General features: G+C 33.8%; 43 protein-coding genes, 1 tRNA gene and 2 pseudogenes. 21 read left to right on the forward strand and 25 right to left on the reverse strand.

All coding sequences use genetic code 11. The features are described 5' to 3' along the window. The first annotated feature begins 568 nt into the window (after positions 1 to 568). Positions 569 to 937 carry a DMT family transporter gene (locus tag B6C84_RS09070; RefSeq protein ID WP_437339744.1) on the forward strand — a complete coding sequence of 123 codons (369 nt, stop codon included), beginning with the start codon at positions 569 to 571 and terminating at the stop codon, positions 935 to 937. Between the two features lie 128 nt (positions 938 to 1065). On the opposite strand, the gene B6C84_RS09075 is transcribed toward B6C84_RS09070, so the two are convergent. Beyond that, entirely contained in the window at positions 1066 to 1668 is a 603-nt protein-coding gene (locus B6C84_RS09075; RefSeq protein ID WP_034902551.1) for a peroxiredoxin C, read from the reverse strand. A 123-nt stretch (positions 1669 to 1791) separates the two neighbouring features. Continuing rightward, positions 1792 to 3102: an ATP-dependent RNA helicase SrmB gene (srmB, locus tag B6C84_RS09080; protein WP_086354022.1), complete on the reverse strand. Its 1311-nt coding sequence runs from the start codon at positions 3100 to 3102 to the stop codon at positions 1792 to 1794. 249 nt (positions 3103 to 3351) lie between these two features. Between srmB and trmA the strand changes: the two genes are divergently transcribed. The 3 genes from trmA to B6C84_RS09095 all read left to right on the forward strand — a co-directional run bounded on the left by trmA (position 3352) and on the right by B6C84_RS09095 (position 6886). Continuing rightward, complete coding sequence (gene trmA, locus B6C84_RS09085; RefSeq protein WP_086354023.1) at positions 3352 to 4449, forward strand: tRNA (uridine(54)-C5)-methyltransferase TrmA; 1098 nt, start codon at positions 3352 to 3354, stop codon at positions 4447 to 4449. Positions 4450 to 4809: 360 nt separating this feature from the next. After that, the gene (locus tag B6C84_RS09090) at positions 4810 to 5496 is read left to right on the forward strand and encodes a heavy metal response regulator transcription factor (RefSeq protein ID WP_034902561.1); all 687 of its coding nucleotides are present in this window, start codon (positions 4810 to 4812) and stop codon (positions 5494 to 5496) included. Next, positions 5483 to 6886: a heavy metal sensor histidine kinase gene (locus tag B6C84_RS09095; RefSeq protein WP_165596306.1), complete on the forward strand. Its 1404-nt coding sequence runs from the start codon at positions 5483 to 5485 to the stop codon at positions 6884 to 6886. Before B6C84_RS09090 ends, B6C84_RS09095 begins: the two co-directional genes overlap by 14 nt. Here the strand turns inward: B6C84_RS09095 and B6C84_RS09100 are convergent. The 4 genes from B6C84_RS09100 to rfaD are packed head-to-tail and all read right to left on the reverse strand — an operon-like array spanning position 6879 to position 10065. Further along, the gene (locus B6C84_RS09100) at positions 6879 to 7079 is read right to left on the reverse strand and encodes a YaeP family protein (protein WP_065579167.1); all 201 of its coding nucleotides are present in this window, start codon (positions 7077 to 7079) and stop codon (positions 6879 to 6881) included. The genes B6C84_RS09095 and B6C84_RS09100 overlap by 8 nt on opposite strands. A 37-nt stretch (positions 7080 to 7116) precedes the next feature. Continuing rightward, positions 7117 to 8079, reverse strand: coding sequence for a lipopolysaccharide heptosyltransferase RfaC (gene rfaC, locus B6C84_RS09105; protein ID WP_065613176.1), 963 nt, complete (start codon positions 8077 to 8079; stop codon positions 7117 to 7119). 2 nt (positions 8080 to 8081) lie between these two features. Continuing rightward, positions 8082 to 9128 (reverse strand): ADP-heptose--LPS heptosyltransferase RfaF, encoded by a 1047-nt coding sequence (gene rfaF / locus B6C84_RS09110; RefSeq protein WP_086354024.1) that lies wholly within the window; start codon positions 9126 to 9128, stop codon positions 8082 to 8084. Positions 9129 to 9138: 10 nt separating this feature from the next. After that, positions 9139 to 10065 (reverse strand): ADP-glyceromanno-heptose 6-epimerase, encoded by a 927-nt coding sequence (gene rfaD, locus B6C84_RS09115; protein WP_086320175.1) that lies wholly within the window; start codon positions 10063 to 10065, stop codon positions 9139 to 9141. 185 nt (positions 10066 to 10250) lie between these two features. Here rfaD and B6C84_RS09120 point away from each other — a divergent pair. Further along, a pseudogene (locus tag B6C84_RS09120) lies at positions 10251 to 10589 on the forward strand (GntT/GntP/DsdX family permease); the annotation flags it as partial. Positions 10590 to 10639: 50 nt separating this feature from the next. Here the strand turns inward: B6C84_RS09120 and cmoM are convergent. Further along, a complete protein-coding gene (cmoM, locus tag B6C84_RS09125) occupies positions 10640 to 11416 on the reverse strand; it encodes a tRNA uridine 5-oxyacetic acid(34) methyltransferase CmoM (protein WP_086320174.1) in 777 nt (258 codons plus the stop codon). A gap of 12 nt (positions 11417 to 11428) precedes the next feature. Beyond that, the gene (locus tag B6C84_RS09130; protein WP_065651910.1) at positions 11429 to 12166 is read right to left on the reverse strand and encodes a 1-acylglycerol-3-phosphate O-acyltransferase; all 738 of its coding nucleotides are present in this window, start codon (positions 12164 to 12166) and stop codon (positions 11429 to 11431) included. An 86-nt stretch (positions 12167 to 12252) separates the two neighbouring features. Here B6C84_RS09130 and mnmC2 point away from each other — a divergent pair, with 86 nt between their 5' ends. Next, positions 12253 to 12966, forward strand: a complete 714-nt coding sequence (gene mnmC2 / locus B6C84_RS09135) for a tRNA (5-methylaminomethyl-2-thiouridine)(34)-methyltransferase MnmC2 (RefSeq protein WP_165754885.1) — start codon at positions 12253 to 12255, stop codon at positions 12964 to 12966. 49 nt (positions 12967 to 13015) lie between these two features. On the opposite strand, the gene tamB is transcribed toward mnmC2, so the two are convergent. The 5 genes from tamB to dapB all read right to left on the reverse strand — a co-directional run bounded on the left by tamB (position 13016) and on the right by dapB (position 20554). Next, entirely contained in the window at positions 13016 to 16816 is a 3801-nt protein-coding gene (tamB, locus tag B6C84_RS09140) for an autotransporter assembly complex protein TamB (RefSeq protein ID WP_086320172.1), read from the reverse strand. Between the two features lies 1 nt (position 16817). After that, positions 16818 to 18500: an autotransporter assembly complex protein TamA gene (tamA, locus tag B6C84_RS09145; protein WP_174565005.1), complete on the reverse strand. Its 1683-nt coding sequence runs from the start codon at positions 18498 to 18500 to the stop codon at positions 16818 to 16820. A gap of 53 nt (positions 18501 to 18553) precedes the next feature. Continuing rightward, positions 18554 to 19093 carry a hypoxanthine phosphoribosyltransferase gene (gene hpt, locus B6C84_RS09150; protein WP_086320171.1) on the reverse strand — a complete coding sequence of 180 codons (540 nt, stop codon included), beginning with the start codon at positions 19091 to 19093 and terminating at the stop codon, positions 18554 to 18556. Positions 19094 to 19225: 132 nt separating this feature from the next. Further along, positions 19226 to 19723, reverse strand: a complete 498-nt coding sequence (tadA, locus tag B6C84_RS09155; protein WP_065651915.1) for a tRNA adenosine(34) deaminase TadA — start codon at positions 19721 to 19723, stop codon at positions 19226 to 19228. Positions 19724 to 19732: 9 nt separating this feature from the next. Further along, a complete protein-coding gene (dapB, locus tag B6C84_RS09160) occupies positions 19733 to 20554 on the reverse strand; it encodes a 4-hydroxy-tetrahydrodipicolinate reductase (RefSeq protein WP_065651916.1) in 822 nt (273 codons plus the stop codon). Between the two features lie 133 nt (positions 20555 to 20687). Here dapB and B6C84_RS09165 point away from each other — a divergent pair, with 133 nt between their 5' ends. Then, a complete protein-coding gene (locus tag B6C84_RS09165; protein ID WP_086354025.1) occupies positions 20688 to 21881 on the forward strand; it encodes an MFS transporter in 1194 nt (397 codons plus the stop codon). Positions 21882 to 21918: 37 nt separating this feature from the next. Here the strand turns inward: B6C84_RS09165 and bamJ are convergent, their stop codons facing one another. Then, the gene (bamJ, locus tag B6C84_RS09170) at positions 21919 to 22530 is read right to left on the reverse strand and encodes a BamJ family beta-barrel-assembly machinery protein (RefSeq protein ID WP_065651917.1); all 612 of its coding nucleotides are present in this window, start codon (positions 22528 to 22530) and stop codon (positions 21919 to 21921) included. A gap of 209 nt (positions 22531 to 22739) precedes the next feature. On the opposite strand from bamJ, the gene bamE reads away from it, so the two are divergent. Next, complete coding sequence (bamE, locus tag B6C84_RS09175; protein WP_065579149.1) at positions 22740 to 23201, forward strand: outer membrane protein assembly factor BamE; 462 nt, start codon at positions 22740 to 22742, stop codon at positions 23199 to 23201. A gap of 81 nt (positions 23202 to 23282) precedes the next feature. Here bamE and B6C84_RS09180 read toward each other — a convergent pair whose 3' ends face one another. Continuing rightward, positions 23283 to 23657 (reverse strand): DUF5362 family protein, encoded by a 375-nt coding sequence (locus tag B6C84_RS09180; RefSeq protein ID WP_065579148.1) that lies wholly within the window; start codon positions 23655 to 23657, stop codon positions 23283 to 23285. An 83-nt stretch (positions 23658 to 23740) separates the two neighbouring features. On the opposite strand from B6C84_RS09180, the gene dusA reads away from it, so the two are divergent. From dusA to B6C84_RS09195, 3 genes are all read left to right on the forward strand, one after another. Continuing rightward, complete coding sequence (gene dusA / locus B6C84_RS09185) at positions 23741 to 24709, forward strand: tRNA dihydrouridine(20/20a) synthase DusA (RefSeq protein WP_217332066.1); 969 nt, start codon at positions 23741 to 23743, stop codon at positions 24707 to 24709. Positions 24710 to 24806: 97 nt separating this feature from the next. Continuing rightward, a complete protein-coding gene (gene rep, locus B6C84_RS09190) occupies positions 24807 to 26822 on the forward strand; it encodes a DNA helicase Rep (protein ID WP_086320181.1) in 2016 nt (671 codons plus the stop codon). A gap of 309 nt (positions 26823 to 27131) precedes the next feature. Further along, positions 27132 to 27208 (forward strand) — tRNA-Arg (locus B6C84_RS09195). A 16-nt stretch (positions 27209 to 27224) separates the two neighbouring features. Here the strand turns inward: B6C84_RS09195 and B6C84_RS09200 are convergent. After that, positions 27225 to 27797, reverse strand: a complete 573-nt coding sequence (locus B6C84_RS09200) for a site-specific integrase (RefSeq protein WP_086320169.1) — start codon at positions 27795 to 27797, stop codon at positions 27225 to 27227. 265 nt (positions 27798 to 28062) lie between these two features. Beyond that, complete coding sequence (locus B6C84_RS11840) at positions 28063 to 28314, reverse strand: DUF3850 domain-containing protein (protein WP_367643806.1); 252 nt, start codon at positions 28312 to 28314, stop codon at positions 28063 to 28065. A 117-nt stretch (positions 28315 to 28431) separates the two neighbouring features. On the opposite strand from B6C84_RS11840, the gene B6C84_RS09210 reads away from it, so the two are divergent. Then, complete coding sequence (locus tag B6C84_RS09210; protein WP_086354026.1) at positions 28432 to 28773, forward strand: hypothetical protein; 342 nt, start codon at positions 28432 to 28434, stop codon at positions 28771 to 28773. Between the two features lie 443 nt (positions 28774 to 29216). Here the strand turns inward: B6C84_RS09210 and B6C84_RS11595 are convergent, their stop codons facing one another. The 7 genes from B6C84_RS11595 to B6C84_RS09240 form a co-directional block, all read right to left on the reverse strand. Further along, positions 29217 to 29384, reverse strand: coding sequence for a hypothetical protein (locus tag B6C84_RS11595; RefSeq protein ID WP_165754884.1), 168 nt, complete (start codon positions 29382 to 29384; stop codon positions 29217 to 29219). A gap of 9 nt (positions 29385 to 29393) precedes the next feature. Further along, the gene (locus tag B6C84_RS11845; RefSeq protein WP_367642742.1) at positions 29394 to 29714 is read right to left on the reverse strand and encodes a single-stranded DNA-binding protein; all 321 of its coding nucleotides are present in this window, start codon (positions 29712 to 29714) and stop codon (positions 29394 to 29396) included. Then, positions 29627 to 29911 (reverse strand): hypothetical protein, encoded by a 285-nt coding sequence (locus tag B6C84_RS11720; protein ID WP_244893527.1) that lies wholly within the window; start codon positions 29909 to 29911, stop codon positions 29627 to 29629. The genes B6C84_RS11845 and B6C84_RS11720 overlap by 88 nt, the downstream gene beginning before the upstream one ends. Positions 29912 to 29941: 30 nt before the next feature. Continuing rightward, on the reverse strand, positions 29942 to 30121 hold the full coding sequence (locus B6C84_RS11850) for a hypothetical protein (RefSeq protein ID WP_217332065.1): 180 nt from the start codon (positions 30119 to 30121) through the stop codon (positions 29942 to 29944). A gap of 11 nt (positions 30122 to 30132) precedes the next feature. Then, positions 30133 to 30318: a hypothetical protein gene (locus tag B6C84_RS09225; RefSeq protein WP_086320165.1), complete on the reverse strand. Its 186-nt coding sequence runs from the start codon at positions 30316 to 30318 to the stop codon at positions 30133 to 30135. An 838-nt stretch (positions 30319 to 31156) separates the two neighbouring features. Beyond that, positions 31157 to 33460, reverse strand: a complete 2304-nt coding sequence (locus tag B6C84_RS09235) for a TonB-dependent receptor domain-containing protein (RefSeq protein WP_086354027.1) — start codon at positions 33458 to 33460, stop codon at positions 31157 to 31159. A 104-nt stretch (positions 33461 to 33564) separates the two neighbouring features. After that, complete coding sequence (locus tag B6C84_RS09240; protein ID WP_165754863.1) at positions 33565 to 34416, reverse strand: heme/hemin ABC transporter substrate-binding protein; 852 nt, start codon at positions 34414 to 34416, stop codon at positions 33565 to 33567. 254 nt (positions 34417 to 34670) lie between these two features. Here B6C84_RS09240 and hutW point away from each other — a divergent pair. The 8 genes and pseudogenes from hutW to B6C84_RS09280 form a co-directional block, all read left to right on the forward strand. After that, a pseudogene (hutW, locus tag B6C84_RS09245) lies at positions 34671 to 35975 on the forward strand (heme anaerobic degradation radical SAM methyltransferase ChuW/HutW); the annotation flags it as partial. Between the two features lie 126 nt (positions 35976 to 36101). Next, entirely contained in the window at positions 36102 to 36602 is a 501-nt protein-coding gene (gene hutX / locus B6C84_RS09250) for a heme utilization cystosolic carrier protein HutX (protein WP_065651923.1), read from the forward strand. A 16-nt stretch (positions 36603 to 36618) separates the two neighbouring features. After that, positions 36619 to 37257 (forward strand): NAD(P)H-binding protein, encoded by a 639-nt coding sequence (locus tag B6C84_RS09255; protein WP_065651924.1) that lies wholly within the window; start codon positions 36619 to 36621, stop codon positions 37255 to 37257. A 23-nt stretch (positions 37258 to 37280) separates the two neighbouring features. Continuing rightward, positions 37281 to 38267: a FecCD family ABC transporter permease gene (locus B6C84_RS09260; RefSeq protein ID WP_278183700.1), complete on the forward strand. Its 987-nt coding sequence runs from the start codon at positions 37281 to 37283 to the stop codon at positions 38265 to 38267. Between the two features lie 13 nt (positions 38268 to 38280). Further along, positions 38281 to 39057: a heme ABC transporter ATP-binding protein gene (locus B6C84_RS09265; RefSeq protein WP_367642648.1), complete on the forward strand. Its 777-nt coding sequence runs from the start codon at positions 38281 to 38283 to the stop codon at positions 39055 to 39057. 104 nt (positions 39058 to 39161) lie between these two features. After that, positions 39162 to 40163, forward strand: a complete 1002-nt coding sequence (gene zntB / locus B6C84_RS09270) for a zinc transporter ZntB (protein ID WP_065578048.1) — start codon at positions 39162 to 39164, stop codon at positions 40161 to 40163. Positions 40164 to 40197: 34 nt separating this feature from the next. Continuing rightward, the gene (locus B6C84_RS09275; RefSeq protein ID WP_086319953.1) at positions 40198 to 40461 is read left to right on the forward strand and encodes a hypothetical protein; all 264 of its coding nucleotides are present in this window, start codon (positions 40198 to 40200) and stop codon (positions 40459 to 40461) included. Between the two features lie 11 nt (positions 40462 to 40472). Beyond that, complete coding sequence (locus B6C84_RS09280; RefSeq protein ID WP_086319954.1) at positions 40473 to 42389, forward strand: DNA topoisomerase III; 1917 nt, start codon at positions 40473 to 40475, stop codon at positions 42387 to 42389. Between the two features lie 57 nt (positions 42390 to 42446). Here the strand turns inward: B6C84_RS09280 and B6C84_RS09285 are convergent, their stop codons facing one another. Next, positions 42447 to 43133, reverse strand: coding sequence for a hypothetical protein (locus B6C84_RS09285; protein WP_086319955.1), 687 nt, complete (start codon positions 43131 to 43133; stop codon positions 42447 to 42449). Positions 43134 to 43831: 698 nt separating this feature from the next. Here B6C84_RS09285 and mgtA point away from each other — a divergent pair. Continuing rightward, positions 43832 to 46540 (forward strand): magnesium-translocating P-type ATPase, encoded by a 2709-nt coding sequence (gene mgtA / locus B6C84_RS09290; protein ID WP_086319956.1) that lies wholly within the window; start codon positions 43832 to 43834, stop codon positions 46538 to 46540. The last annotated feature ends 163 nt before the right edge of the window (positions 46541 to 46703 follow it).

The raw sequence follows: 46703 nt of genomic DNA on the forward strand, positions 1-46703 counted from the left end.
TTATGTAACTGATCGTTGAAATCTTTTTATTTTTCTAATATGGAATACGTCAGAATGAAAAAATAAAAAACATAATTTCAATAGTAAGTATTTTGTTTTCTTATGTTTTTTTATCTATTTAATGTTTGAGAGTCGAGGCGGATTATTAAATCCATACAATTATGGAGAGATTAATCATAAAATAATTTGGTAGATCTATTTTACGGATTCAATCTTGTTATCGTATAAATTAAAGCATTTTTAATAACAGATAGCTTGAAAACAATAAATCAAATCGAAAAAAGGTTATTAGCCTTATTATTAGAGTAAAAACTTTATGTTTGTACAATCTAAAAAGGCACTACTAAACCACTAAATTTTAGGTATAATAACTTAGTCATATAGAAATAACTGACTTTTTGTATTTATTTTTGTAAATAGTGGCAAATTGCTATTCATATTAATTGATTATTAATAGTTATCGTAAAGCCACCATTTAACACATGTAATATTTCATAAATTATTAACGATTTAACTCGCTTAATTATCTCAATTGTTCACAAAATATATCATTACAAGTCTATATTCTATTTATAAAAATTTTAACCAATTTGAGAGTAAAACTATGAACGCATATCTGCTACTTTTCGCTGCAATTATCTGTGAAGTGATTGCAACATCTTCACTCAAATTATCTAATGGATTTACTAATCTTACTTTTTCAATAATTACCATAGTTGGTTATAGTGCTTCTTTCTATATTTTATCTTTAGCTTTAAAAACGATACCTGTCGGTATTGCTTATGCGATTTGGTCGGGAATAGGGATTATCATTATTAGTTTAATCGCTTGGATTTTTTTAAAACAATCATTGGATCTTGCTGCGTTGATTGGTATGGGATTTATTATTTTTGGAGTGGTAATTATTAATCTTTTTTCAAATATTTCAGGGCATTGAGATTGATTTAAAGTCTAATGATAAAATCTATTATAAAATTTGGAGTTTTTATTAAAATAAAAAAACCGGAGTAAAACTCCGGTAAAAGTTAGAAGAAAGGTATGTAAAAATATCAACTTTGAATAAAATTAGATTTCACTTGCGTGTTGTTTTAAGTAGCTAGCAACACCATTTGGATTTGCTTGCATACCTTGCTTACCTTTAGTCCATTGAGCAGGACAAACTTCACCATGTTCTTCATGGAATTGGAAAGCATCAACAATACGTAGCATTTCATCTACGTTACGTCCAATTGGAAGATCATTGATAGTTTCATGACGAACAACGCCTGATTTATCAATAAAGAATGAAGCACGAAGTGCAACGCCTGCTTCAGGATGTTCAACACCGTAAGCTTGCATAATGCTATGTTTGATATCAGCAACGATCGGGAATTTTACTTCGCCAATACCACCTTTATCTTGTGGAGTATTGCGCCATGCATTATGGACATATTCGGAATCCATTGAAACACCAATAACTTCTACACCACGTTTTTTGAATTCTTCAAGACGGTGATCAAAAGCAATGATTTCTGATGGACATACAAAAGTAAAATCCATAGGCCAAAAGAATACTACTGCATATTTACCTTTGATATGTTCGGCTAAATTAAAATTATTTACTATTTCACCAGAACCAAGCACTGCAGATGAAGTAAAGTCTGGTGCCTTACGAGTTACTAATGTCATAAGATATCTCCTTGTGTAACTGAATTTGTAATTTGTTTGCGTTGAATTATAGCAGTATGTATCAATACGCCAAGTTGTTATCAACGATTGATTTCATAAGTTTAAACTATGATAAACAAATTATTATTCGGTTTTAATTATCGTTTTCTTTGGTTTACCCTTGTTTTTAGTATCTCGATGACGCTGTTTTACTTTTTTCTTTTTCGTATCTTCTTGTTTTTTAGCTACACTTTTTTGTTTAGCTTTCTGTGATGGTTTCTTTTTAGTCACTGGTTTTGGTGCTTTGGTTTTTGGTCGTAATTCATCAATGGTTCTTAATTTAATCGGTTCACGTATATAACGTTCAATTTTTAGTAATAACTCATTATCGTGAGCTTCAACTAACATTATTGCGGTACCTTTTTTTCCAGCACGAGCAGTACGGCCAATGCGATGTAAGTAAACATCGGCGGTTTTAGGTGCATCGAAATTGATGACATGACTTATATCGTCAATATCTATTCCTCTAGCGGCAACATCTGTTGCAACCAACACATTAACTGTGTCATTACTAATTCTTTTGATTGCTTCATTTCTTTTGGCTTGAACCATTTCGCCTTCTAGATAACAACTTTGAATACCTGCTTGATGAAGTAATGTTACTAATTCATGCACTCTTTCCCGTTTACGAACAAATACAATCGTTTTTTTCACTTCATCTTGTTTCAATAAATACGTTAATAATGCAACTTTATGGGCAAAATCATCAGCGCGATAATAAAATTGCAGAATTTTTTTTCGTTCTTTTCGCGAAGGGTCGGCATTGATTTCGACTGGTTCTTTAAGAATACGATTAGCAAAGCTATGTAATCCGTCACCTTCAAGCGTAGCTGAAAATAATAACGTCTGTTTGCGCCAACGGGTTTCAGCAGAGATAGTTTCTACATCCTGAGCAAATCCCATATCTAACATACGGTCTGCTTCGTCCAATATTAACATTTCAACTGCACGACAATCGAAGTTTTCTTCTTTAATATACTGTAATAATCGACCAGTAGTGGCTATGACAATATCTTGATTTTTACTAAATACTTCAGCATGGTTCATATAAGCAACTCCACCAGTAATCGTAGCGATACTTAAGTGAGTTGACTGCGTAAGTAATTTTGCTTGCTCAGCTATTTGGATTGCGAGTTCTCGAGTAGGGGTTAGTATCAAAACTCGTGGTGGTCCTGGTTTTCGACGAGGAAAATCAAGTAAATGTTGTACCGCTGGAATCAAAAAAGCTAAGGTTTTACCAGTTCCGGTTGGCGCCGATCCTAAAACATCCTTACCATCTAATGCTACTGGTATAGTTTGTGCTTGGATCACCGTTGGTGTATTAATATTTTGTGCTTGTAGATTGTCAATTAGGATATCGTCTAACTGTAAATCGGAAAAAGTTTGTGTAGTCATAATGCTCTTTTATCTATCATTTTGTCCCACATTATAACGGCAATCGCTATAACTACAATCTTTATCGACACGCAACTGATTTAGCTTTAAACAAGCATAAAACTGGTTTTGACGACAAATGCGGTAGATAATAAAGTCGTTACTCGCCTATAACCTTATCATAGGTTAGGGATTATGATAGAATTAAACACTTTATAAGATAGCGAGTACTATTCACACTTTATCTAAATTGATGATCGAATTATAAATATGACAGAATCTTTTTCTAACGACAAATATAACCAGCAGTTACAAAATAAAATAACCAATTTAAAAATATTATTATCTGATTTTTCATTACCCGATTTACAGGTTTTCTCTTCACCAATTAGTCACTATCGTATCCGAGCTGAATTTAGAATTTGGCACAACGGTGAGGAGCTTTATCATATTATGTATGATAAAAAAACTAAAAAAAGAGTAAGAATTGACAGTTTCCCAATTGCATCACAATTAATTAATCGTGCCATGCAAACAATTTTACCGTTACTTCAATATAATGATAAGTTGCGCCTTCAACTTTTTCAGATTGATTATTTTTCCACGTTGAGCGGCCAGTTATTAATAACACTTTTATATCATAAAAAATTAGATGACCAATGGATAATAGAAGCTGAGCGTTTAAAACAACAATTAGCTGAGCAGGGTATTATTGCCAATTTGGTAGGTCGAGCTAGTAATCAAAAAATTGCTGTAAATGTTGATTATGTCGATGAGGTTTTACCCATATTTGATAAGAACTTTAGTTATCGACAAGTAGAAAATAGTTTTACTCAACCTAATGCTGCTATCAACATTAAAATGTTGGAGTGGGCAATATCGGTTACTAAAGATTCTAAAGGTGATCTTCTAGAATTTTATTGTGGTAACGGTAATTTTTCGATTGCCTTGGCACAAAATTTTCGTAAGGTGTTAGCGACCGAGATTGCCAAAGCATCGGTCTATTCAGCGCAACATAATATCAAAATCAATAATATTGATAACTTAATTATTGCCAGATTATCGGCCGAAGAATTTACCAGTGCAATTAAAAAAGAACGACAATTTAATCGATTGCAGGGCATTAATTTAGATGATTATCAATGTCAAACCGTATTAGTCGATCCACCAAGAGCAGGATTAGATGATAATACGCTTGAGATTATCCAAAGTTATCAAAGGATTATCTATATTTCTTGTAATCCGAATACGTTAAAAAATAATTTAGAACAACTTACCAAAACGCATCATATTGAACATTTTGCCATGTTCGATCAATTTCCTTATACCGATCATATTGAAACTGGTATTGTTCTTCGTAAAAACTAATATCAAACATATTCAATTACGGTTAAATTTGCTAAAATAAAATTAGTTTTATAGTGAATTAGCCGTAATCCATAAATAAATTTACGTCAGTAAGTATTAAAGGCAAAAAAAAACCCTAGATCAACTAGGGCTGCATTAAATTGCAAGGAATGGATGAAAGGAAATAAAACAATGAAACAATACTGTCTAGCCTCATGAATCATTGTGGCGATACTATAACAAATCAAAACCGACTGATTAATGACGTTGAGGTTACAAAATAGTCATTAAATTGTCATGATGTCATTTCCCTTTTTCATATATCCTATTACTGCATTATGCAATTTCGATAACCTGATAGAACATTAAGGAATATTCAATATGAAATTGTTAGTTGTTGAAGATGAACAAAAAACAGGTGAATATCTACGCCAAGGATTAGTTGAGTCAGGATTTATTGTTGATCTCACAGATAATGGCTTAGATGGCTATCATCGCGCAATGACTGAAGATTATGATTTAATTATTCTAGATGTAATGCTCCCTGATATTGTTGGTTGGAAAATAGTTCAGTCTTTACGTGAAGCAGGTAAAGACACGCAAATTATTCTTTTAACTGCAATGGGAAGTGTTGAAGATAAAGTTAAAGGGCTCAATTTAGGCGCTGATGATTATTTAGTTAAACCATTTTCTTTTGCCGAACTATTAGCAAGAGTTAAGTCATTATTAAGACGAAATGTACCACAAGTTAATAATTATCAATTAAGTATCGCAGATCTTGTTATGGACTTACCTAAACGAACCGTAACCAGAGGTGATAAAAGAATTGATTTAACCAATAAAGAGTTTTTATTACTGGAATATTTTTTACGTTATCCTGGTGAAGTGCTCCCTAGATCACTCATCGCTTCCCAAGTATGGGATATGAATTTTGACAGTGATACCAATGTTATTGATGTAGCAATTAGGCGTTTGCGTAACAAGATCGATGCTGATTTTGAACCAAAATTGATTCATACGGTCCGAGGAATGGGATATAAATTAGATGTATTGGATGAAGAAAACTAACATCATATCATTTCGTATACCACTTATTGTATGCCTACTGACATGTGGGCTACTTTATTGTTTTAGCTATCTTATTGAACATACCTTTGAAAAAATTTCGATTCAACAAAATGTCACAGAACTGAATTCTGTCATCACCTCAATCGAGCGTGAGCTTACCTATTATTCGCCCGATGAAAACCGTGATGAATTTTTTCAAAATCTTTTACTTATTTTAACCGGTCATCATCACTTATTTGTTTATATTATTGATGATTCAGGAAAAATTGTCTATCGTACCCGAGGGCCAAATCTATCTATTGCTTTATCTCAAGAAGATTTTGATCGTTTAATTACTGAAAATAGTACTGCAATTTGGAATATTGATAAATCGTCTTATCGTATCGGAGCCTCTAGAGTACTGTTGGAGGAAGGTCGCCAATATACGACTATAGTTGCAGTAGCGCGTGATTTACAACTTGAATTTATTAAGCGATTGAGAAATGGTTTAGGTTTACTTATTGTTATTTCTTGTGTTTTGGCTTTAATAGGGTCATTAATTTCAATATATTTTACGCAAAAACCGATCAATCGTTTAATTAAAAAGATTGAAGGCATTAATATGAAAAGTTTAAATTATCGTATTTCAACCAAATCAGTACCGGTGAAATATGTTAGTTTGGTTAAAGCTTTTAATAATATGCTTCATCGAATGGAAGATGTTTTTGATCGGCAACGCAATTTTACTGCTGATATCGCTCATGAAATGCGCACGCCAATTACTAATTTAACCACACAAACGCAAATAGTATTGAATAATGCGAGGTCAACCGATGAATACCGAGAAATTTTATATTCTAATTTAGAAGAGTATGAAAAAATGTCTCAGATGATTTCTGATATGTTGTTTTTGGCTCAAGCAGATAATCATCAATTGGTTCCTAACCTCATCGATATTGATTTGCACTCGATGATCAGTTTGATGTGTGAATATTTTGAACCTCTAGCGGATGAAAAAAATATTACTTTTGATATCGAAGGTAGTTGTTCTCATATTGAAGGCGATAAAATGATGTTAGGACGAGCGATAAGTAATATCTTATCCAATGCCATTCGTTATACCCCTACAAATAAGACAATCAAAATTAGCTTGAGTCAAGTGAATCAAAAACGAATTCAAATTATTATTGCAAACCCAGGTAAAAAGATTGAAAGTCGCCATTTACCACATCTTTTTGATCGTTTCTATCGAGTCGATGAATCTCGGCATCGTAATGGTAAAGATAGCTCAGGAACAGGGATTGGTTTAGCAATCGTTAAATCTATTATCGACACGCATAAAGGTCATATTCATGTCGAATCTGATGATTTATCAACTCGATTTATTATCAAACTTCCTACCGTTATTTAACGTCAAAATCACTTATTAGTAGATTAGCTGCCGCATAGGCAGCTTTTTCTCGTAATTCAGCAGGTACTTGTTGATTATCAACTATCTCATTGAGAACTGTCATTACCGCACCTAAAGCATCATCAATATAACCTAAATCATTACTACCAATTTGTGCATATTTTTCCCGAATTAGCTCACTATATTTGTTCATTTTAATATCCTATCGATTCAAAAAATTTAAATATGATTTAAATAAATGTTATTAACTGTTGATAAACTTCGTCAGCAGTTATGGATTGCATCGTTTTATCTGTGGAAATGATGCTATGCTGGTTTTTGCCATATCCGCCAATAAGTTTCGGGTCGGTATTACCAAATAAAGTAATATTAGGTCTATCTAATGCTGCTGTTAAATGGCTTAATCCAGTATCGACGGATACTACAGCTTTGGCACCGGCAATAACCGTTGCAATTTCATTAAGAGATAATTTAGGTAATACTTCAACATGTTTGAACCCTTGAGCTAAACGTAATGCACGTTCTTGTTCATGTGGAGCTCCCCATGGAAGTTTAACTTTTAGACCAGTAGGTTCAATCAGCTCAATTAAATTACGCCATGCCGATTCAGTCCAATGTTTTTCATCACGGGTAGTTGCATGTAGGAAAATCAAATATTTTTGGTTATCAGGTGGTAATGATGTTAAAAAATGATCAGCAATAGCATAGTCACCAATCGAATCTGGTTGTGAGTAGCTAAGACTTTTAGCAAATAACATACGGACACGTTCAATGGCATGCATCTGTTTAGGAACATGATGTTTTACGTCATAAAACCAACTTGCAATTGGTTCTTTTATGCTTTGGCGATCCAAACCATGTTTGATACCTTTCGCTTTACGAGTGATTAAAAATGCACTTTTAATTAGCCCTTGAGCATCAATAATGCAATCATACTGTTGACGCTGTAAGTGTTCTATAAATTGATGGCGTTCTTGACGGATATTCTTAGCGAACCAGTTTTTTCGCCAACGTCTAATTGCAACCGGAATGACGTCATTTACTGCAAAATGCCAACTGGGAATTTGACAAAAGTTTTCTTCAACAACCCAATCAAATGTTATATCAGGTATGCAGTTAGCTGCATCAGTTAAAGCAGGTAAAGTATGCAATACATCACCCATAGATGAAGTTTTAACAATTAACACGCGCATAATTAACGGCTCTTTTCGCAGCGAACAATAAGTTTCATTAATGTTTCAAATACTAAATCTGGTTTTATATCAATAAGGCTTTGATGATATCCTTGTTCTGCATCACCTTTACGAACGCGATGATAGCCAGTGATTAAACGGATCACTTCAGCTTTATCGGATAGTGGCGGGGTAAAATCAGGACTACTTGGCCCATAAAGTGCCACTAAAGGTTTATCTAGAGCTGCAGCTACATGCATAAGCCCTGAGTCATTGGTGACGACAGCTTTACATGCTGCAATCAGATTTATTGCTTGTCCTAATTCAGTTTGTCCAGCAAGGTTAATACATTGTTGTCCATGATTCATTTTAGTAATGATTTGTTCGCCGACTATTTTATCTTTTGCTGAACCGAAAATAATAATTTTAGCATGCTGTTTTACGATTAAATCAGCTAACGCGGCATAGTGATAATCAGGCCAACGTTTGGCTGGACCAAATTCAGCACCAGGACAGAAACCGATTAAAGGCACGTCACTAGGAATATTAAACGTTGCTAATGCTTGATCTACTTCATCTTTTTCAACACTAAGCTTTGGCCACAAAATTGGTTGAGGCAGATCTTTAGCTGAATGAATATCTTGTTTAGGGTAGGCGAGAGCGACATAGCGTTCTACCATTAATGGAAAGGCTTGTTTATCCAGCACTCTTAAATCATTTAATAAGCCATAACGCATCTCACCTTTCCAACCTGTACGTTTAGCAATTTTAGCAAAAAAAGGAATAAGTGCCGATTTAAATGAATTAGGTAAGATGATTGCTTGGTCGTATTGATTATTGCGTAATTCCTTTCCTAACTGATAACGTTTGCTTAAAGCAAACTCACCATGGCTAATAGGCATAGCAATTGATTGATTTACTTCAGGCATTTTATCTAACAAAGCTCGGCACCAAGTTGGTGCCATCACATCAATTTCAATAGATGGATCTAATTGTTTTAATGTGCGATATAAGCTTTGTGACATCATCATGTCACCAACCCATGAAGGACCAATAATCAACGTTTTCATTGCGGTTCCTTTATTGTTGGTTTAACCATTGCATATATTCAGTTGTTCCTTGAGACACTGTTTTGAACTCAATAGGACAACCTGTTTTCCTGAATTTAGTTAGATCAGCTTGAGTAAAGCTTTGATAGCGTCCTTTTAAGTGTTCAGGGAATGGAATATAATCGATTTCGCCTTTGTGATGATAGTCTAATACTGCATCAGCGACCGATTGGAATGATTCAGCACGACCAGTTCCACAATTAAAAATGCCAGAAACTTTGTTTTTCCAGAACCATAAATTAACTTCAACCACATCACCAACGTAAATGAAATCACGTTTAAAATTATCACTGCCAGCAAATAATTTAGGCTTTTCTCCTTTAATTATTTGTTCATTCAAGTGGTAAGCAACGCTAGCCATGCTACCTTTATGGTTTTCACGAGGTCCATAGACATTGAAATAACGAAAACCACAAATTTGTGAACTTGCATTAGGTAAAATTTCTCGTACGTACTGGTCGAATAAAAACTTTGAATAACCATATACATTCAAAGGTTTTTCATAAACTCTATCTTCAATAAAATTGTCACTACGTCCTCCATAAGTTGCGGCGGAAGAAGCGTATAAAAAAGGAATATCAAAATCTAAACAATAATGCAGCAAATCTTTTGAATAGTTGTAATTATTTTCCATCATAAATTTGCCATCCCATTCAGTAGTAGATGAACAAGCTCCTTGATGAAAAATAACTTCAATATCCAGATTTTCACCGGAGACTATTGCTGAAATAAACTCATCTTTATCCATATAATCAGCAATATCTAAATCTGCTAAGTTGGCAAATTTAGTACCATCGGTTAAATCGTCTACTACTAAAATATCTTTTCGGCCTAACTCATTCAAACCTTTTACAATATTACTTCCAATAAAACCTGCACCGCCAGTAACAACTATCATAATGACACCTTTAACTAATAAAATTAATGGCACTATAATAACGATTTATTGGCAAATTTTCGAGTGCTCTTTTAGTTATCTTAATTTTGTTTGTTGTTACTTGATGATCATAAAATTTGATTTAGTGATATATATCTGTGATATGAATCATGCCAATAAATTGTTTTTTATTATCAATCACAGGTAAAACGGTTATTGGTTTGCCTGGTATTTTGTTACCATTGACGATTTCAACTTTGATTCGCTTAATTCAAGGTTCTGGTGTAGTTGCCATGATTACCGCAGCCAGTATTACTGCACCAATGATTGGAACATTGGGTGTAAATCCGATTATGGCAGGATTAGGCTGCTCGATTGGTTCATTTATGTTTTCTCATTTCAATGATGCTTATTTTTGGGTGGTTAATCGCTCACTAGGTGTTACTGAGGTTAAAGAACAAATTAAAGTTTGGAGTATGACAACTACCGTACTTTGGGCTGCAGGAACAGTGACATTATTAATTGTTAATGCCATTTTCTTCTAAGAAAATAGGGGAGTGTAAAGGAATATGCTTCCCCTAATCTTTTCTCTAAATTAGTTATTATTAATTTTTGCGGTAACTAAAATATACCTTGCCAAACTGAGATAGGGTTCAGTTTGGCAAAACTGTTTTTCAATTTCTAATAATTGTTCAAAATGCGTTTCGGCTTTTGACTTATTGGTTAAATAATCATGGAATATCCGAATTCCTGTTTTATTGGTGATCTCAAAATTTTGTTGGTTCAACCATTGATATACTTGATTTGGATCACGAGGATAATCGGGAGATAAGGTTTTCTTTTTACGTTTATTAAGACCGGCTTGAGTATATCCAAAATTACCTAAAGTCACTGTTTTAAATAATAGGCCGTGATAATTATAGAACATTAATGACAAATAACCATCTTGCTTAAGGTATTGTCTTAGCGACTGTATTATTTGGATTGGATCAGCTACCCATTCTAAAACGGCATGACAAATCACAATATCAAATTGTGTTTCAATAAATTGATTCAGATCTTGAATAGGGCAATGAATAAAATTTAAGCTTAGATTTTCTTGATCGGCTTGCTTTTTTGCTAATTCGAGCATTTGCTCAGAAATATCACAAACAGTAATATTATGGCCTAATCTTGCTAATCGACAAGCAATCTGACCTTGTCCACCGCCTGCATCTAAAATAGTCAATGGTTTATTTGTTGGATACCTAGCTAATATATTTTCTAGCTCTTGCCAAACGATAGCTTCTCGAATCTTGCCTTTGTTTGTGCCATAAATATTTTTAGCGAATTTATGGCTGATATCATCAAAATTACGATCGATTTTAGTCATAGTAGATAATTATTATTTTAATAATTTTTTATTTAATTTAGTCGCTTCTAAATTAATTTGGGCAATTTTTTCTGACATCAGTTGATAGCACTCTTCCATTAATATTCTAGCATCTTCTTTACGTAGATTCTTAGTTTCAATTGGCGGAAGCATTTCAACGATCATATGGCCATTATTAAGGCGGTTAAGTTTTATATTATTGGTATCTGATACGCAAATCGGCACAATAGGAACGCCAGCGGCAATAGCAGCTTTAAAAGCACCAGTTTTAAATGGTAATAATCCTCGCCCACGACTTCGGGTACCTTCGGGGAACATCCATATTGATATCCCACGTTTTTTTATTTCGTTAACAACTAGGTTAATGGTATCTCGAGCTTTTGATTTATTATTACGATCAATCAAAATATTGCCAGTGAGGTAATAAAGTTGTCCAAAAAAGGGAATAAAAGCAAGGCTTTTTTTACCCACCGTAACGGTTTTTGGTTGTACAATATCAGCGGCTACCACCATATCATAATTATTTTGGTGATTGGCGATAAATACACAACTACCTAGTTTTTCAATTTCAGGATATTTACGAGTATCAACTTTTACCCCTAATAATGGTTTAAAGAAAAAACTAAAAAGATGAGCAAATCTAGCCACATTTTTGGGATTGCGAGGATTGAATAAGCAAAATATAACCCCTAGTACACAAGTTATAATGCCAATAAATAACACAAAGATTAAACGAAAAAGAAAAACCATAATTTACCTCACAAGTTAACTTAGCGTATTATATACGTAATCTATATGAATATACAGTTTGTTAAATATCGCTTTAAAGGATGTTTATGCACGAATCAACTATCATTTGGAATGATAATCAAATTCCAATTTCCCGTTACTTTGATGATGTTTATTTTAATACTGACGGTGCAGTAGATGAAACTCGTTATGTTTTTATTGAAGGGAATTGTTTATATGACAGATTTTTACAACATCAGCAAGAGACGTTTACTATTGGTGAAACTGGTTTTGGTTCAGGTTTAAGTTTTTTAATTACTTGGCAAACGTTTAAACAATTTAGACAAAAAAATCCAAATAGTAATTTGAAAAAATTAAATTTTTTTAGTGTTGAAAAATATCCTCTATCTGCCAGCGAGATGTCAAAAATTCATAATAAAGTCATTAATCACAATGATGCATTATGGCCTCTAGCTAAGCAATTACAAGACTCTTTAAAAAGATCTGATGTTGATAGCTTAGAAGAAGCGAATTTGTTGATATGCTATGACGATATAAGCTGCTTTGCCGATTTCTTGGTTCAACAAAATAGTTTTATTGATGCATGGTTTTTTGATGGTTTTTCGCCAGCCAAAAATCCAGATATGTGGAATGAATCCCTATTTAAACATTGTTATCAATTAACAAGAGAAAAAGGAACCTTTGCAACATTTACTGCAGCAGGTTTTGTCCGACGTAATTTAATCAATGCTGGATTTAATGTCGAAAAACGTAAAGGATTTGGTCTAAAACGTGAAATGTTAATCGGCCAAAAAATCTAAATTAGTTCGCCAATTTAACTTTTGGCGAACTAATAAGAATTAACTAATATTAATTAAACTCGAATTGGTAGATTAGATCTAATGTTTGCGCAATACCAGAGGCTGCTTCGACATATAAATTTGGCAATAAACGATAGCGCAAGGTAAATGTTGCTAGTGAGTCGAATATACCTACACCATATTTTAATTGTAAATGAGGTAATATATAACCACTTACAACCACTTTTGAATTATTACCTGCCCCTTGAGTGTCTAAAGAAAGATTCTTGATGCCAAATGCATTACCAATATCACCGATGAATTGTCCTGTTTTGGCGGTTCCAACACCAACTAAAAAGGCGGTCATCATATCATTATCGCTTTGATCAGAACTATCAAGACCTTGGCCTCGAATTAGGTAAGAAAGCGCTTCTTGTTGTGACATAGCTGGATCAGAGAAAATCTCAATTTTAGGATCTGTTGATGACCCCTTAACTCGAATACCTGCTGTAATATTACTGTTATCCATGGAATCAGGATTACGAATGGCTTCTATATCTAACATAGCTTGATCTGTTGGACCAGAAAAAGTGATAATCCCTTTGTTAATGATTAGGTCTTGCCCATAAGCATGAAATCGTCCGTTAGGAATTAATATTTCACCATGTAAATCTAGTCCTTTATTTGTCTGTGTCGCAATAAGTTTACCTTTTAATGAGGCTTGCAAACCAAAGGCATCTACCGTTACTTTATCACCAATATTGATTTCAATATGACTATTTATTTTCATGCCAAATTTTTGAGCTTGAATCTGTTTGTGGTTTTGATCCAACATGACTTCATCAGGTGACACGTCAATACTTGATGGCGGAAGTGAATCAACGGTGATTTTGCCTTTAGGTATTGAAACTTTACCAAGAATTGTCAGTTCATCTTGGGTTGCTTCTATTTTAATATCTGGAATGACTGACATGACAATCATTGGCGGTACAGAGACATCCATGGCAGCACCATTAACATTTAATGTTGCTTGCCATTTTTCAAAATTATTCCAGCTAGCTTGACCATTAATATTAATGTTTCCTGATTTAGTGGCCAAAATTCCTTTCATTGTCGAAGTTTTACCATTGAATTTAATATCAACCATAGCCGATTTGATATCGATTGGTAATTGGTTAGATTTTATGTCGCTATGTTTTAAATTGATACCGCCGGTTAAGCTAGGATCCATTAATGAACCAGAAAATTTAACCATTCCATTGATGGCGCCATTAGCATATTCATCTTTACTCAATAGCGGATTAATAATTGCTAGGGCTAAATTATCAATATTGAGTTGACCACTTAAATCTTTTTTTCCAGTTGGATCATTTATGGATAGATCGCCATTTATTTTGCCTAATTTATTTAAACCAAAACGCCAATTTAATTTAGCCTGTTGTTCATTAAATTCAGCATTGATATTAAACAGGTCAAATGGAATTGGTAAAGCTTGATTGGTGATCATCTGTTTAACAAAAACTTTATTGCTAGTTATATTGGCTTTAATACTCGGAATTTTGCTAGCATCGTCGAATTTAATATCTGCTTTGCCATTAATAAAACCATCAATTTTAGTTTCACCATCATTGGGAATAGGTAATTTGGCAAGATCAATATCTTTTAATGTAATAGATGTCTGGTTATTGTTAGCTATTGATAATGATTTATCTAAACAGATACTAGAATTATTGCTACGCCAACAATGTGCCCCTATAGTTGGAACCTGGTTAGTTAAATCATATGATAGAGAAATAGGTTTAGCTAATTGCCAACGATTATTATTAGCTAATGTAAGTAAACTATGCGGTATACTTGCGGTCCAATTATTATGTTGTTTATCTAATTGTCCATTTAATGATGTAGCCATCGATAATGGACTACCTTCAAAATTTATATTTAAAGAGTGACGAGCTTCATTGCCTGATAGTTCAATATTAGCTTTTTTAATACTTTGGTTAGCGATATCGATATTTTGACCAATTAGCTTCAATTGTCCACTAAGTTGATCTGTGTATTGGATTTTGCCTGATAGATTGGCTTTCGCGATTGAAATATTTTCATAAGTTAAGTTGCCGATATTGATATTACTTTCGATAACTGGTGAAGTTTTACTACCTGTCATCTTGACATTACCAATAATTGTGCCACTTAGATTATCAACCAATAATGATAAAGTCGTTAAATTAAGTTGGCTATTTAAATTTCCTTTATCCGTTGATCCATTAATATTTAATTGATTTTTACCCCAAAGTAGAGATAAATTTTTTGCTGATAGCGTACGATTAGAATCAACAAATAGGTCACCATTAGCTGAAAAATTAGCTTGCTTAATGTTACCTTTCAACTGTATCTCAGGAATATTTAATTGCCATAAATCACCTTCGAGCATACCCGAAGTTTTTAGTTGGCCGGCTAAGCGAATAGGGAAGGTTGGTAACTCTTTAATAATATCGACATTATTAAGGTTAATACTCGCATCCCATTTAAGTGCTGTTTGCCAATCTAGTTGGCCAGTAAGATTAATATCGCCTTGCGGAAACTTGATATTGGCATGGTCGAAAGAGGCAGATTGGTTGGTCCCAGCACCAACAATATCAACAGACGTATCAGGTAAGCCATCTCCCTTAATCAAACCTTTAGCTAGCATATTATATTTTTGCGCATTACCATTTAAGCTTATAGCAAAATTATCTAACTGATATTGTGGATCTCCTTCAATTGGCCATTGAATATGTTTACCGTCTAATTTTGTTATTAAAGGCAAATATTTCTCAATAAAATTGATTTGTCCCTCAATGGTAATTTGATTCAGACCAGCAATATTAGTATAAGTAAATAATTTACCTAATAAGTTTCCTGAAAACTGTCCATTAAGATGATTTTTTTCTGTATCGACCTTAACTGAAGCTAAAATAGGCCAATTATCGCCAAGTGTAATTTCACCAGATAAATAGGCATGTCCATTGACATAAGGCGTTGTTGCATTAGTGTCGACATGTTTGACCATAATATGATTATTAATCATCTCGGTTTTTATATTCACTTGGTTAAAATGATAATCTTGCCCAGCTATGTGTAATAACCAATTGTTACCCGTTAAACTTGTGACATTAATATCAAGTGGAATACTAACCTGTGGTAGTGAATTTATCAAAGGTTGATTAAATAGTTGCTTAATTTTTTGGTCAAGTGCTAAATTATCTTCTAATTTGTTGTTAGAGTTTTTTGCAGGGTGATCTGCAAATATTGCCTGTAAGTCCATAGCAATAGCCGGGAATACATAGATTTTTTCGTTGACCCAGTTAGCTTTTCCTGTAAAGTTTGACATACCAAATTGCATATCATTAACTTTTACATTGACATCGGAAATATGGGTTTGTTTTAACTCAATAGGTAATGGCGTTTTAATTATTCGTCGTTTTTCTGATGTTGGTTCATCAGGTGAAAGTTGCAATTCATTAGTATTGATTACAACATTAACTCCATCAGCATCAAATTGTTTAACACAAATTTTTGTTTGTATTAAACATAAACCAGACAATTTGAATGTTGCATCTTTTACCTGTACATTGACACCAGGTAGTTCAAGTGACAACCCTTTAATATGTAAATCATGGAAGGTACCTTCAACTTGAGCTATTTTTAATTCAGGTAAAAATTTATTAAGAACATAGGTAGTTAGCTTTACACCTAAAGATGTGTAAATCATTAAGATTGTAAAAGTGATAAGGAAAACAAAAATGGAAAGCACTACAATGCTGCGTTTTTTCCATTTACGTATTCGTTTTATTTTTTCAACCTTTTTTGCTCTTATTGGATTTTTTGCCATTTTATAATTCGCTTCCTAAACCAATATATAGATGTATTGAGCCTTTATCTTTTCTATTTAGTGGTGTTGCTAAATCAAACTTAATTGGACCGACAGGCGAAGCCCATCGAATACCCAAGCCGGTACCAGTATAAAATTTAGCTGTATCGACTTTATCTATTGCTTCACCAGTATCAACAAAAGCAGCACCCCACCAAGAGCCAGTTAAGTTATATTGATATTCGGCTGAGCCTGTGATCATTTTTGAAGCACCTTTAAGCTTACCTTTTTTATCTTTAGGTGAAATAGATTGATAACTGTATCCTCGAATACTGCGATCGCCACCAGCAAAAAATCTAAAAGAAGGTGGCACTCGATCAAAGTTACTAGCTTGGATAATGCCAAAATTACCTCTGGCTATAAAACGATGTGATTGTTTTATTGAACGAATCCAAGTTTGTTGAGCTTGAAAACGGACTAAATTAATATCAGAGCCTAACGATTCCGCTGCCCCTTCAACTGAATAACGTTGAGAATCACCCCACATCGATAATAGCTTACCGTCATTACGAATACGTGAAATACTTAGTGATGGATAGTATAAAAAGGTCTTAAACTTTGCATCCCCTTGAGTAAAGTCATCACGCAACATATTAAAACCAAGAGCAGTTTGCCAACCGTCAAAATTATCCCAATTACGCAAAGCACCTAAAGTATACGAACGTGAATAAGTATCGTTATTATCAATTTTTTTATAACCACCTTGAATGGTATAATACTGTTCAATAGGCGATTTTTTTAAAGGTATTTTGTAGCTCATTGTAATAATTTGCTCTGGTGATGAGAGCGATAAACTACTTTGAAAACTATGTCCTTTACTATTGATCCAAGGTTTATTCCAGCCAATTTTGCCATGCACGCCATTATCTGTTGAAAAACCTAAACCCAGATCCATAGCATTTTTTTTACGAGGAGTGGTAACAACATCAATTGGTAGAGCTTTATCTGCAGTTAGATGTGGAAAATCTGGTGTAACAACTACAGAGTTAAACCAGTTTGTCGAACTTAGTCGTCGATTTAATAATGACAACTGTTCAGCCGAATATTCATCACCTTCTTTAAAAGGTACGATATTGGCAAGATAATCTTGACGAATTTTAGCCTCAGGAAATTTAACCATACTAAACTTATAGCGTTTACCAGTATCAAAATCGATATTCCAAAATGCTTGATGGTCGTATTTAGATACGGCTAATTGATGGGTTGGCATTACTGCATCAAAATAGCCTTTTTTTAATGACAAGCTTTCTAAGCCTTTTTTAAATGCTTCATAAGTGCCGTGATTTAAAATTTCACCAATTTTAGGTAGTTGTTTAGCTAGTAACTCTTGAAAATCTTTATCTTGTTTACCTTCGCCATTGATATTGATATTTAATTGTTTAATTCTAACCGGTTCACCAGGCGATATTTTAACAACGAGGACTTTAGGATCACTTTCGTCATAATTAAAACTAGGAGAATAATAACCTAATGCTCGAAGTGCTTTTTGTGCTTCACTTTCAAAATATCGCTTAAAATTAGGCGAATTATTAATTTTATCTGATGTGATTAACGAAATGCGTGCATCGACATTTTCCGCAAGTTCTCCCGATAATCCTTTAATTGATAACTTCATATCAGCATAACTTGATGCAGTCGTTACCATTAAAAGTACGCATAATGAGCGAGAAAATCGTGACACATACACCTCGATAAAGTTTAGGATTCAAGTAATTTTACATGTCCAATATATGGTAAATGTCGATAATGCTGAGCATAATCTATACCATAACCCACTACAAACTCGTCAGGAATTGAAAAACCGATATATTTCACTGGTACTGCAACTTCACGACGTGAAGGTTTATCTAATAATGTACAAATCTCGATACTACGAGGATGACGTAGTTTTAAAATAGCCATTACCTTGCTAAGAGTATTACCGGTATCAATAATATCTTCAACAATCAGCACATCTTTGTCACGAATATCTTCGTCTAAATCTTTTAAAATTTTGACATCTCTATTACTTACCACGGCATTGCCATAACTTGAGGCCGTCATAAAGTCGACTTCGTGACCAACACTAATTGCTCGGCTTAGATCAGCCATAAAGATAAAAGAACCTCTTAACAAACCAACTAAAATAAGCTCATTTTGACTGCTTGCATAATCTTTATTTATCTGTTGACCTATTTCATTTACCCGTTTTTGGATATCTTTGGCAGATATCATGGTTTCTAATGTATGTTTTTTCATTAATAATGCTCAGTATATATCTTAAAAAATCAGAACAGATTTTAGCAATTTTCACAGGTAAAAAGAATAACTAAGCAAATTTTTTATCAAAAATTAAAAAATGATTTATAGAATACATTTTTAAATATTAAGTCAATCGTTAACTGTACTATGACAAGAGTGTTTATTTTGTTTTATTTCTAAACGCCGTTTTTTGAAAAAGTTGCTTAACATTGAGCTACATTCACTAGCTAAAACACCACTAGTTATTTGGGCAAAATGATTAATGCCCGTTCTGGAAAGAATATTGATATAAGAACCAGCTGCACCGGTTTTATAATCACTAGCACCATACACTACACGCTTGATTCGACTATGTATAATAGCACCAGCACACATAATACAAGGTTCAAGAGTAACATACAATGTTGTATTGACTAAACGGTAGTTGTGTAAAAATTGACCTGCTTGTTCAATTGCCATGATTTCTGCATGAGCAGTTGGGTTATGTTTAATAATTGATTGATTAAAACCTTCACCAATAAGTTGTCCGTTTTCATCAACAATTACTGCGCCGACTGGAATTTCTCCTATAGATTCAGCGCACTTAGCTAATTCTAATGCATGACGCATCCAAATTTCATCTGTCATGCTTTAACATTATAAATTATTTAGATTAAGTACATCACGCATATCATAAAGTCCAACTGGTTGCTTAGCAAGCCATAATGCTGCACGTACTGCTCCATTAGCAAATGTCATTCGGCTTGAAGCTTTATGGCTAATTTCAACTCGTTCTCCGACATCAGCAAAAATTGCGGTATGTTCACCGACAATATCACCAGCTCGAATAGTGGCAAAACCAATTGCCCCTTTTGGTCTTTCTCCGGTATGGCCTTCTCGGCAATAAACTGCACGCTCGTTTAAGTCACAACCAAGTGCATCGGCAATAGCTTCACCCATCGCAAGTGCGGTACCTGATGGGGCATCAACTTTATGACGATGATGAGCTTCGATAATTTCGATGTCAGTATAATCCCCCATAATTTGGGTGGCTTTTTCAAGTAATTTAAGTACTAAGTTAACACCAACGCTAAAGTTTGCGGCAAATACAATTGCAATTTGTTGTGCAGCATTAGCAATTGCCTGTTTACCAGCTTCATCAAAGCCTGTTGTGCCGATTATCATCATTTTCTTATTTTCGACACAAAAAGTTAAATGTGCTAGGGTTCCTTCTGGACGAGTAAAATCAATTAATACATCAAACTGATCTTTTGCTTTTAGTAGATTATCGGTGACTTTTACACCACAAAGACCAATTCCGGCAAGCTCACCAGCATCACTACCTATCAATGATGATCCTTCTCTTTCGAATGCAGCGCCTAAAGTCACTCCTTCAATTTGAGATACCGCTTGAATGAGTTGACGACCCATTTTACCTCCAGCGCCAGCAATAGCGATGCGAATCATATTTGTTGACATATAACTTTCCTTACATTATTACCTAATACACATAAACAAATATTATAGCGGAAAACTATTAAGTTATATACCGACTAAAAAGCAAAATGTTATACTTTGCTGGTGATTTTTTATAATAAATATAGGATACCTTATGCGTTGTAAATGGTATTTTGGATGGAACATTGTGATTGCAGCAGCGTTGTTAACGCTGCTATCTAGCGGATTACGGATGAGTATGGGGGTATTCTTTTTACCTATCGCCAACGACCTACAGTTTAGTCGTAGTACTTTATCAAGTATTATTGCTATTGGTATGCTATTTTCTGGAATCGCGATGCCAATAGCCGGTTATTTAGTTAGCAAATATGGAACACGCTTTGTATTATTATTAGGTTCACTAATTATTATTATTTCGTCTGTTTGGGCCGCTAATATAACTGATTATTGGAATTTTTTATTATCCTTTGGTATAGCGTTATCTTTTGGTACCTCGTTTGTTGGTTCGGTAAGTTTTACGCCGATTGTTGTTCGTTGGTTTAGCAAACATCGTGGCTTGGCTTTATTTATCTTATCAAGTGGTAGTATGGCTGGCATTGCGGTTATGCTACCTGTATTTGCTTATTTTATTCCACTTTATGGATGGCAAACTACATTGATAGCATTTTCACTATTTTTTATGCTGTTAGCTTTACCGATAGCGCTCTTTATTATGAAAGATAAAAAAAGTGATACTGATACAACTGAGAATAATCATGATTTAAAACCTGAAATGACGTTAGGTCAAGTCTTAAAAACGCGACCTTTTTGGCTACTTAGTTTTGGTTTGTTTACTTGTGGATTTAGCATGAATTTACTTGGGACTCACGGTGTTCCTATGTTAATGGATCATGGGTTTGATTCAATAACCAGTTCTTCTGGACTAGGCTTAATTGGTCTGGTGGCAATATTTAGCACATTACTGCTTGGCTATATTTCAGATATTGTGCCACGAAAGTTTGTTTTAGCTATGATCTATTTTGTTCGAGGGATAGGATTTATAGCATTAGTTATTGCAGCAACGCAATGGCAACTCTATACCATAGCCTTATTAGGTGGGTTAGTCTGGGCTGGCGCTTTATCTTTATCAAGTGCCATATCTGCTGATATTTATGGTGTAAAAATTGTTGGTTTACTTTCTGGTTTAACTTACCTTGGTCACCAAATTGGTGCGATGATTGGTTCGTGGTTAGGAGGGTGGGCATATGACACATGGCATAACCACTTTATTGCCTTTGGCATAGCTAGCGCTCTATTGTTGTTAGCTGCGCTATGTACCTGCTTATTACCTAAAATTTACAATAGTTAATTCTGACAATAATGGACGCAAGGGCGTCCATATTTTTTTATAGAACTTTTAATAATTCAACATCGAAAATTAAAGTACTATATGGGGGGATTGACGCGCCAGCACCTTGAGATCCATAAGCTAATTCTTGAGGAATATATAATCGCCATTTTGAGCCTTCTGGCATTAATTGTAACGCTTCAACCCAGCCTCGAATAACACCATTAACAGGGAATTCAGCTGGTTGACCTCGTTCAACAGAGCTATCAAATACAGTACCATCAATTAGCTGTCCAGTATAATGAACTTGCACTCGGTCAGTTGCTTTTGGATATGCACCAGTACCTTGTTTAAGTACTTCGTATTGTAAACCTGATTCAGTTGATTTTATGTTATCTTTTTTAAGATTTTCAGTTAAAAAGTCTTTTCCTGCTTGGGCAATTTTTTCTGCTTGCTTTGCTTTTTCTTTAGAGGCTTGTTCATGAACGTGGCGAAGAGCATCATGCAATTCTTGTAAAGGTAAAGCTGGTTGGTTACCACTTAATACATCTTCCATAGCTAATTTTAATGCATTAAGTTCTAAATTGCTTAATCCTGACTCTTTTAGTTGTTGGCCAATTTGTAATCCAATTGCGTAACTTGCTTTTTGCTCAATGGTATCTAATTTCATTTTTTACCCGTCATTTGTTGATATAAAGTTGCTTATTATAGTGCATTACGATTAAAGATAATAAGAAAAATATCAGCTCTTGTTAATTATCATCAAGATAACAATGCTTTTAAGTATAAATTTATAGAAGAATTTATTATTTTTTCTAGCGCTTAGTTAAAATATCAGCGATAATATATTCTATTGTATTTTTGAATGGATGATTTTAAATGCCGTTTCGTAAATCTATTTCGCTTGCTATTGTGGCCGGTATGTTACTAACTGGTTGTTCTCTTGTTGATCGTTGGGTTTATCGACCTGATATCAATCAAGGTAATTATGTAACAAAAGATGCAATAGAATTATTACAAGTTGGTCAAAGCAAAGAGCAGGTGGTATTTATTATGGGATCACCAATGTTAACCTCTTCTTTTGGGGGTAATGTTTGGTATTATGTTTTCCGCCAACAGCCACAACATGGTAATGTAAGTCAGATTACTTATGCCGTTTATTTTGATGAGATGGGCATAGTGAAAGATATTAAAACCTCTACATTAGAAGGCTCTTTATCATTAGAAGAAATGAACCAACAAGAAATTTCAGATCCTATTGAAATAAAATCAGAAGACGATAATGATCATTTACCTACTCAACAATCGTCTGAAGTTTCATCAGAAGGTGAATCAGAATAAAATTCAAAAAAAACCTCGTTATAATAACGAGGTTTTTTATATCTATGTTTAATCAATATTAAATTCGATTAAATCGGTCTATTAGTAGTGACCACCAATAGAAGAAATAAGAGCTACTATAAGAATCATATAAATAATGAAAAATACAATTGAACAAATAAAAGCAATTAAAGAAAACTTCCAATAGCCATGTAAATTTTCAATAGCTTCAATAAGATTTCGTTCATTATCAAAATTTGCAGCCATACTAAATGTGCTGCCTGATTTGAATAGTTTTACGCCAGCTAAAATTACCGGAATACCGACGATAGCAGATATGATCCCTAAACAAGATAAGGCGCCGATAATTATCATTATAACTCCATAGATTTGTTGCATTATTGCTATAAATCTCATCTGTTTTTTTAATAATTCAGTTGAAGTAATGGTAATACTTTTCGGTTGGTTAAAATCCATATTTATTCCCTATATTATATATTGTTGTACTATTAAAAAATGGCAGATAGAATAACATTTTATTTTTTTATGTCGAGGCTAATTTGCAAAAAAAATCTCTATTAAATCGTTTTTCTATAGCTCCTATGTTGGATTGGACAGATAAACATTGTCGTTATTTTCATCGTATTTTGACCAAACAAACGTTACTTTATAGCGAAATGGTCACTACTGGAGCAATTTTATTTGGTAAAGGCGATTATTTAGCTTTTAATAGCCAAGAACATCCTTTAAGTTTACAACTGGGTGGAAGTGATCCTATTGCATTGGCTGAATGTGCAAAATTAGCTGAAGAACGAGGATATGATGAGATTAATCTTAATGTCGGTTGTCCTTCTGATCGTGTACAAAATGGCATGTTTGGTGCCTGTTTAATGGCAAAAGCTGATTTAGTCGCAAATTGTATTGATGCCATGCAAAATGCTGTCAATATTCCTATAACGGTAAAAACACGTATTGGTATTGATAATCAAGATAGTTATGGCTTTTTAGGTGAATTTATTGAAAAAGTCATGCCTCATACGGAAACATTTATTGTACATGCTCGTAAAGCTTGGCTTTCCGGACTCAGTCCAAAAGAAAATCGCGAAGTGCCACCACTTGATTATGAGCGAGTTTATCAATTAAAACGTGATTATCCTCATCTAACTATCGCCATAAATGGCGGAATTAAAACCATTGATGAAATCAAACAACATTTAACTTTTGTCGATGGTGTTATGGTTGGTCGTGAAGCTTATCAAAATCCTATTTTACTGACGCAAATTGATCAACAAATCTTTGGTTCTGATGTTCCAAGTCCTGACCCAATTGCGGCAATACAAGCACTTTATCCTTATATTGAAACCCAGTTAACTCAAGGCGCTCAACTCAACCATATTATGCGTCATACCTTAGGTATCTTTAACGGTAGAAAAGGGGCTAAACAGTGGCGACGCTATTTGAGTGAAAACGCCCATAAAAAAGGGGTAGGAATAGAAGTTGTTGAACAGGCATTAACTTTTATTCAATAGCAACAAATGTTATGAAATGTTTCGAAGTATGGCTGGATTGCGCATGCTTGATAGTTCAGTATATACTAGCGAACAATTTTACTTAGGGTTCTCTTTTGTGCGTTTAAATTCAAGTCAACAACAAGCTGTCGAATATGTTTCAGGGCCTTGTCTGGTACTAGCTGGTGCAGGTTCAGGTAAAACTCGAGTAATTATTAATAAAATCGCTTATTTAATTCGGGTAAAAGAATATTTGCCTCGACATATTGTTGCTGTGACTTTTACTAATAAAGCTGCTAGGGAAATGAAAGAACGCATAGCCCAATCCTTGAGTAAACCAGAGGCAAGAGGGCTAAAAATTTCAACCTTCCATACCTTAGGATTAGATATTGTACGCCGAGAATATAAACATCTTGGTATTAAAGCTAATTTTTCACTATTTGATGATCATGATCAATTCGCTTTGCTCAAAGAGCTTACCCAGCAATGGTTAGATGGTGATAAAGATCTTATTAATCAGTTACGTTCAACTATTTCGAATTGGAAGAATGATATTGTTGATTCAACCATTGCAATGGCGAGAGCGCAGACGAATAAAGAAAAGCTATTTGCTCACTGTTATCAACTTTACGAAAAACAACTTAAAGCATGTAGTATATTAGATTTTGACGATCTTATTTTATTACCGACATTGCTGTTAAAAACTAATGATGAAGTTAGAGAAAAATGGCAAAACCGTATTCGTTATCTATTAATCGATGAATATCAAGATACCAATACCAGTCAATATGAATTTATTAAATTATTGGTAGGTAGCCGAGCTAAATTTACGGTGGTTGGTGATGATGATCAGTCAATTTACTCCTGGCGTGGTGCTCGTCCGAAAAATTTAGTTTTACTCAAGCAAGACTTTCCTCAACTAGAAGTGATTAAATTAGAACAAAATTACCGATCATCAGGAAGAATATTAAAAGTTGCTAATATTTTAATTGAAAATAATCCTCATATCTTTGAAAAGAAATTATTTTCCGAACTCGGTTATGGAGAGCATCTAAAAGTCATTTCAGCCGATAATGAAGAACATGAAGCGGAAAAAGTGGTTAACGACTTAATCGGACATCGATTTGCTAATAATAGCCAATATGGTCAATATGCCATTTTGTATCGAGGTAATCATCAATCTCGCTTAATTGAAAAAATGCTAATGCAATATCGAATTCCTTATCGAATTTCAGGTGGTACATCATTCTTTGCTCGAATTGAAATCAAAGATTTAATGGCCTATCTCCGTTTATTAACTAATCCTGACGATGATAATGCATTTATTCGGATTATTAATACCCCAAAACGTGAAATTGGACCAGTAACTATCCAAAAATTGGGAGAGTGGGCAAATCATCGCGGCGTTAGCTTATATCAAGCGAGTCATGATATGGGATTAACGGAATTACTATCAGGTAAACGAATGGAAACATTGCATACCTTTATTCACTGGTTTGATTCATTGATTGAAAAATCACATCTAGAGCCGATGGCTGCCATTCATGAACTCTTACATGGTATTCATTATGAAAGTTGGATCTACGAAACTTCATCTTCGCCAACTGCTGGGCAAATGCGCATGCGTAATGTAGAACAGTTGGTGAGCTGGTTAAATGATATGTTACAGGGTGATGATATCGATGAGGGATTAACTTTAGAGCAGGCTGTAGCTAGATTTACCTTGCGTGATATGTTAGAGCGTAATGAAACAGAAGAAGAACTGGATCAAGTACAATTAATGACGTTACATGCCTCTAAGGGGCTTGAGTTTCCTTATGTATATTTAATCGGCATGTCAGAAGGGTTATTGCCACATCAAACCAGTATAGATGAAGACAATATTGAAGAAGAACGACGGCTTGCGTATGTAGGAATCACTCGAGCACAACGGGAATTAACTTTTTCATTTAGTCGACAGAGAAAACAATTTGGTGAAACAGTTTATGTAGAACCTAGCCGTTTTTTACTTGAACTTCCTCAAGACGATTTAGCATGGCAAGATCAGCGTCATGAATTATCACCTGAGAAAAAGATGCAACAAGGGCAAAGTCGTTTAGCTTTGTTAAAAGCACAAATAGCCAATGCTAAATAAAAGACCAATATTTCAATTGAGATAAGAAGACAGCCATCGAACTGCTATCATAGTTTATTATTAAATCCGACCAATCAGCAATAATATAAAAAAGTTGAGGAAAGGGGTTTTTTAGGCTTAATAATAAATAAATTTTTATTTATTTTTAACAAAATACCCGATTTTTAATTAGAAAAATTTTGAACATATCAATTATGTCATTAAATTGATGATATTTTGACTATATAATCTAATAATCCATTAAAAAGCATTGACGGATCAAAATAGCTTTATATAATACTCTGCGTTATATCAATTCTGCTACTCCATGTCTCCTTAGCTCAGCTGGATAGAGCAACGGCCTTCTAAGCCGTAGGTCACAGGTTCGAATCCTGTAGGGGACGCCATAAAAACCTATGATAATCAATTATTTACCGCCGCCAAGCTTAACCGTTGATTATCCTTGTTTTCATCTTGTGACCAAATTGTGACCGCATTTGAAAATTGACTTAAATGTCCTGCGTTCAAATGAGCATATTTTTGTACCATTTCTAAAGTTTCCCAACCTCCCAATTCCTTTAAAGTGAATAATGGAGTTCCTCTTTGAACGTGCCAGCTCGCCCATGTGTGGCGCAAATCATGAAACGTAAAATCATTAATGGCGCACGATTCAGTAGCTTGGTTAAATACACGGCGATCGATATCTTTCATTGAGTTGCCATTTGAATTAACAAAAACATATGTTTTATTAATTAATCGTCTGCTTTTTAATAATTCGATAGCCTCATCATTTAACAACAATGATCTTGCTTTCTCATTTTTAGCTATATCATTACTAACTATTGCTATTTTATTTTGAAAGTCTATTTTATCCCTCGTCATGGATAGAATTTCCGTTCTTCTCGCTCCTGTTAATAAAGCAAACAAACAGACATCACGCAACCAAGCAATAGATATGTTATTTAATAACTCTTGCGCTTCTTGTTTGTAGCACATCTAATCCTGATTTTTGGTTCTTTTAACTTTCCAACGTAAGGTATTGAGTTGATCCAGTTGTTTTTGTAAGCCAAGCTTAATGCTCTAAGAATTGTTTTTCTATACTTATTAATCGTCGCTGGAGCTAAAGGCTCTTTGCTTTTGGCTTGGAGTTGTTCGACGTCTGAGTGTTCAACAAATTCAGTTTTCGCGTTAAGCGTCTTCACCTAACGAAGCGTTAAAGTTCCATTATTAAATGCGTTTAATTTATACCTTCTTATCTCTTTCACTTAACCACCTCTATCAACATAATTACGTAATTTGACTTGGTGTATCGTTCATCATTCAAAATATAGATCACTTTGCACTCTAATTCAGATGAATAGACCTCTATCACAGGGTGATAACATCTTAAAATTAATGTGTCTCCAACTTGATAATCTCGAACATTGATTCTGACCTCAAATTTCTTTTTGCCGCTTTCGATTGGTTCAAAATATTCAGGTAGTATTTTTAGTTCATGTATAGTCATATTCATTTCCTTTAGATAATAGCAATGCACACCGAATGAACAGTGTTATAAGGTTGTTTGTTTATAGATTAGTTATATAATTAGTAAAAATTATGTATAAATGATTCCCATATGGAATGAGCAATGAAGAAGTGTTTCTGCTTTATTTGTGTATGTTTTTTTATTAATTACGTGGCTAATGTTTTTGCTGGTGAGCAAAGCAGTAATGACCCAGCACAACAACTTTTAGTTCGAAACATCAAATCAAGGTTACCTTTGAAATTTGATGAATATACAACCCTAGTGGATGTATCTATAAAAAATGGGATGCTGGACTTTATACATGAAATAAAAGGTATTTCTGCAGAAAAATTCAATGATCCTCAGCGTGAAAAAATATTACATGATTTGTCAATAGTAAAATATTGTAAATATGATCCAAACGATGCAATGCTTAAAGGCTTTTTTCCTAAAGGCTTCAATTAAAATTATTATGTTGAAGGTAAGCAAGTTTTACAGATACATGTTGATAAAGTAGACTGCAAACCTAATTAAGTTAATCATATTTTCACCAGTGTTATAGGTTATTTAAATTAGTGGGATAGGGGGGGTATTAACAGATTTATTCAGAGATTTGGGGGGTAATAGCGCTAAGGGTTTAATTTTTTCAAAGCATAATTTATATTATTTAATGCGTTTTCGTATATACTCTTTTTACCCTTAGGTATGCCACTATCACGGGATAGTGATAAGTTATGCAATAAATCAGCTCGTTTAACTAGTAGCGCGTCTTTATCATTAGATAATATGATTCTAATAATATAGTCAACATACCGCTCATTTTTTAACTTAGTTAAAATCTCTACACTTTTTATAATATGAACGGGAACATCAGAATATTTAAGAGCGACACTATCTATCTCCGTATCCTAAATGACATCGTGAAGCAAAGCCACACACATAGCGGAATAACCATGGCATATTACATTTTGCATAACCACCGATAACGGGTGAAGAATATAAGTATTTCCTAATTTATCTTTTTGTCCTTGATGCGCGATGAGGGCTATTCTTAAGCATTTATCTATTAAATCCATAATTACCTCCTAAAACGGAATATTTAGGTCATTATCAAAATCAACTGGCGGTTCAGTCGCTTTGGGCTGAGTTGGTGCTGCTTGACCTTGCTTATCTCCTGACTTTTTGGCCAATTGAATTTGATTAACTATAATTGTGGGCTGTAATCGCTTGCCACTATCGCTTACCCATTCTTCGACATAAAACTCACCACTAACAACTAGTAAATCGCCTTTTTTGATGTTTGGAGCATATGCTTCTGCTACTTTTCCCCATAGTACGCATTTAATACACGATGTTTTTTGATTCTCTCCATAGCCTTGCTTAACTGGTAAATTAAATTCACCAATTGCTGTACCTTGTTGTGTGTAAAGTAATTCAGCATTTGCACCAAATGCTCTTGTTCTGCATTCTGTAGTATTAATTCACTGTCATTACTAATCATTGTTTCGCCCTTTAACCATTCTTGTCGCTCACCTTTACCACAATAAAAATCAATAATATCTAATAGGCGAGGGTAAAATTTAAGCGAGTCCTCACCGTCCATATCAAGAATGTCTTGTTTGCTAAATTGACGCTATTCACTAGCTAAATGATTCTGATAATCTGTATTAGTCCAACTACTAGCTCTGACATAATCACCATATATTGAAATAATATATTTTTCACCTGATATAATAAATGTTGATTCAGGTAATATAGTACGATTAAGGTTTGGCCAGCTAAGATCTACATCTCTCAGATTGACACCTCTCAAGTTTGCATATCTTAGGTCTGCACCTCAGGTTTGCGAATTACAAGAGCACGCTTCAGATCTGCGTGACTCAGGTCGGCACCTACTATTTTGCTATAACTCAGGTCAGCATCAAGTTCTATTTGACATCCATTCATGCCATTAGAGGTAAGCAAAATTTTATGCTTTTTCAATATTTCATTTATTTCATTACTGTTCATCAATTCTCCACGTTTTAGTTATTCATTAGTTAATTCGATGATAAAATTATAAAAGTGATTTTTTTTAACATTCGCGCTGTTTTATATCTTAAATAAAAAGCTCTAAATATTTTGTACCTAACTGCTGATTACCCTTGCTTTAATTCTATAATGCAAATTGTGACAACATTTGAAAATTAGTTTAAGTGTTGTGTATTTTAAGACACTTTTTATCATCTCTAACGTTTGTTGTTATTTAATTCCTTTTGGCAAGTCCTCTGTTTTGATATTAATAATGCTGTTTGGATATTAGTAAGACAATTATAATTTTCGATCTGTTTTATATAGTGATTTATTTGCAATATCCATTTTGAATATGCTTTTAAATTTTCCTAACAATGATAGAATCTATGACATACAGAGATAAAACAATTTAAAAAGGAATTAAATATGGCGTTAAATGGATGGGGAGTGTTTTTACTTACTTTGATTATTTATTGGTGGGTTTATTTAGCTGTTTTAGTTGTTGGTATATTTCTTTTATTCTCATCTCATAAATTTTTAAGAATTACTGGGATATTTTTTATAATTGTTCCTATATGTTGTTATCTCTTCATGTTTCTCTTCTTAATTTTTGCACCTAGATTTTCAGTTGGATAAAAAGAGCATAACATAACCAAGATTATAATAATTAAATGGTTTATTGTTGATTAAAATTAAAGCATAGTTAAAAAGATTAAAGTGATTTTGCTATATTCTCCTATTATTCAAAAAATAAAATTAATCAATAGTTATATCAGTTATGCTAAACAAATAACCCGCAAAAGCGGGTTATTTTTTATTCTGTGATTATTTAATTTTAGAAATCAATATCTAAACCTATTTGGAAAGTACGGCCTGGAGCAGTAAACATATCTAGATATTTATGATCTGATGTACTATATAATTTATTATTACTTAGATAATCCCAATATTTTTGATCAGTAAGATTGTAGATTCCACCATTAAGCTTCACATTTTTGGTGATATTGATATAACCAGTTAAATCAACAATACCATGACCAGCGATTCTAAAGTAATCATCTTTAGATTTATCAATTGGTTTACCATCATTACCATAAGTTTCACGAGATGTTGCTTCAGCCTTTTTGCCTTTTTGGAAGGTTGCAGTAATCGCTACACCGTAAAACTTGTTTGGATCGTCCCATGCTAAGCCGATAGTGCTTTTCATTGGTGCAATGGAATCCATCTCAATATATTTATCACCTAAATAACTCGATTTTGATTTGCCTTGGTTATAACCAATTGCGAATCTGGCGCTCAAACCATTAACCGGTTCAATCCATTTTCCGATATTGAATTCACTGCTTAGTTCAGCACCATAAATATAAGCCTTATCACGGTTCTCTGCTTGATAAACAATACGGTTACCAATGCCTAAAAAATCTTTTTTATAGCGAGTATAAGCAATGAAATTATTATATTTATTATAAAAAGCTGATGATGAAAGTGTCACCCCCGATACAGGTTGTCCTTTTAAACCTAATTCAAAGTTGTCACTGGTTTCAGTTTTAAGATTTGAATCACCCACTAATAAAGCTATACTACTATGGGCTAAATAAGAGCCATAAAGTTGGTTCTGATTTGGCATTTGTGCTGCACGCTTATATTGCAAATAGGCAGTGAAATCAGGGGTAATGTCATACATAAATGCCATCGAAGGTAATACTTTAAAATCACTATTACCATTGTATTGTTTACCTAATTGACTACTACTTATTTTTGATAATGACATATTTTCAAGGTTACGCGGTTTAGTATTTTGGTAAACAGCTCTGACACCAGGAACTAAATAAAAATTATTACTGTCATTAACATTAAAGCTTATCCGATCTTCGAAGAAGCCACCAAGTTGATAACTACGGCTATCGGCTTGTGGTTTACTGTAATCGCCATCAGGGAATACTCTAGTATTTGGTGATTTAGCTGATGAGAAGAATGGTGATTCATCTTCACTCCATTTACCATTTAAACCAGCACTAATGCGTTGGTTATCGTAACTTTTGATTAAAGTTGTAATAAAGTTATAAGCTTTGGTATTGTAGTTCGTTTGGGTATTAAAATTACCTTTAGTTTTATTACGGATGTCGGTATTGTCATAAACATTAGTACGTTGATAATTCAATTGTGTGGTTAAACTATCAATCCAACTGATATTTGTCGGTTTCCATTGATCTTTAATTGCAAGATTGAAACGATTATTTTTGCTTCTTTGTTTATCAAATGATTCAACCTTTTTACCATATTTATCCCAAGTATCATAATGAGAGTTTTTAGTTTTATTATTGTAATCAACAGTAGTGTTGATTAAATGTTCATCCGTCATTTGCCAACCAAAACCAGCTAAGATTGAATTAGAGTGCCAATTTTCTGGATAACTATTGATTGAATCACCATAATTACGAGTTTGTTGACCATCGCGTCGACTTAATACCAAAATACCATTTAGATACTCATCACCACCCGCCATAGTTAAACCTTGGTGATAACTTCGGTCGGCACTGTCATAATTGTTTTGGAAACCGAAATAGCTGGTTTTACCCGGATAGAGGTAATAACTTGCGGTTTTAGTTTTAAATGATACTGAACCACCTAAAGCATTGTTAGCGTTACTAACCGAGGTTGCGCCAGATTGAATATCAACTTTATTGTACATATAAGTATCAATATAATCTCGGCCAATACCATAAGAACCAAATCCGGCCCGACCAACACCATTAACCCGACCCTGGGCGATGGGTAATGGCATACCATCAATATCGATTGAAACTCGGTTAGCATTTAAGCCACGAATGTTATAACCAGTAAATCCACCACGGTCCCAACTGCTTTTACCACTACCTGAGCCAGAAATGCTACCAGAAGCAGATATCAGCGGTTGATAACGCATAATAGTACCAAAGTTAGTTCCTCCATCACGGCGAATATCTTGCTCCGAAATTTCGGTATTTGTTCCGGGTTTTTTTGTTGCTTCATGAGCGGTAACGGTAATAGTATCAATATCGTTTTGATCATTATGTTTATCAGCAGCAATAGCAGGTAACGCCAATGTTAAACCTAATGCTAATGAGCTGGTATTTTTTAAATATTTAAACTTCAACATGTTAGTCCTTTCATAGATAATGTAATAAATAACAATCGTGCTCATTTATTGCTTCAAATGATAAAAATATTATTAAAAATTATAAAAATAGTTATTCTAAAAATTTATTGAGGGTAAAAACCTTGAAAGAGTATTTTCACAGCTTCATCTACTCTCGGTCCAATACCAAATAAATAGCTATCATCAATAATGATAATTCGGTTATTTTTAAATGCCGCTGTCTCTGAGATACCCGGAATGGTATTAATTTTATCTAAACCACCTAATTCATTGATTGAATGTGTGGTTAAAATAATAGCTTCTGGATTCATAGCAATTAATGATTCAGTTGTATAAGTTTTAACACTGTTATGGGTAGCAAGATTTTCACCACCAGCAATAGTGATTAGTGCGTCTGTAGTCGTATTTTTTCCTGTAATTAAAATGCTTCCTCCCATATTCATGATGCACAACACTTTTGTTTTATGTGGTTTAGTCGCTATTTGATTTTCGATGTTAGAAAGATTATTTTTGATTCGATTGATTAGTTCTTGACCTTTTTCTTGTTTATCCAATTTTATGGCAATCTTATTAATATTTTCATAAAGTAAATCAATTGTTGCTGGCACACGTTTCAACGCTAGAACATTAACTTTTGCTTGTGTTATTTGCTTAAGAATATTATCGGTTTCAGTATCATTGAAACTAATAACTAGTGAAGGATTAAGAGATAGTATTGACTCAATATTTAGTAATTTTAAATAACCAATTTGAGGGAGTTGTCTTACTGTTTTAGGATATTGACTAGTGCTATCAACACCAACAACCTGATCACCTGCCCCCAGAGTAAACACAATTTCAGTCAGTGCTCCTCCGGCTATAACAATTCTCTCATTTGCATAACTGAAATTAATAAAGCTATTAATACTAAAAATGAATATGAATAGTACAATATTTGCCATAAATTTCTTTTTCATTTTGTATTTTCTCATTTAAAAGTTTAAAAATAGAACAAACAATATATTGAAAATGATAATCATTATCAAATTAATATTTATATTAATTTACTCGAAGTTTTATAAAAAATAGTAAATACAGTTAAAATGGTTTTATTATTCAAATAAATAATAAATTTATATTGCATAACAAATAAATTAATAATGAAAAAAACATTGATAAATGAGAATAATTATTATTTAATTCAGCAAGATTATTTTTATGAATGGAAGTTATGAAATCATTTGATGTAAGTACCTATTACGCTTTAAATTCGGTTTTACCTTTTAAAGATCGTTGGGCTGTGATGCCATTACAAGCAAGTTTACCTGTTCCGCCTCAAGAATTAGAGCAACAATGGAATAACCTACAAAATTCAAATTTAGCTGGCAAAAAAAGGCTAATTTATTTACATATTCCTTTTTGCGACATTCATTGTCAGTTTTGTGGTTTTTATCAAAATCCATTACGTAAGTTTGATACCAAAACTTATATAGACTATTTGCTACAAGAAATATCTTTAGAAATCAATAGTAAAGCAATGCAGTCGGCCCCAATTCATGCTATCTATTTTGGTGGTGGAACACCTTCTGCATTGGCCTCTGGACAGTTAGCACGAGTAATTAGTTATTTTAAACAACATGCTCCTTTAGCGCCTGATTGTGAGATTACCATAGAAGGGCGAATTTCTGATTTTGATGATGAAAAAATTGATAGTTATATTGAAGCTGGCGCAAATCGTTTTTCAATAGGTATTCAAACCTTCAATACCACAATTAGACAACGATTAGGACGCCAATCATCAGAAAAAGAGATTATTCAAGGTTTTGAACGCATTGCTGCGCGTGATAGTGTTGCATTAGTTTGTGACTTGATGTTTGGCTTACCTAACCAAACAACCGCTACTTGGCAAAGAGATTTAGAAATTGCTGATCAACTTCCGCTTGATGGCGTTGATCTTTACTCTTTAAATCTTTTACCAACGACTCCTTTAGCGAAAGGAGTTGAAAATAGAAGAATTGAATTACCATCGGTTATTGATAAATGTGGTTTTTACCATCAAGGTGCTGAGTATTTAGCTAAACAAGGTTGGACACATCTAACTAATGCGCATTGGGCTAAAACCAGTCGTGAACGGAATTTATATAATTTTCTCATAAAGCAAGGCTCGCATTTTTTTGGATTTGGTTCTTGTGCTGGTGGTAAATTAAATGGTCAATCCTATATGATCCATCGTGATTTAAATCAGTATTATGCATTATTAGATCAAGGTAAAAAACCGTTGATGATGTTAACCGGTAAACCTTTAGTTGGGGACTGGTTGCACAAATTACAAGCTGGTATAGAAAAAGGGCGCGTAGATTTAACGCAACTAACCAATCAAGCTGAGCTCTTTGATCCACTTATCAAGCAATGGCATGAAGTCGGTTTGCTGCAAAATGAAGATCGTTGTTTACGATTAACTTTATCAGGACGTTTTTGGTCGAGTAATATAGTTCAAGCATTGCAGCAATTGTTATTGCAACTTAATAATCCAGAACATATCGAATTACAACAGAAGATGGCTCAAGCCAGACAAGCCATGCAACAAGGTAATGGTATGCCTAAAGCTCATCCACATATGCAAAACATCCATTTAAAAAATAAATAATTAAGGAAAATTACTATGGTAGATAAACCAACTGTTTTAAATAATCTTGCAACTTATATGCAATCAAACCCAGAAGAATTATTAGAAAAAATAGCGCAAGATTATAAAGTGACACTTACACAAGTAATCCAAGCAATACCAGATGTTAAAGTTGTTGATGGTAGCAATTTTGATATGATTTGGGAGGAGGTAACAACTTGGGGTGACGTATTATTTTTAATTCATACCGGAGATATTATTGCCGAGATTTCAGGAGAACTTCCTCCAGGAACGCATAGCCAAAAATACTTTAATTTACGTCATCAAAAAGGTTTGAGTGGTCATATTAAAGCGGAACATTGTCTACATATTGCATTTATCGAACGAAAATTTATGAAAATGTCGACTGCATCGATAATTTTCCTTAATCATTTAGGCCAATCAATGTTTAAAATTTTTGTTGGTCGTGATGAAAAACATCAATTAAAAGCCGATCAGCTTGAAAAATTCCGAGCATTAGCCGAAAAAATCAATTAATTTGAAGAATAATAACATGAAAACAGTAATTATTTTTGGTGTTAGCGCCAAGTTAGGAACTGGTTATCAAGTATCGCAATTAATCAAACAATGCCACCCAGAGTGGCGTTGTATTGCTTTAGTCCGCAATGCTGACTTTGCAAAACAATTAGCTCAACAAAATATTGAAACCTATGTAGGTGATGCAACCGACGTTGAATTAGTCAAGGAAATCGGTAAGCAAGCTGGTTGTGATGCAACCATTATTTCAACTTTGGGTGGCGAAACCGGCAATTATATTGCGCAACGTAATATCATTGATTGTGCAGAACAAGTAGGAATCAAACAAATGGTATTGGTGACCTCACTTGGTTGTGGTGATTCATGGTCAACCTTATCCTTACGAGCTAAACAAGCATTTGGTAATGCGGTGCGCGAAAAATCCTTGGCTGAAGTTTGGTTACAAACGAGTACCTTGAATTATGTGATCTTAAGACCCGGCGGTTTACGCGATGGTGAATTAACCAATAATGGTCAATGCTATTTTGCTCAAGAAGTTCACGGTTTCGTATATCGTAAAGAATTAGCCAAAATAATCATGGATAAAATTGCAAATCAACAATTTGATAATCGTGCATATAGTGTTGTCGACCCAAATCTAACAGTAAATTATTAGTATTAAATATATGAGGTTAATTGGTGCGCAAATCTAGCCAACCAATATTATTATTGGGATTATTTATTTTGCTATTAATTTTAATGATCTATTCTGCAAATTCAGGGGCATTAAAATTATCATTTACACAACTAATGAATATGTCATTTGATGATCCTTTATGGAATATCTGGTGCAATATTCGTTTACCAAGAATTATTTTAGCGATAATTGTTGGTATGGCATTAGCAAGTGCAGGTGCTGTGATGCAAGGATTATTCAGAAATCCTTTAGCTGATCCTGGCTTGCTAGGTATTAGTAGTGGGGCGAGTCTAATGGTCGGTATAACAATTTTATTTCCTGCTGTTTTCCCGCCAATTATGATGCTTTACGGCAAAATGGTTGCCGCATTTGCTGGTAGCTTATTTATTTGTGCACTTATTTACCTTTATAGTCTTAATGAACAATGTAATCTAGCTAAAATGATTTTACTTGGCGTTGCTATTAATGCCATCATTGGGGCAGTAATGGGCGGCTTGAGTTATATCAGTGATGAATCACAACTAAGACAAATTTCTTTATGGTCAATGGGCCATTTAGGTAAAGGTTCATGGGATCTGGTGATTGTGTCGCTATCGTTAATTTTTCCAGCATTATTGTGCTTAATCAAATTGGCTCATCAGCTTAACATATTACAATTAGGTGATGAAGATGCCCATTATTTAGGCATTAATGTTGAACGTACGAAACGCTATCTGTTATTGCTTTGTGCTGTGTTAATTGGTGCATCAGTGGCGGTGAGTGGCATTATTGCTTTTGTTGGTTTAGTTGTTCCTCATATGATTCGTTTGCAAATTGGAGCAAATCATAAATGGTTAATTCCTGGTTCTGCGTTAGGAGGTGCATGTTTACTTCTGTTAGCAGATACCTTAGCTAGAACATTAGTTGCCCCGACAGAAATTCCTGTTGGTCTCTTAACTAGCCTAATTGGTGGTCCATATTTTCTTTGGCTTATTTTAAGACATAAATAATTGGTGGAACTTTATAGTGTTAATTGCTAAAAATCTGACATTTGCTTATAGCAGTCGAATGATAATTAACGATGTTTCTTTATCGATAAAATCTGGTGAAATTGTTATTATTATTGGTCCTAATGGTGCTGGTAAATCAACCTTGTTACGCCTATTAACAGGTTATCAAAAACCATCTTCTGGAGAATGTTATTTACTCGACCGTCCTTTGTCCCAATGGCCACAAAAACAATTGGCTAAAACTAGAACCGTGATGTTACAACAAAGCCAACTTACTTTTCCATTCAAGGTAAAAGAAGTTATTGCTATGGGGCGAGCTCCTTATGGTAAAGTCCATTTTAATAAAGCAATTGATGAAGTCATGTTACAAACAGATTGTTTACAATTTGCTGAACGCGATTATCGAGGATTATCTGGCGGAGAACAACAAAGGGTGCAATTAGCAAGAGTTTTAGCGCAATTATGGCAACCGCAACCTAGTGAAAAATTATTATTTTTAGATGAGCCAACATCAGCTCTCGATCTCTATCATCAACAACATACCTTACGATTATTAAAGCAATTAGCAGTCAAACAAAAATTGGCAGTTTGTTGTGTTTTACATGATCTCAATCTAGCAGCCTTATATGCGGATAAAATAATTTTGCTTAATAAAGGTAAAATTGTTGAACAAGGCACCCCTTCACAAGTATTGACGGTAGAAAATATTCAACGCTGGTATGGGGTTGATTTGGGTATTTTTGCTCATCCTAGCGAATCATCAATACCGCAAATTTATTTAAATCCTTAATAGTAAAAAATATCAATAGTAAAAAATATCGATTATTAATCATTCGCTGCATTTTAGCGCAAAATCAGTATATAATTAAGCAAACTTAATAAATGGGGCTGATGATGACTAACGAAAATAGCGATAACTCTATTCTGGTTTCAGATCTACTTGCAGCACAACCTGTTTTTAGTTGCCAATTGGATGGTAAAGGAAAAGCAAATCCTTTGAATGATGGATCTAAAGCTTCTATTAAGCAACCATATTGGATACATCTGGATTTTGCTAAAAGTGAAACTATTAATTGGATTAATCAAACAAATTTAATACCTGATCTTGTTAAAAATGAGTTGATTAAAGCTAATCAATTTCCAAAGGAGATCCGTTGTGATTCAGGTATTTTAGTGGTCTTGAAAGGGGTAAACTTTACTCCAAATGAACTACCTGATCCTATTGTTACTTTTCGTTTTTATATTACCGATAATTTGATCATTTCAACCAGACATCAAAAAATAGATGCAATCGTTAAATTAAAAGAAAATTTAGAAAAAGGTATTGGCCCTGTTGATGTTGCCGATTGGCTGATACAGCTTTCAGAATTAATATGTGATCAAGTGAATTTATCTTTTGATGGTGTTCACAATAAGATAATAAAATTAGAAGATTTATTACTAAATCAGCGGATTTTTTCCCATAAAGAGATCGGCAGAGTGCGCAAACAACTTTTCATACTGCGTCGTCTACTTTCACCACAGCGTGATATTTTTGTCAAAATTTCGACCGAAAGAATATCTTGGATTGATGACAACGATCGTCAACGGCTTCATGATATCTCTAATCAACAAAATCATTATGTTTCTGAAATTGATAGTTGCCTAATCAGGATTGGTTCAGTTATGGAACAAATAAATAGTATTCTAGCTGAATCGACTAATAAGCGTATCTATTTAATGTCACTATTTACCATTATTTTTACGCCAATTACATTTATAACAAGTTTACTTGGGGTTAATTTAGCCGGTATTCCTTTTAATGAAAAAGAGTGGTCTTTCATTGGCTTAATCGTACTATTAATTGTGATTAGCATAGTATCTGTTTTATGGCTTAAGCTAAAAAAATGGTGGTAAAGGCATTAACTTTTAAAATAAATATAAATAAAATATGATAAATATTCATGAGATTAGGAGTAAACAGAATATCAAATCGTTATTTGCAAGCGTACCACAATCACTTTTAATCGCCGATAGGCAAAGCGATCCACGCAATGCTTATACAGATAACGCATTACAAGCTAATTCGATAGCAATCAATATTGGTTGCTTGTTTTTTTTAGTTGTTAAACCGAAATCTGAACAGATTAGTTATATTTCACAAAGATATTCTAAGGATGATACTAACATTGTTCTAATTAAAATTTATGATTAATAATAATTATTATGCAGTCTAATCAATCTTTTCGCTTATTTATTGCCGAAAAACCCAGCTTAGCTAGGGCTATTGCTGATGTTTTGCCAAAACCTCATCAAAAAGGGAATGGGTTTATAAAAGCCAGTAATGGTGATGTTGTTAGTTGGTGTATTGGCCATTTATTAGAACAAGCCACGCCTGAAGTATATGATGAACGATATAAAAAATGGGCAATTGATGATTTGCCTATAGTACCTGATAAATGGATATTGATGCCTAAAAGTAGTACTGAAAAGCAATTCAATATTTTAGTGGATTTGATTAAATCTGCAGATCAGATTGTTCATGCTGGTGACCCAGATCGCGAAGGGCAGTTATTGGTGGACGAAGTGCTAAACTATTGTCAGCTAACACCAGAAAAACGTAAAACTATTCAGCGTTGCTTGATTAGTGATTTAAATGCCAGTGCTGTTGAAAAGTCACTTGAACAGTTACGTAGTAACCAAGACTTTATTCCTTTGTCTACTTCGGCATTAGCTCGAGCGAGGGCTGATTGGCTGTATGGCATGAATATGAGCCGAGTCTGTACTCTGGTTGGTCAACGTAATGGTTATCGAGGCGTTTTATCTATTGGCCGAGTTCAAACTCCTATTTTAGGCTTAGTCGTTAGACGTGATTTAGAGATAACTCAATTTGTTCCTAAACCATTCTATGAAGTATTTGCAATATTACAAACCAAACATAACGAAATATTTAAAGCCAAATGGCAACCAAGTGAAGCTTGTGCACCTTATCAGGATGAAGAAGGTCGTGTCTTGGTTAAACGGTTGGCTGAAAATGTTTGCCAACGAATAAAAAATCAGTCGGGCATCATTGATAAAGTCAGCAACAAAAAGAAAGAATTAGCACCACCAATGCCGTTTAATTTATCAGCTCTACAAATTGAAATGGCAAAAAGGAATGGTTTAAGTGCGCAAGAAGTGCTTGATATCTGCCAATCTTTATATGAAAAACATAAATTAATTACTTATCCTCGTTCCGATTGTCGTTTTTTACCAGAAGAACATTTAAAACAGATTAATGGTGTAAAAGCTGCCATCGAAAACAATTGTTCAGAACTGCAAACTGCGATTAATGATGCTGATTTCACTTTACGTTCTAAAGCGTGGAATGATAAAAAAGTTGAAGCTCACCATGCCATTATTCCAACTTTACGTAAAACCAAAATGGATAATTTATCGACTAACGAGCAAGCAGTATATCAAGTGATAGCAACACAATATTTGGCACAATTTTATCCTGTTTATAAATATGCCGAATTACAAATAGATGTTGATATTGGTGGTGGTAAGTTCACTTCTAAAGCCAATCAAATGTTAGATGAAGGTTGGAAAGTTCTATTTAGAAGTAAAAATTATCAAGCCGAGAGTGATAAAGATAGTGATGAGAACAATGGTTTATTAACCAAATTAGTTAAAAAAGGCGAATTAGTACAATGTATTGATACAGAGTTACTCAGTAAAGAAACACAACCGCCACGACCTTTTACCGATGCAACTTTACTTTCAGCAATGACGGGTATAGCAAGATTTGTTAAAGACCCTGAGATAAAAAAAATCTTACGCGAAACTGATGGGTTGGGCACTGAAGCGACACGAGCAGGAATAATTGAACTTTTATTCAAACGGCAATTTTTGACCAGACAAGGTAAATCAATACGTTCAACACCAATTGGTCAGAATTTAATTCTATCATTACCCGAAAGTGTTTCAATGCCAGATATGACAGCGCATTGGGAGTTACAACTAGAAGAAATTAGTAAGAAGGAGTTTAGCTATCAGCAGTTTATGTATCAATTAAATTCATCTTTGCTGAGTCTAGTTGAACAACTAAAACATTCACGATTGAAAATTCAATCTGCATCCCCAAATATGAAAAAAGGATAATCGATAATATCGCAATTATTGATTATCCTTTTAATTGATAAATCTAAACAATTTTAGTTACTCTGTTGATTCTTCATTTACAACTTCTTGTGAAACGATAGACTCATTTAGTTCCTGATTTTCAGCAAGTATATTCGTAAATTCTTGATTTGCTCTGTTTAAAAAGTCACTATCCTTCAAAATTAATCGATAAGTATTTAATCTTTTTAATGGTCCTTTAGCAAATTGACTAACTATAAAAATCATAATAAAAATTGTTAATAGAGAAATAATCACATTAATAATCCAAGCTGATTTAAAGATAGTATGCAAATTGGTTATTAACATAATAAATGTAAACAGACAAACAGCGGCACTTAAAATTACCTCTTTAATTAAAAAAGGTTTTAGTAGCGTAATTCGATTTTGTTTGATAGCAAAATATTGAGTGAATTGATTTAATTGTAATAGTTCAATAATGTTATGTTTATCTGCATTAACCAATGAGATAGCAATTCTCTCTTTATTAATATTACCTGATTTATAGAAGCAGACTTTTTCCCAAATTAGTTTCTTCTTAATGTTATTTAAATAATCTTTTTGATAATTTGGTTGTGGTGTTTTTTCTAAAATATCTGCATATTTAATAATGTTGTCAAAGTAGTTTTTTGGCGTGTTTTTTTTATAAATAAAGCCAACAAAAGAGAGTGTAAAAATAAGAAATAAATTAAACCAATTATCTTGTAATAGTTGTGTAAGATCCATTCAGATTAACCAATGTTGATGACAATTGGGCAATTGTAACTGATATTATATAAAACAGGTATTAATTCTATACAATATTTTCTAATAACGGCATTATTAGTGCTGTTTTTAGGCAGTTATAAGTCTAATTTTACATATTATGTTGACTTCTCAAATTTAAAAGCGTATAAAGTGCTCGCCTTTGAGCTTTTCTTACTTTTTTAATTATAAGGTGGTTAAAAATGATGGTTAAGAAAAGTTGAAATACAAAGTGATGAGTTCAATTTACAGGAGAAATATGGACACTCAATCGGGTCACCCCAACATGTGGGGAGATAAATTAAAACACATCATTATCGGTTAATGAACCTGTCTAAATAGTAATTTTTTCAGTTCACGAGCCGAAATTGATAAAAACGGTAACGGTGAACGATATGCAATTTTCTACACGCTATCACACAAACTCAAAACATCATTGTGCTCATAAAGTACTTTTACGAGTATTGTATCTTACTGATAAACATTTAGAGCCACCTAGTTGTATCTAATTCTTAATTAAATTTATTTTTCAATAATTTTATTTCGTGCCAAGCATTAGCTTTATTGGCTACTTATTGCTTTGCATTTAAATTTTGGTCAATTAAAACTTATTAATGCCTTGTTATGTTTAACTAAGGAATAGGTTTCTTTTGTCTAAAAAATATAGATAGGTACCAACTATGATTAAAAACAAATTTAAAGTAAAGACAGAAAATACTTTAACTATAAAAGCACTTGAGGAAGCTCAAAACAGTCTAGATAACATTTTATCTAAATTTCAATCAAGCCTTTCTGGTTTAACCCAAGAAAATGCCAAATCAAGATTGGAACAATATGGTAAAAATGAAGTAGCTCGGGAAAAAGTTCCTTCGGCTTTTGTTCAGTTGTTACTAGCATTCAAAAATCCATTTATTTTTGTCTTGTTGACATTAGCTATAGTTAGTTTTGTGACTGACTATTGGTTACCACTACAAAGTGGTGAAGAGACTGATCTAACAGGCATTATTATCATTTTAACCATGGTAACATTAAGTGGCTTACTCCGTTTTTGGCAGGAGTTTCGCTCAAATAGAGCTGCTGAGGCACTCAAATCGATGATTCGAACCACAGCTACAGTTCTACGTCGGCCAAATAAAAATATGCCAGCTGAACATATCGAAGTGCCTCTAAGTGATATTGTCCCCGGTGATATTGTATTGTTATCTGCCGGCGATATGATTCCAGCGGATATTCGTTTAATCGAATCAAGAGATCTATTTGTCAGCCAAGCAGTATTAACTGGTGAATCAATTCCAGTTGAGAAATACGATACTTTAGGTGCGGTATCGCAAAAAACAACTGAAGAGATCAATCCGGCCGATATTGATAAAGATAATGTTCTTGATGTCAATAATATCTGTTTTATGGGTACCAATGTAGTTAGTGGCACTGCAAAAGCGATTGTTGTTGCTACCGGTGCAGATACACATTTTGGCTCGTTAGCAAAATCTATTGTAGGTTCCAGAGCTGAAACTTCCTTCGATCGGGGCGTAAATAGCGTGAGTTGGTTATTGATTCGCTTCATGTTAGTAATGGTTCCAATTGTATTATTGATAAATGGTTTTACTAAAGGTGATTGGGGAGAAGCTGTATTATTTGCCTTAGCAGTGGCGGTTGGTTTAACGCCTGAAATGTTACCGATGATTGTTAGCGCCAACCTAGCCAAAGGTGCGGTAGGAATGGCAAAACGCAAAGTGGTGGTTAAAAGGTTAAACGCAATACAAAATTTTGGTGCGATGGATATTTTATGTACTGATAAAACCGGTACCTTAACCCAAGATAAAATTATTTTAGAACATCACTTAGACATTAACGGCCAAGTTGATCCAGCTGTGTTACAACTAGCGTGGCTCAATAGTTACTATCAAAGCGGAATGAAAAACTTGATGGATAAAGCAATCATCCGTTTTGCTGAAGAAAAAACCAGTGTTAAAAAAGTCGGCGTTGGTCTTTATCGTAAGATAGATGAATTACCGTTTGATTTTGTTCGTCGTCGTTTATCTGTAGTTGTGCAAGGCAATGATGATAATCACTTAATGATCTGTAAAGGTGCCGTTGAAGAAATGCTATCTATTTCGGATTTCGTTTATGAAAATGGTGAATATTTACCGTTGGATGAAAATCGCAAACAAGCATTAATTGAACTGGCTCATAATTATAATAAAGACGGTTTTAGAGTATTAGCTGTTGGTGTCAAAGAGATTTCAGCAGAACAAACTAAAACGCAATACAATGTCCAAGATGAGAAAGCATTGGCTATTCGTGGTTTCTTAACCTTCTTAGATCCACCAAAAGAGAGTGCTTATGAGGCTATTTCAGCATTAAGTGAACATGGTGTTGCGGTTAAAGTTTTAACTGGTGACAACGAAATTATCACTATTAAAGTGTGTCGTGAAGTTGGCTTAGAGCCTGGTATTCCTTTATTAGGTACTGAAATTGAAACAATGGATGATGCAGAGCTAAAAGTAGAAATTGAACAACGTACTATTTTTGCTAAGTTAACTCCGTTACAAAAATCTCGCATAATTCGATTATTACAAGATAACGGTCATACAGTTGGTTTTTTAGGCGATGGTATTAATGATGCTCCAGCGTTACGCGATGCCGATGTTGGTATTTCGGTGGATACCGCAACGGATATTGCTAAAGAATCAGCCGATATTATTTTGCTGGAAAAAAGCTTAATGGTATTAGAAGAGGGGGTAATATGTGGTCGTGAAACCTTTGGTAATATCATGAAATACCTTAATATGACGGCAAGTTCTAATTTCGGTAATATCTTCTCTGTATTAGTGGCAAGCGCGTTTTTACCGTTTTTACCAATGCTTGCGATTCATCTGCTTATCCAAAATTTATTATATGATATTTCACAACTATCATTACCTTGGGATAAAATGGATGAAGAGTTTTTACAAAAACCACGTAAATGGGATGCACCAAATATTGGACGCTTTATGATCTGGATCGGCCCAACCTCTTCCATTTTTGACATAACAACTTATGCATTAATGTGGTTTGTCTTTGGTGCTAATAGTGTAGCAGCTGAATCGCTGTTCCATTCAGGTTGGTTTATCGAAGGATTGTTATCCCAAACCTTAGTGGTACATATGCTAAGAACACAAAAAATTCCATTTATTCAAAGCACAGCAGCATTCCCAGTGATTGTCATGACAATGCTAATAATGGCGGTAGGAATTTATATTCCATTCTCACCAATTGGCAGCTTAATTGGTCTACAACCATTACCATGGTCCTATTTCCCATGGTTGGTTGCAACATTATTGAGTTACTGTGTTGTTGCCCAAATAATGAAAAAGATTTACATCAAACGCTTTGGACAATGGTTCTAAAATAATAATCTTGATGTAAGTTATGCTTACATCATTAACTAAAAAATGTATAAATATCGAACTATTATGTTATAGTAATGACATCATTGAAAAAGCGATTAAATATTATTATTAATAAACTAATATTTATACATTTAATCAGCATCTTTAAAATATTTTAAGG

The sequence above is a fragment of the Gilliamella apis genome (genome assembly GCF_002142155.1).
Lineage (GTDB): Bacteria > Pseudomonadota > Gammaproteobacteria > Enterobacterales > Orbaceae > Gilliamella > Gilliamella apis.

Coding starts and splice junctions, on each gene's coding strand:
- B6C84_RS09075 (WP_034902551.1), bottom strand. CDS start 1,668: ATGACATTAGTAACTCGTAAGGCACCAGACTTTACTTCATCTGCAGTG.
- srmB (WP_086354022.1), bottom strand. CDS start 3,102: ATGACTACACAAACTTTTTCCGATTTACAGTTAGACGATATCCTAATT.
- trmA (WP_086354023.1), top strand. CDS start 3,352: ATGACAGAATCTTTTTCTAACGACAAATATAACCAGCAGTTACAAAAT.
- B6C84_RS09090 (WP_034902561.1), top strand. CDS start 4,810: ATGAAATTGTTAGTTGTTGAAGATGAACAAAAAACAGGTGAATATCTA.
- B6C84_RS09095 (WP_165596306.1), top strand. CDS start 5,483: ATGAAGAAAACTAACATCATATCATTTCGTATACCACTTATTGTATGC.
- B6C84_RS09100 (WP_065579167.1), bottom strand. CDS start 7,079: ATGAACAAATATAGTGAGCTAATTCGGGAAAAATATGCACAAATTGGT.
- rfaC (WP_065613176.1), bottom strand. CDS start 8,079: ATGCGCGTGTTAATTGTTAAAACTTCATCTATGGGTGATGTATTGCAT.
- rfaF (WP_086354024.1), bottom strand. CDS start 9,128: ATGAAAACGTTGATTATTGGTCCTTCATGGGTTGGTGACATGATGATG.
- rfaD (WP_086320175.1), bottom strand. CDS start 10,065: ATGATAGTTGTTACTGGCGGTGCAGGTTTTATTGGAAGTAATATTGTA.
- cmoM (WP_086320174.1), bottom strand. CDS start 11,416: ATGACTAAAATCGATCGTAATTTTGATGATATCAGCCATAAATTCGCT.
- B6C84_RS09130 (WP_065651910.1), bottom strand. CDS start 12,166: ATGGTTTTTCTTTTTCGTTTAATCTTTGTGTTATTTATTGGCATTATA.
- mnmC2 (WP_165754885.1), top strand. CDS start 12,253: ATGCACGAATCAACTATCATTTGGAATGATAATCAAATTCCAATTTCC.
- tamB (WP_086320172.1), bottom strand. CDS start 16,816: ATGGCAAAAAATCCAATAAGAGCAAAAAAGGTTGAAAAAATAAAACGA.
- tamA (WP_174565005.1), bottom strand. CDS start 18,500: ATGGTAACGACTGCATCAAGTTATGCTGATATGAAGTTATCAATTAAA.
- hpt (WP_086320171.1), bottom strand. CDS start 19,093: ATGAAAAAACATACATTAGAAACCATGATATCTGCCAAAGATATCCAA.
- tadA (WP_065651915.1), bottom strand. CDS start 19,723: ATGACAGATGAAATTTGGATGCGTCATGCATTAGAATTAGCTAAGTGC.
- dapB (WP_065651916.1), bottom strand. CDS start 20,554: ATGTCAACAAATATGATTCGCATCGCTATTGCTGGCGCTGGAGGTAAA.
- B6C84_RS09165 (WP_086354025.1), top strand. CDS start 20,688: ATGCGTTGTAAATGGTATTTTGGATGGAACATTGTGATTGCAGCAGCG.
- bamJ (WP_065651917.1), bottom strand. CDS start 22,530: ATGAAATTAGATACCATTGAGCAAAAAGCAAGTTACGCAATTGGATTA.
- bamE (WP_065579149.1), top strand. CDS start 22,740: ATGCCGTTTCGTAAATCTATTTCGCTTGCTATTGTGGCCGGTATGTTA.
- B6C84_RS09180 (WP_065579148.1), bottom strand. CDS start 23,657: ATGGATTTTAACCAACCGAAAAGTATTACCATTACTTCAACTGAATTA.
- B6C84_RS09200 (WP_086320169.1), bottom strand. CDS start 27,797: ATGTGCTACAAACAAGAAGCGCAAGAGTTATTAAATAACATATCTATT.
- B6C84_RS11840 (WP_367643806.1), bottom strand. CDS start 28,314: ATGAATATGACTATACATGAACTAAAAATACTACCTGAATATTTTGAA.
- B6C84_RS09210 (WP_086354026.1), top strand. CDS start 28,432: ATGAAGAAGTGTTTCTGCTTTATTTGTGTATGTTTTTTTATTAATTAC.
- B6C84_RS11595 (WP_165754884.1), bottom strand. CDS start 29,384: ATGGATTTAATAGATAAATGCTTAAGAATAGCCCTCATCGCGCATCAA.
- B6C84_RS11720 (WP_244893527.1), bottom strand. CDS start 29,911: ATGGACGGTGAGGACTCGCTTAAATTTTACCCTCGCCTATTAGATATT.
- B6C84_RS09225 (WP_086320165.1), bottom strand. CDS start 30,318: ATGAACAGTAATGAAATAAATGAAATATTGAAAAAGCATAAAATTTTG.
- B6C84_RS09235 (WP_086354027.1), bottom strand. CDS start 33,460: ATGTTGAAGTTTAAATATTTAAAAAATACCAGCTCATTAGCATTAGGT.
- B6C84_RS09240 (WP_165754863.1), bottom strand. CDS start 34,416: ATGAAAAAGAAATTTATGGCAAATATTGTACTATTCATATTCATTTTT.
- hutX (WP_065651923.1), top strand. CDS start 36,102: ATGGTAGATAAACCAACTGTTTTAAATAATCTTGCAACTTATATGCAA.
- B6C84_RS09255 (WP_065651924.1), top strand. CDS start 36,619: ATGAAAACAGTAATTATTTTTGGTGTTAGCGCCAAGTTAGGAACTGGT.
- zntB (WP_065578048.1), top strand. CDS start 39,162: ATGACTAACGAAAATAGCGATAACTCTATTCTGGTTTCAGATCTACTT.
- B6C84_RS09275 (WP_086319953.1), top strand. CDS start 40,198: ATGATAAATATTCATGAGATTAGGAGTAAACAGAATATCAAATCGTTA.
- B6C84_RS09280 (WP_086319954.1), top strand. CDS start 40,473: ATGCAGTCTAATCAATCTTTTCGCTTATTTATTGCCGAAAAACCCAGC.
- B6C84_RS09285 (WP_086319955.1), bottom strand. CDS start 43,133: ATGGATCTTACACAACTATTACAAGATAATTGGTTTAATTTATTTCTT.
- mgtA (WP_086319956.1), top strand. CDS start 43,832: ATGATTAAAAACAAATTTAAAGTAAAGACAGAAAATACTTTAACTATA.